Genomic DNA, 57,671 nt, shown 5'->3' with positions numbered 1-57,671 from the left:
ATTTGACGTGGATCTGGCCTTCATCGTTGGCCTTGGCACGAACTCCTCCACCGTCGATGACGATGAGGTCCTCGAGCAGATCGAGTGCCTCGAAGTCGTCCTCCGACAAGTCCAACGGGTGCGCCACTTCCGCCTCCGGCGCAGGAGTCGGCGCCGGTGCAGGTTTCGGCGCTGCCTGCTCCGGGGTTGCCTGAGCCGCCTGGACGGGGTTCGGGGCCGGCGTTGGCGTCGGTGCCTGAGGCTGAGACTGCGCCGGGGCGGCGTGCCTGCCGTATTCAGCGCTCGAGCCCGACTGTTGTTGTGGGGCTTGCTGCGGCTGTTGCGGCTGCGGTTGTCGCTGCGGCTGCGGCTGCTGCGGGGCCTGTTGCTGCGACTGCTGCGGGGCTTGTTGCTGCGGCGCCTGCTGCTGGCTGGGAGCATTGCCCTGGGCATTGGGCAGGGGCTGGCTGGGGGTGGTCAGGTCGGGGCCGAGCGGTGTCTGCAGGTGCAGGCCTGCACCGTCGAGCATGACCAGAAGATCCAGGGCCTCGGCCCACACGCGGGTGTTGGGGTTGGATTCGCCGTGGACAAGGTGGCGAATGAGCTCCGCTTCTGAAGGGACGGGATACCCCGTCTGTGCCTGGACAGCATTGCGCCAGGCGATGGCCATATCAGGAAGCGCCATTAAATATCACCTTCGCTCGGGAAATCGACGGCCGAGGAGCCACCCGTTCCCGGAGTCCAACGGGACGAGGCGCCGCTGCCGCTCGTGGAGTGACGGCCCGCGGTGGGCATCTCGCGGTCAGTGCCGTAATTGTCTTCGACGTAGCCAGAGCCCGGCAGGACAATATCGTCGGTGTTCTCCGCCGCATTGCCGCCATTGGCGGACAGGGTGATGTCGCCCGCCTGGGCATTGCCGCCGACCTGGACGAGCACCTCAGTGCGGCCGACCGGATCGCGGGGGCTGGAAGACACACTGTGAACGCTCAAGTCGCCGTCGACGACAGAGGCGGAACGGCCACGGCTAGCAGAAGCCATGAAGTGGCTGCTGAAGTGGCCGCGCGGGGCGTCGTCAAGCAACTCGCCCTCGAGCGCGCGGGACGGGCCGCTGTGCGCGGACGCGACGCTGCCCAGCAGCTGGCCGCTGAACGGGCTGGTGCTGGCGCGCAGCTCGTCGGCGACCGGCTGCCACTTCGCCCCCGTGCGGTCGCGGGAGGAGAACTCGGGCGAGGTGACGTAGCGGGCCATGCGGTCCAGCGGCGACGAGGTGTTCTTGCCGCGCTGGCTGGACAGGTGGTCCCAGCGGTCGTCGTTGGTGGGCTGGAACAGCTCGCTGTACGCGCGGGCCATGCCGGCCGACACCGCCTCGCCGAGCCAACCCTCGTGGTAGAGGCCGTTTTTGTAGTGCGCCACGACATTCGTCACCGCGTCAGGCTCTGGCGAAGCATCGGCGAAAACGACATTGCGGGGCATGCGGTTGCTGGGCTGCGCGGCGATATTGCGTTCGGTCTTCACGCGCCCGAACGGGCGGTTGACCAGCTCGCCGAGCATTTGCGTGACGGAGAGGAACTGTGGGTACGCCTCCTCGATCCGCACGAGCGCGACTTCCGCATTGCGCAGGTTGTTCGTCGCCGCCTTGACGCGGGCTTCCTGGCTCTTGCGCAAGTTGGCCAGCTGAACTTGGTCGCGTGTTTCGAAGCTGACCTGCAGCAGGAAGAAAATCAGCCAGACCAGTATCCAGATGCCGAACATCCACGCCAACGTCGACGCGGACGCGTCATTCAGGTTCTTCACCCACCACATCTGGGAGAAGATCGCATCCGCGATGCCGGCATCGCCGGTGGCAATTTTGTCCTGCGCCTTCTTCATCACCAGGTGGCCGATGAGCCACAAAAGCAAGAAGAAGCTTAACGACGTCGTGGCCACCCACCCCATGAACCGGAAAGTCTTCGCAGCACCACCGGTCTCCGGGGCTTTCACTCCGCGGCTGAGACGCTCGAGTTCAGCGCGGGCGGCGTCGACCTGGCGTTCGCACTCCACGCGGATATTGCGCAGTTCCTCACCGACGTGGCGGGCGAAACTGCCGCGCTCAGTGCTCTTCCACCGCTCGAAATCGTTGTGGAGCTTGCCGGTGTCGAACACGCCGTTGGTGTCGGCGGAGTTCAGGCGCTGCTCGTAAGCGGCGATCGCTTCCGGGTCGTAGGGGGCCAAAGAGTCGGCGCCCATGACATCGCGGAGACTCGGATCGTCGATACGCATTGCCTGCTCGGGCGCCGGGATCACGTCGCGGGCACTCGCCGCCACAGTGATGTGGTCGGAAGCGGGCTGACGCACAACCTGCGGGGTTGCGGTGTTCTGCTTGAACGGATCCATCGGACGCGCTTTCGCGTCCAGCATGGTCAGCGCGAAATTCTTGTAGCCGTTCCACATCGGGTGCATGGTCGCCGCAATCTGGTTGCGGTCGGCCTGCTGCGCCTCCTGGGAGATCTGCGCCGGAGCACCCTGCAGGTGCTTCATGCTGCCGATCACCGCGGAGGAGTCCGTGCCGTAGACGCGCTGCAGACTCGCCGAAATCTGGTCGGAAGCACCGCCGCGCAGGTCGTTGAAGAAGTTGGCCGGAGTGTTGATGAGAGTCTGCCACCAGATCTGGCGCAGCTCCCGGGAGGCCTGCTTATTGCTCAGCTCGCGGTCACGCTGCGTTTGCGCGGACTCGCGGACAGGCATCAGACCATCGCGGTACATGCCCAAGAATTCGTCGGCGGCCGCGCGGGAGAACTGAGCGCGGTCCTGCGGGTGCTCCACCACAGCGGTGCCGCCGTCGGCGCGGTACAGACGCGGGACCGGGTTGACCTCGGTGTCGAAGAGAGCTTGGCGCAGCTGGTTTTGCACCACCTCGCCATCGACGCGACGGAAATAAGCGCGGGTGAGGCGGAAGTGAATCGGCGATGCAGTGCCGCGCAGCTGCTCCACTGGGCACTCGGAAGCGCCGTCCCACAGACCGAACAGCGAGCACAACGTCGTGGCCACCAGCAAGGTGAAAGTGTTCTCACGCTCACCGGCAGACACCGGGACCGCATGATCGGACGGGGCATCGGATTCCTCCGGCGCCACAAACAGATTCACGTAGCCGCGGACGATGTCAACGTCGGTTGCCTCTGTCTCCCCGGCGCGGCCGGCGAGCACGTTGACGGGCAGCGGGTTCAGGTCCGATACAGCGTCGGAAACGTTCTGCAGCTCGTCGTCGCGGATATTGTCCTCGCCGTTTTGGGCGTTGACGAGACAGAGGGCGAAGCGCTCGTTATAGCCGCTGGCCAAAAGCCGGGCGAAGCTGTCGGTGGTGGAAGGGGTGGCGTCCACGCGGCCGTCGATAAGCAATGCTTGGTCCATCGGGCCGCTGAATGCGTCGATGTCCACCCAGATCGCGCGGCCGATGAGGTGCAGGGCCTCCAAATCCTGGAGAGCCTGACGGAGCGCGGCGCCGAAGCGGCCGCGACCGACGAAAATGGGCACGCACACCTGCGTAGCAGCGGCGCGAAACGTGTCAGCCATTAAATGTCATCCTCTCCCGGCATGGTCGGCATGGTTGCCGGGCGCGAAACCGAACCGAGATCGAGCTCAGGGGCTTCCTCGAGGGCGCTGTGCTTGAGACGGTCCGCCTCGTCCAGCATGTGCATGATCGTGTCAATGACCTCGTAGACATCCAGCGCGACATCAGCGAAAAGCGGGATGCGGGAGGCGAGCTCGCGCGAATCGACGTCCGCGACCGGGCGGGATGCCTGGACGGAGAGCTGGTCGCGCAGGAGCTTATCCGTGGGGACGTACTCCATGGCGATCTCGCGCTGGCGCGACAGCCACGTCTTCACCGCGGCGAGGCGCTCTTCCGGCGTGACCTCCGGGCCGGTGCCCTTGACCATCAGGCGGTCCCCACTCTTGCGCTCACCGGTGGCCAGCCACTTCGCCAGCAGGCGGGTGCCGTGCAGCGTGCGGCCGATCTCCGACGGGTTCTCCGCATTGTCGTACAACCCGCGCATGACGCGGTACGGGCGGTAGCTATCCAACAGCGGCGTCATGCCCGCCTTCGTCCACGCCAGCGGGGCGGACTCGATGACGGCCGGCAACCAGTCGAACACATTGCGGAACTTCGACGGCGGGGTGAGCAGCGGGTCCGGGAAGGACACCCAGCCGTGGTTGCCCTCGGTGTCGTCGTACACCTTCACCGGGCTGTTGTTGTCCGGAGTGTCCAGGGTGGCCGGGAAGTCCATGTAGCCGATGATGCGGCCGATGTACCAGCCGCCGACGAATGCGCGGCGCTCCGCCTCGCTCATCGGGACTGCGGCCTGGATCGGGCGTGCACGCTTGGCGCGCCAGAACTCCTTGCGGGCATCCTTCAGGCCGTCCCACTGTTCGCGAATCGGGCGCAGCAGGGAGCCGAAGACCACCGGCACGTAGTTCGGGTAGGAACCGAAGATGTCGATGGAGCGCTCCTCGCCCTGGTTCTGCAGGGCGTCGCCCAACGGCCTCATCGGGTCCGCCAGCTTGACGTTGGGGAAGTTGACCACTTCGTCAGCGAGCATCTGCGCGGACTCGTCGCCCTCGAGCGGGACCTTGGAGAAGTTGAACGCGTAGCCCACCTCGTCGCCGTACAGGTTGCGCACCAAGTTGTCGTCGATCTGCGCGAGCGGCAGCGCGTTCTTCATCGCCTCGGTGAACTTGGAGGCCAGGCGCTGCTGGCGTGCCCGGCGCTCGTGGTCCTGCAGCGTCGGCGACGTGACGTAGCTGCGCAGCGAGGTGGAGATGAAGTCGTAGAAGGAGAAGCCGCGGCGCTGGATGTACATGCGGGAGCGCTCCAGGACCTCTTCGGCACCAACGCGCACCGAGAACTGGCCCAGCTTCGGGTCCAGCAGCTCCGACGGGTTATTCGGGTCGCGCGTGAAGTTCATCGGCACCCACGGGCCGGTGAGAACGATCAGGTCCTCCGGTGCCTGCTCCGCGCCCTCGAGCGCCGACCATGCGCCGCTGACCACGGAGGAAGCAGCGCTGGAGATCGCGTTGGAGTAGGAGTCCGCGTTGGTGGCGTTCTGAATATCGTGGACGTACTGGCGCGGGAAATCCTCGATCTCGGTGAGGAAGATCTCGTTCGCCGCCTGGGAGAAGCGCGGCGGCACCATGTCGGTGTCCTCCGGCCACAACTGCGGCACGTTCGTCTTCAGCTGCGCAACACCCAAGTCCTTATCGTTGTTGAGCGACAGCTCGTGCTCGAGATCGGTGTGCTCGGTGGTCATCGCCTTCTGCAGCGGGCCGATGAAACGGTCGATGAAGTCAGTAAGCGTCACCATGACGAACTCGGACATGCGTGCCTGCGCGCGGTGGCGGAGCTGCTGGCGCGCGTGGCGGACGATGTCTTCCATGTACTGCTCGGCGCTGACGATCTTGCCGCGCGCATTCATCATCGCGCGCTCAGTCTCCGGGTGGAGGGACAGACGCTGCTGTCCGCGGGCCGCCTGCTCAAGCTGCGGCAGCACGTCGCGGGAGAGCATGTTCTTGATCGCATCGAGCACCGTCGCGCCGTACGGCAGGCCGAAATTGCCCACCTCGCGGCGGATGATACCCAAAAATCCTTCCTGCAGGTTACGCTGGTTCGCCCAGTTGTAGGCGGCGGCGTAGAAGTCCGCACCGTTGTCGGCGGTGACCTGCTGGTCGAGGACATTCAATGCACCGACGACTTCCGGTGCCCAGTCGCGCCCGCGGCGGTTATTCGGCTGCGGGATCTGGTGGCGGAGGGTCTCCGCGTACCGATTCGCCCAGCGGTCCATCTCTGCACCGAAGGTGCGCCACAGCCAGTCGCCGACGTTCTCGCCGAACGGGATCACCGTGGTGCGCGCTTGGATCTGACGCCAGTTGGTGTCCACGCGCTGCTTGATCTGCTCATCGCCGGACGCCGGGTTCGTCGGGTCGATGTGTCCGCGCACGAGCTTATCGACGGCCGAGCGTGCCAGCCTTTGCGCCGAGTACTCCGCGTAGCGGTCGCGGCCCATGGACAGCTGTGCGTAGCCGAAGGAGCCCCACGGGAGGTTGTTCTTGTTCTGCACGCCCCAGCCGTAGGTGTTGTCGCGTGCCTGAAGGCCGCCCTGGTTGCCGAGGTTGAACTGGGTGAAGCGGCCCATCGCCGCCTCGTCCATGAGCAGCGACGCCAGGCCGCGGCCAAGTGCGCGGTAGACGGTGCCAGGCTTGCCGTCGCCGAGCTGCGCGCCTTCTGCACCGGAGTGTGCGCCGACCGGGAAGACACGGGAGATCGGCACGCTCTCGTCGCCGAGGCTCACGCCGAGCTGCTCGAAGAGACGGCGGTCAGTCTCGGTGGCCGCACCCATCTGTGCCGCAGCCATCTCGCCGAACATCGCCATCGCGTTCGGGTTCGCGCCCATCACCTGGTCCTGCGGAATGCCGCTGAAGATATCCGGGGTGAAGGCGAACATGCAGTTGCGGCCCACGCTCGCCTTATCCAGGGAGGTGAGCAAGCGGCAGACATCGATCGCCATGGATGCGCCGGCACCGCCGGACATGGAGGTGACCACGATGATCAGCGGCACGTCCTTGCCCGCGTTCACTGCGGACGACGCGCGTCCGGTCAGCGCCGTCTGGACGCGGCTGAGCTCACTAGCCGTGCCCGGCTGGTTCAACGCCGCCCACGCCTTTTCCAGCTCTTCCTGCACTTCGCGCAGCTTGCTCAGGGTGAGCATGCGGCCAATGGAGCGGTACTGGCCTGCACCCGCGGAGATCGGGGTGGTCTCCGCCCCCGGGTTGCGCAGCGCCCACGAAGAAATCGTCCCCAGCTTCTTACCGCTGGCCAAACGCGCCGACACCGCGGCATCGACGTTGGCGTAGCGGCCGGAGGAGCCGACCGAAATGTAGCGTCCGCCCGCCTCCTGGACATTCTGCAGGTTCTTGCCCGCGGACTCCGGCTTGGTGGGCACATCCAAGGACACGAACTGCCATGCGTCCGGCAGCTTCACGTCCTTCGGCGAGACGTATTCGTTGGGGAGACGCTCCGCCAACATCGTCTTCAGCTGGTCCATCATGAACGCCAAGGTCTTAGCGCCCGAACCGCCGCAACCGACGACGAGGACTCTTTCCATGAGGGGGTGCTCCTTTAAATGGGTTTAGCTTCTAGCTCACTGATGCTTGTGCAATCCGGTTATTCAGTTATTCGTTTTTCAATTGTGAAGATTCCTGCTCCCAATCATGGCCGTTGTGCGGTTCGCCCGCAGCCCGGCTGAGCGATTTTCTCGATTGCTCCAAGGGGGATCACAGTCCTTACTGCGGCGGCGGCCCCCACGGGGCCCCTGCTCCACCACTGCCCGGCTGCGGACCGGCGCTCGGCGGCCCCCACGGAGATTCACCGCCGATATCCTGACCGCCTCCTTGAGGCGGGACCCAACCGGCACCGGCAGCGCCGAAGTCGGTCTCGCCCGGCGGGGCGAATCCGCCGCCCTGGTCGAACTGGCCCGGGGCCGGCTCGGCGGACGGAAGACGTTCGGCCAGTGTGTCGGCAAGCGCAGGTGCTTCCGTAGCAATCTCGTTTTGTAGCTGCTCCTGCGCGGCCGGTGCGATCGGGATGCGCGGGAACGCGACGACCTCGATGTCGTCACCGGACTGGCTCGGCGCGTGAACGAACCAGGAGTCCTGCACCGCCAGCGGCAGCACCGCATGGCCGTCCTTCTCCTTGCCGTCGCCGGCGATCGACGGAGTGGACACGATGACATTCGCCGCGGTCAGCGGGTTGATGGAGAAACTTTCGACCTTAGCTTCCGCACGGCCGGCCTGAACAGAACGCGGTCCTGGCTGCATCTGGCGCGCCGCTGCATCGGTCGGGTCGATCATCGGCTGCGTTTGGCCGTCGTACGACCAGGTGCCGCCGGCGCTGCGGGTCATGCGGAACGCCACCGGGCCCACCGCCGGATCGCTCGGGATCTTGGAGGTGAGGTAGCGCACCAGATACAACAGCAACAACGGCAGCAGCAGGCCGAGAAGCAGCGCCAGGATGAAGGTCACCACGGCGACGCCCTTAGACACGGGCACCTTGGAGTCGATCTTGGTGGCCACGTCGACCACGCGCTCCTCGCCTCCGTTCTCGTCAGCGATGTGGACCGGCAGCGTGCCGTTGGCGATGAGCTGCGCACGCTGTTCAAACGTGAAAGTCAGCGGCAGTTCAGCAGTGTCGCCGCGGGCAACGGTCAGCGCGGAGTCCTTCGAGTTGTGCTCCGAGTTAGCGGTCACCGCACCGAGTTCGTCGAATCCGTGCTCGACCTGCTGACCGCCCTCGACCCAAACACGGCCCGGGCCGGAAACCGGCACATTCACCGTGACTTCTTCGCCCTCGGTGGCCACGTCGATCTGGCCGGGCAACTGCGGCAGGTTCTGCACGGCGACGCTGAGCGCGGTATCGCCCTCCAGCGGGGACAGCGTGGTGCCCGGCTTGCCCTTCGCACCCGCAGTCGTGATGGTCACTTCCGCCTTGACACGGCCGGATGCGGGAGCGTCGGGGATCTTCGATGCCGGGATCTCGACGCTGCCGGAGGAGAAGTCCGCCTTCTCCTCGAGCGTGACCGGGTCACCGCCGCCGCTCGGGACGAACTCGACTGTGCCTTCCGCCTTGCCCTCCGGATCGATCTTCTTGCCATCGGGTCCGGTCAACGACACGATCAGGTTGCCGTCGTCCATGACCTTGAGGTCGTTCTTGCCGCCCTCATCGTCGGTCTTCGCCGCATCGTTGGCACCGTCGGCGCTGAAGGTGACGTTGAGTTCCGGCACCATCTCGACGAGGTTGAACACCTCGCCGTCCTTTTCTGCCTCCGGCGCAATGTCGATGAACCGCATGGACCATTCGCCAGCCCAGTCCTTGTCGCCGGTCTTGTTCAGGGCACCGTCGGCACTCTGAACCGCGTCGTTGCGCGCCTCCCAGGTGACCTTGCCGCCGCCGGCATTTTTCTCACCATCGCCTTCCATGACGACCTTGTCGCCGTTCGGCGCAGTCATCTCCAGCTTCGCGTCCGGGCCGAGATCGTCACGACCCACAGCGCTGAAGCGGACAGACGTAATCGAGTTGTCCAGGACGAACGTGAACGGCTCATTAGCGTTCGTGGTCTGGCCGGCCGAACCGCCGGTATCCAGCGCGGAGCGGAAGGCGGCGAAGAGATCGCCCACCTTGTTCGCCGGGTAGAACGCACCGTTGCGCGGCTCCTTACCACAGGTGATGCCTGCGGCTTCGCCTTCGGTAATGGCCTGGAACAGGTCAAAATTCTCGTTGAGCTGCGGGTTGGTCAGGCCGATGCCGACGTGCGTGACGCCTGCGGCGCGGAGACGGTCAGCGACGCCGTTCGGGCGGCACAGGTTGTCCTCTGCACCCTTGTCGTCGCCGGTGGCGAGTTTGCCGTCAGTGAAGGTGACCAACAGGCGGCAGGGATCCTCGCCCGGGGAGTTGAGCAGGTCGTCGCTCGCGCCTTCCAGCGCGGCGTTGTGGTCAGTGCCCTTGGTCTCCTCCGTGCGCTTCTCAAACGTCTGGATCTGCTCGTAGACGTCTTGCTGACTATCCTCCGTCAGCTTCATCCAACCCTTGTAGCCCTCGCCCGGGTTGTTCAGCTCATTCTTGTAGGTGTGGCCGAAGCCGGCGATCTTGATATTCGTGGTGAGGTTCTGATCCTCGCTCTTCTGGAGCAGGATTTTCGCGAAGCTCTGCGCGGCAGGAATACGGAAGTGGTCCGGGTCCGCACCCGGCTCACCTTCGACCTTCTTGCCGTCGTCCCACCGGTTGACCAGACTGTTCGTCTCGTCCATCAACAGCAAGACGTCGAGCTCGTCGTTATTAGCCAAGCACGCACCCAGCTGGCCGAGCGCATTGTCCCCGCCTTCGGCCTGCACCGCGTTGCCCGAAGGCTTGTCCGACTTATTCCCCGGCTTATCAGCCGGTTTATCGCCAGGCTTCTCAGTGGGTTTGTTGCCCGGCTTCTCAGTGGGTTTGTCAGTAGGATTATCGCCAGGCTTCTCAGTAGGTTTGTCGCCAGGCTTGTTGCCCGGCTTCTCCGGCTTCACACCACCTTCTGGTTTATCGCCGGGCGAGAGGGGCCCGTTTTCCAGCGGTTTGAACGGCTGCACTCCCTGTGCGGAGGCCTCGAGGGTGCCGAACGCTCCGAAGGCACTGGTACCCAGTGCGAGGACACCGGCGGCTGCGACGGCGGTGGCCCGGCGGGCCAGGGCCGCGATCTTGTTGTTCTTCGTCATTGTGATCGTGTTCTCCTCGCGGCGCCTAAAGCCTGCCTACCCACAGGGCGATGCAGAGCGACGACAAAATGATGGCGATGAGCAGCACCGCCAGGGTGGCCCAGTACAGACCTTGCTTCCATCCGACAATCGAGTACATGCCGTTGGCACGGCGTCGGGTGTCCTCGGAGAAGTAGAAGGCCAAGGAGGACACACCCACAAGGCCAGCCAGCGCCCACGCGCCGAAAGCCATACCCGCGTATGTGCCGGAGATCGGGGAAATGTCACCCAGCAGCAGGATCACGGCCATCACCAGCGCGATGATGCCGAGGGCCAGACCCGGCACCAGCCAGGTTGCCGGTGCCGAGGACGGCTCCAACGGCGACGCCCCACCAGCCGGTTCTGCTGAACCAGGCGCGCCTGGGAGCGGACCGGAATAGTCGCCTTCTTTCGCAGGCGCGAAAGGATCCGACGGCGGTGCGGCGAAAGGATCCGTGACAGCACCAGTGCCAGCGCTACTTGGCGAACCCCACGGGGAGGACGCACCACCCGTACTGGGAGTCGGTGCCGGGGCGCTCTGCCCGGGGCTGCCCCACGGCGAATCTGCTGCAGAAGAGCCGGAGCCCCACGCGCTAGATCCACCTGAACCTGGATTACCGGACCCCGGTTGCGGGAATCCCCCGCCAAACGGCGGCTGCTGGTTGGTCATTCATGCCTCCTCTACAAAGCGCTGATCCGCACGAACACCCCGGGCATAGAGGAGGAGCCCGAGAGATTCGCACGGACAGCACACTTTCCGCCCTGTACTTTACCGAGATCTCAGGATTCGGCAGGCCGAACTGAGAAGAAGATGAGTACCCGGGATCCCCTTCGCTAAGACCAAGCAACCCCGAGAAGTTCGCGCCACCAAGCGTTTGTTCAGACACGCAAACAGAGTGGGTGAAGTAGAGAGCGACAGCATGAATGCCTCCACGCCCCCCCATTACGGCGGAAATACTGCCGAAAATAGTCCCACTCGCCTTAGCCGCTGTTGCCCGAGGCCAAAGGCACTAGAAGACCATATTTCGGATGCGCTACGCTACCGTTTTTACACGTTCTACGCGACCATTTTTACATCTTCCAAGCGTCCATTGAAGGACACGAAAAGCCCGGCTCCCCTCCCCCACTCGCCCCGCGGGAAAGTGCGGGGTCGGGGGCGGGAGCCGGGCTCGTCGTTAAGCGCGGGCGTTTAGGCGCTTAGAACTGATCGAAGCCGTACTCGTCGAGCGGCACGGATGCACCGGTGAACTCGCCGTAGCCTTCGTCGCCGTAGATCGAATCGCCGAAGGACGGAATCGAGTAGGCGGCGGAACGTGCGGCCTCCGTCGGCTTGACGGAGATGTTGCGGTAGCGCGAGATACCCGTACCGGCCGGGATGAGCTTACCGATGATCACGTTCTCCTTGAGGCCGATCAGCTTATCGGAGCGCTTGTTGATCGCGGCGTCGGTGAGCACGCGCGTCGTCTCCTGGAAGGAGGCGGCGGACAGCCACGACTCGGTCGCGAGCGATGCCTTGGTGATACCCATGATCTCACTGCGCAGCTCAGCTGGCTCGCCGCCCTCGGCAACGGCCTGGCTGTTGATCTGGCGTGCCTCGGACAGGTCGACCAGGGTGCCCGGCAGGAACTCAGTCGCACCCGCGTCGATGACGGTGCCGCGGCGCAGCATCTGGCGGATGATGATCTCGATGTGCTTGTCGTGAATCGACACACCCTGGGTGCGGTAGACAGCCTGGACCTCGTCGATGAGGTGCTTCTCCACACCGCGGCGGCCGAGAACCTCGAGCACGTCGTGCGGATCAGCCGCACCGCGCAGCAGACGGTCGCCGACGTTGACCTTGTCGCCGTCCTTGAGGGAACGCTCGATCATGGCGTCCGGGTTGGACTCCATCGGGCGGCGCACCTGAGCCAGGCCCTGGCGCTTGGACAGCTTCTCGTAGACCACGTCGTCGGAGCCGTCCTCCGGGTGGATGGTCAGGGTCCAGAAGTTGCCCTCGTCCTCCAGCGAGATCTCGCCGGCGACAGACGCGATCGGGGCGCGGTTCTTCGGCACGCGGGCCTCGAACAGCTCCTGGACACGCGGCAGACCACCGGTAATGTCGCCGCCGACACCACCCTGGTGGAAGGTACGCATGGTCAGCTGGGTACCCGGCTCACCAATCGACTGGGCCGCGACAATACCGACAGCCTCGCCGATGTCCACCAGCTTGCCGGTAGCCATGGACTTGCCGTAGCACTTCGCGCACACACCGGTCGGGGTCTGGCAGGTCAGCACGGAGCGGACCTTGATCTCCTTGACACCGGCCTCGACCAGGGTGTCGATGCGCTCCTCGGACAGGTCGTTGCCTGCCTCGAGGATGACCTTGCCGTCGGCATCGGTCGCATCCGCGGCCAGCACGCGGCCGGACACGGAGGTCTCCACCAGGTCGTGGCGGACGTGGTTGCCCGTTCCTGTCGCTTCTGCGACAGGAACCTTGACACCCTGGTGGGTGCCGCAATCGTCCTCGCGGACGATGACGTCCTGCGCGACATCCACGAGACGGCGGGTGAGGTAACCGGAGTCAGCGGTACGCAGAGCGGTATCAGCCAGGCCCTTGCGGGAGCCGTGGGAGTTGTTGAAGTACTCCATCACGGACAGGCCCTCGCGGAAGGAGGTCTTGATCGGACGGGTGATGTACTCACCGCGGGAGTTCACGACCATGCCCTTCATGCCGGCCAGGGTCCAGATCTGGCGCATGTTACCGGCAGCACCGGACTTCACGATCATCGGAATCGGGTTGTCGTCCGGGTACAGATCCTCGACAGCCTGACCCACCTTGTTGGTGGCGTCCTGCCACAGCTCCACAAGACGGTCGTAGCGGTTCTCTTCGGTAAGAGCACCCTTCTCCCAGAACTTGCGCTCGATCTCTGCGGCTTCCTTCTCGTACTCGTCCAAGATCTCGGTCTTGTTCGGGAGCACGAGCACGTCGGACATGGTGATGGTGATGCCCGAGCGGGTCGCCCAGTAGAAACCGGCGTCCTTGAGCTTGTCCATCGTCTGCGCGACGGTGATCATCGGGTACTTCTCCACCATGGCGGAGATGATGTCGCCGAGCAGGACCTTGCCGGAGCCGCCGCCCTTACGGACCATGGCGCCTTCCTGGTACGGGAAGTTGAACGGCAGCATCTCGTTGAACATGATGCGACCGAGCGTGGTCTCCGCGGTCCAGGTCTGGCCCTTCTCCCAGTCATCGGGGAACTGCTCTGCCTCGATCTCGCGCGTCGGACGCAGGTGGCTGATGCGCACCTTGATCGGAGCCTGCAGGCCCAGCACACCGCGGTCATAGGCCATGATGGCCTCGCGGTGATCGGAGTAGGTGCCGCGCTCCGGGCCGTTCTCGTCGGCCGGTGCGTATGCGCCCTGGCCACCGATCTCGCTCTCGCTCTTGACCATGGTCAAGAAGTACAGGCCGGTGACCATATCCAGACGCGGCATAGCCAGCGGCTTACCGGATGCCGGGGACAGGATGTTGTTGGAGGACAGCATGAGGACACGTGCCTCAGCCTGTGCCTCAGCGGACAGCGGCAGGTGGACAGCCATCTGGTCGCCGTCGAAGTCGGCGTTGAAGGCCTCACATGCCAGCGGGTGCAGCTGGATGGCCTTGCCCTCGACCAGGACCGGCTCGAAGGCCTGGATACCCAAGCGGTGCAGCGTCGGTGCGCGGTTGAGCAGCACCGGGTGCTCGGCAATCGCCTCTTCGAGCACGTCCCACACCTCGGGGCGCTGACGCTCGACCATGCGCTTGGCGGACTTGATGTTCTGCGCGTAGTCGTTGTCGACCAGGCGCTTCATCACGAACGGCTTGAACAGCTCGAGAGCCATCAGCTTCGGCAGACCGCACTCGTGCATCTTGAGCTGCGGACCGACGATAATCACCGAACGGCCGGAGTAGTCCACACGCTTACCAAGCAGGTTCTGGCGGAAGCGGCCCTGCTTACCCTTGAGCAGGTCGGACAGGGACTTCAGCGGACGGTTGCCCGGACCGGTGACCGGGCGGCCGCGACGACCGTTGTCGAACAGCGCGTCAACGGACTCCTGCAGCATGCGCTTCTCGTTGTTCACGATGATCTCGGGCGCACCGAGGTCGATCATGCGCTTCAGGCGGTTGTTGCGGTTGATCACGCGGCGGTACAGGTCGTTCAGGTCGGAGGTGGCGAAGCGGCCACCGTCGAGCTGAACCATCGGACGCAGCTCCGGCGGGATCACCGGGATAGCGTCGAGGATCATGCCGGCCGGGTCGTTGCCGGAACGCTGGAACGCAGCGACGACCTTCAGGCGCTTGAGTGCGCGGACCTTCTTCTGGCCCTTGCCCTCAGCGATGATCGTGCGCAGCTCCTCGGACTCAGCGTCCAGGTCGAAGTTGCGGATCAGGGTCTGGATCGCCTCGGCGCCCATGCCGCCAGTGAAGTAATCCTCGTAGCGGTCAACGAGCTCCTCGTAGAGGTTCTCGTCGATGATCATCTGCTTCGGGGCGAGCTTGATGAAGGTGTTCCAGATCTCGTCGAGACGCTCGATCTCGCGCTCGCCTGCCTCGCGCATGTGCTGCATTTCCTTGTCGGCAGCATTCTGCACCTTCTTGCGCGCAGCGGCGGTGGCACCCTCGGACTCGAGCTCGGCGAGGTCCTCCTCGAGCTTCTGGGCACGGTCCTCGATCTCGGACTCGGTGTCCTGCTCGACTTCCTTCTTCTCCAGGATCATTTCCGCCTCGAGGGTGGACATGTCGTTGTGACGTGCCTCCTCGTCGACAGAGGTGATGATGTTGGCGGCGAAGTAAATAATGCGCTCAAGGTCCTTCGGCGCCAGGTCCAGCAGGTAGCCCAGGCGGGACGGAACGCCCTTGAAGTACCAGATGTGCGTGACCGGAGCGGCCAGCTCAATGTGGCCCATGCGCTCGCGGCGCACCTTGGACTTGGTCACCTCGACGCCACAGCGCTCACAGATGATGCCCTTGTAGCGGACGCGCTTGTACTTGCCGCAGGAGCACTCCCAGTCGCGGGTCGGACCGAAAATGCGCTCGCAGAACAGGCCGTCCTTCTCCGGCTTGAGGGTGCGGTAGTTGATCGTCTCCGGCTTCTTCACCTCACCGTGCGACCAGCGGCGGATGTCTTCGGCGGTGGCCAGGCCGATGCGGAGCTCATCGAAGAGGTTTACGTCAAACACGTAAATGCCCTTTCACCTCCCATTTCGCGGGAGGATTGAAGTTGAATTAGTTCTTCGTTTTAAGTCTTAATTGCGTGCCGACGCACGGCAGAAGCGCTAGCGCGCTTATGCCGTGTCGGCTGCGGAACCCTCATCGCGGGACAGGTTGATGCCCAGCGAGGATCCTGCCTGGTCGTATTCGTCGTCGTCGCCGGACAGCTCCATCGGAGTGCCGTCAGTGGACAGCACCTCGACGTTGAGGCACAGCGACTGCAGCTCCTTGAGCAACACCTTGAAGGACTCCGGGATGCCCGGATCCGGGATGTTGTCGCCCTTGACAATCGCCTCGTACACCTTCACGCGGCCCACAACGTCATCGGACTTGATGGTCAGCAGCTCCTGCAGGGTGTAGGCAGCGCCGTACGCCTGCATTGCCCACACCTCCATCTCGCCGAAGCGCTGGCCACCGAACTGTGCCTTACCACCCAGCGGCTGCTGGGTAATCATGGAGTACGGGCCGGTGGAGCGGGCGTGAATCTTCTCGTCCACCAGGTGGTGCAGCTTGAGCATGTACATGTAGCCGACGGAGATCGGGTACTTGAACGGTTCGCCGGAGCGGCCGTCGAAAAGCACGGTCTTGCCGTCGCCGTCCACCATGACCTCGCCATCGCGGTTCGGCTTGGTGTTGGCCAGCAGGCCGGCGATCTCCTCGTTGGTGGCGCCATCGAACACCGGGGTGGCGGTCAGCGACTCCGGCGGAACGTCGTAGAGGTGCTCCGGGAGGGTCTCCAGCAACTTCGCGTTCTTCGGGTCGTCCGGGTTGACCGTCCAGCCGGCGTGCGCCAGCCAGCCCAAGTGAACCTCGAGGACCTGGCCGATGTTCATACGACGCGGCACACCGTGGGTGTTCAGGATGATGTCCACCGGGGTGCCGTCAGCCATGAACGGCATGTCCTCCTCGGGGAGGATCTTGCCCACGACGCCCTTATTGCCGTGGCGGCCGGCCATCTTGTCGCCGTCCTGGATCTTGCGCTTCTGGGCGACGTAGACGCGGATCATCTCGTTGACACCCGGCGACAGATCGTCGTCGTCCTCGCGGGAGAAGCGACGGACAGCGATGACCTTGCCGGTCTCACCGTGCGGCACCTTCAGGGAGGTGTCGCGGACCTCGCGTGCCTTCTCGCCGAAGATGGCGCGCAGGAGGCGCTCCTCCGGGGTCAGCTCGGTCTCGCCCTTCGGGGTGACCTTGCCGACGAGGATGTCGCCGTCGCGGACGTCCGCACCGATGCGGATGATGCCGCGCTCGTCGAGGTCCTTGAGCACGTCCTCGGAGACGTTCGGGATCTCGCGGGTGATTTCCTCGGCGCCCAGCTTGGTGTCGCGGGCATCGATCTCGTGCTCCTCAATGTGCACGGAGGTCAGGATGTCCTGCTCCACCACGCGCTGGTTGAGGATGATGGCGTCCTCGTAGTTGTGGCCCTCCCACGGCATGAATGCCACGAGCAGGTTGGTGCCCAGCGCCATTTCGCCGTTCTTGGTGCCCGGGCCGTCGGCGATGACCTGGCCGGCCTCAACGCGGTCGCCCGCGGAGACGATCGGGGTCTGGTTGTAGCAGGTGCCCTGGTTAGTGCGCTCGAACGTGCGCAGCAGGTAGGACTCGCGCTGACCCTCGTCGTCCATGATGGTGATGACGTCACCGGTGACATCCTCGACAACACCAGCGTTCTTGGCGATGACGATGTCGCCTGCGTCGTACGCGGCGCGCAGCTCGGTGCCGGTGGCCACGTACGCGGCGTCGGAACGCAGCAACGGCACTGCCTGCTTCTGCATGTTCGCACCCATGAGCGCGCGGTTAGCGTCGTCGTGCTCGAGGAATGGAATCATCGCCGTAGCGACGGAGACCATCTGGCGCGGGGAGATGTCGACGTAGTCGACGTTCTTGGCACCCACGACACCGATATCGCCGTCCTTGAGGCGCACCTCGATGCGCTCGGCGGTGATGTTCATGTCCTTGTCGTGCTCGGTGGCCGCCTCAGCAATTGCGTAGCGGTCTTCCTCGTCGGCGGTAAGGTATTCGATCTCCTCGGTGATCTTGCCGTCGACGACCTTCTGGTACGGCGTCTCGATGAAGCCGAACGGGTTCACACGTGCATAAGAAGACAGTGCGCCAATCAGGCCGATGTTCGGGCCCTCAGGAGTCTCAATCGGGCACATGCGGCCGTAGTGCGACGGGTGGACGTCTCGGACCTCGATGCCGGCGCGCTCACGGGACAGGCCGCCCGGGCCGAGTGCGGAGAGACGGCGCTTGTGGGTCAGGCCAGACAGGGAGTTGTTCTGGTCCATGAACTGCGACAGCTGGGAGGTGCCGAAGAACTCGCGGATCGCCGCGGAGACCGGGCGGACGTTGATCAAGGAGGTCGGGGTGATCGACTCAGCGTCCTGCGTAGTCATGCGCTCGCGCACGACGCGCTCCATGCGGGACAGGCCGACGCGGACCTGGTTCTGCACCAGCTCGCCCACGGTGCGCAGGCGGCGGTTGCCGAAGTGATCGATGTCGTCGGTGTTGATCGGGATGACAACGCCCTCCGGGGAGGTCATCTCACGCTCGCCCGCGTGCAGGCGCACGAGGTACTCGAGCGTGGTGGCGATGTCCTCTTCGGTCAGGGTCATCAGACCTTCGTGGTCGCCGCCGAGGCCGAGCTTGCGGTTGACCTTGTAGCGGCCGACGCGTGCGAGGTCGTAGCGCTTCGCACGGAAAAAAGCGTTCTCGAGCAGGGACTGCGCGAGATCGCGGGTCGGCTGCTCGCCCGGGCGCTGCTTGCGGTAGATCTCCAGCAGTGCCTCGTCGGTGTTGGCCACGCCATCGTTCTCCAGCGTGGACATCATGATCTCGGAGAAGCCGAAGCGGTCCTTGATCTGCTGCTCGGTCCAGCCGAGGGCCTTCAGCAGGACGGTCACCGGCTGGCGACGCTTACGGTCGATGCGGACACCGACGGTATCGCGCTTATCCACGTCGAACTCCAGCCATGCACCACGCGACGGAATGACCTTGACGGCGTGGAGCGGACGTTCGGTGGACTTGTCGATCGTCTCGTCGAAGTAGACGCCCGGGGAACGCACCAGCTGGGAGACAATGACACGCTCGGTGCCGTTGACGATGAACGTGCCCTTGTCCGTCATCAGCGGGAAGTCGCCGATGAAGACGGTCTGGGACTTGATCTCCTGGGTGTCGTTGTTAATGAACTCCGCGGTGACGTACAACGGTGCGGAGTAGTTGATGTCCTTGTCTTTACACTCGTCGATGGTGTACTTGACATCTTCGAAGCGCGGCTCGGACAGAGACAAGCTCATGTTGCCCGAGTAATCCTGGATCGGAGAGATCTCCTCCAGGATGTCTTCGAGACCGGACGTGATGCGGGCATCGTCGCCGCGCTCTTCTGCCTGACGCTCACGCCACTCGGGCGTGCCGACGAGCCAAGCGAAGGATTCTAACTGAACATCAAGGAGCCCAGGAAGCGCAATCGGCTCGTCGATCTTCGCGAACGAGTAGCGCTCCGGAGCTCCGGGAATCGTGGCCACTGACTTGGTCTGGCGGGAGACTGCCAAGATGGGTCCTTCCAGCACCTCACGCGGGGCCCGTACACGGCGCATATGCACTGGTCACCCGCTGGATAATTAGCGTTTATTGTTAGCTGCGACAGCTGTGGAAGCCCCCAAGAGTCCAGAATGCACAAAATCACCTTGTCAAATCAATGTTTTCGCATTGATCCAAGGTTTTCCTCATACACACTGGCGACGGCTTCCAGCGAAAGGAGACAGCTTATACCCCCACTGCCCGCTTGTAAAGCGGTCCCTACTGATATCTTTCAACCCGATATCGATCGATCCCTCCCGCCGCTCGCTGAAAACGATCCCCCCGCGCGGCGCTCCCGCCGTAACGCCACAGCGCGCAGCGCGTCTACGCGTGGCGCGATTCCGCGCGCCGGCCGCCGCCCGGACGGAACGCACCGATCAGACCGGTCAGCACCAACAGAGCACCGGCCCCGATGACGGCATAGGTCACGGTGCGCGAAAGCCCCTGGGTGACCGTGGGCAGCTGCCCGGTCAGCGCCTCCACCTGCTGCTCGTCCATCGCCGCGTCGTAGGAGTAGATCCCGCGCACGCGCTCGCCGGCACGGTCCGCGTAGTAGTCGTCGACCTTCTCGTTGATCCCGACGACCAGGCCCGTGATCTGGTCGACAGTGATTTCACGCTCAGCGGCGTGGTGCTTGAACGCTTTTTTAGCTTCCCCGTCGGGCCCGAGCACCATCAGCGAGTTCTGCTCGCCCGGGTAGAGCTCCGCGACATTGGTGTCGGGCACGGTCTGCGTGAAGGTGTAGACCGTCCGCCCAGCCAGCTGACTCTCACCGGTGAATTCCGCGTCGACAGCGGCGCGCAGCGTCGGATCGAAGACGGGGTAGCTCTCCTTTTGCACATCCGACGGGAATTTCAGCCACACGCCGTCGATGTCGACCGTTTCTTCCGGCAGCGCCATCACGGTGCTCACCCGCGCCGGCTCGTCGATAAGCCCTGTGTTCCGGTCCATCTGCATCGACCACGTCGCGGCGGTGACCAGATTCTCAAAATCCGATTCTTTGTCCCCGCGCAGCAGCGAGTCGCCCACTCGCAATGCCACGGCCTTGTCCGTCGCCGGGTTCTGCACCGTCATATGCAGCTGACGCGTGAGCGGCACAGTCACGTCTTTGGCCGTGCCGTCGTCTTTGGCCTCCCCCACCGTCGCTTCCGGGTCATGGAGCGTCCACGTGGTGTTCTCCAGGTTCAGCGGGAACCGCGCGTCGCCGTTGAGAAACCGCGGCGCGATGAGCCCCGCAACGATCAACGCCAGACCGAGCCCGACGAGCAGGGCCGACACGATGCGGGATTTAGGGAGCATGCGAGCGAGTCTACAAGCCCACCCACCCCTGACACACAGTCACCACGCCGCGCTAGTTCATCAGCACCGCGATCGCGTCACCACGCCCAGCCGCCGCCGCGTAAAACGCGGCCAGCTCCCCCACCGCATAGGAATTCTCCACCGCCCCCAGCTCAACACCAGCGAGCACGGACGAAAGCTTATCGACGACACCCGCCTCATTCCCCCTCAACCCGTCCGTCTCCTGTTGCGGATCCAGATCGGTGCCGCCATAGACAATCGCCGCCGCGTCCTTCTCCCCCACGAGCTCGACCAGCACGCGATGAGTCGCCGCATGAAGCTTATCGACGTCCCCCACCGGGTACGTCTCTTCCTCCATCGCCTCGAACACCGCATCCGCCCGGGCCTGCGCATCAGCGGACAGAAGCGCCGAATACTCCTTAGCCGGCACCGACACATAGATCGGAATCGGACCACTCACCGCCGCATCATCCAGCGTCTCAACAGCCAGCGTCTCTGTGCCCGCCGAAGCACCCCCCACAGCCTTCGCCGCGACACCCTCACCAGAAACAGACACCATCCGATCAAGAGCAGCATCAAGATACTTACTTCTGCCCCGGAAGCGGGATGACGCCAACCATCCCAACTCCGGCGCTTCACGAAAGAACTTCTTCCGCACTCCCTCTTGGATCACCACGGATTGCTGCCCTGCGATCGTGTCCGACCCAATCCGGAGCAGCCTGTCGAGCTGATCAATGTTGGCCGCCGACATCGCCTTGCACAAAATGGTCGCATCGAAGTTCAGCACACGCTTCAAATCGAAGCTCCACTCTTCGTCTTTGAGCCTCTCAAACTCATCAATGACGTAGGTGATGTCTGGGTTCTTCACGCCTAAGTCCGGGAAATAGCTGAACATATAGCGTGCAATCGGATCATCGAAAGAACGCTCTCCCAGCGGACGCAGCCCCTCACGAATCTGATTGAGCTCCGCTCGCGAGGCCTGTTCTTTCAACTGCTTGATCCACAGCCCCTCCATGTCGAGCGAATCCAACAACTCCGGATTGACCGCTTCTACAACCCGCACAACCTCAGCGTTGACAGCTTTTCTTTGGTTTGCCGGATCCAACTTCACAAACACCGTCAGAAAACCACCAAAGCCTTACGTTTTCAGAGCACCAAACCAGCAGGATCCAGACTAATCGTCGAATTCGATGCCGGCTGCCTCCGCTTTCTCAATCAACCCCGCAATCTCAGCCGGTGCCTCGGCAATCTCCCCGAAAACAGCCTGAACCTTCTCGACGTGTTTGGGATCCCCGTAAATACCGATCCCCTGCCCCTCCGGATCAAACTGCACACTGCCATCAATCTGGCCAGTCGACTTGAAGTACTCCGCCAACCCCTCCAGGAAATAACCGTTGGCCTCATGCCCCGTTGCAGCCACAGCCTTATCCAAATCAGAATCAACCACAACCTGGATATAGACCGAATGCTGGCCGTCCAAATCACCAGCAGACGCACCGAGCTCGACAAGACGCATCTTCAGACCCGAGGCCGACTCAGATTCCTGAGCATCATGATCAATATCCTCATCCGGCCGGCTCAACTCAACAGGGATCTCCAGGCCAAGGTGGTAGCAACGATACTGCTCAAGCCACAAATCCAAAAACCCAATCGAGAAAAGATCCCACGGAACCAACTGGTAACCACGCTCTTCTTCCGTGGCAGGACGAATCGCCGACCCCCTTAACCACATCTCGATATTCCAGTCACTGGAGTCAACACTGTCAACATCAAGCGGAATCCCATCCTTAAGCTCTATCGGCACAAACCCAGGCAACCCCGGACGATACTCGTCCCCACCAACCGCGACCTTCGCAGGATCAAAATCCCCCGGCACAAATTCAACCTTGCCATCCCGAACAAAAGGCCCGCCTTTACGGAACGCATTCTTAAGCAACGGAAACGGCGGAACGATCCAATCCGACCCGCTTCCCACATCAGCCCCAAGCCCCAAAACAACCAAATTCTCCGCAGTGCGCGGAACAGCTGCCAAACAAGCACCACCACTACGGTGCTTGGCCTCATACACGTGGACCTCCAGATCACCACCACGCGTCGGCATACGAAGCCTCGTATTATCCGAAGGCCGAATAGCCTTCATCGACTCATCGAACTCCATGAAATACGTCATCAAACCAACCCTCACTACAAAATAAACTTTACCGCGCCTTTTGCGCGCATATGCTTTGCCCACATCACGACATTGTCGTGAATGTCTCTACCCGGCGCGATTTCGTTCCTAGCATTCACCAGAGTTCCCCCCTCCTTAAGCATACGGTGCTCAACGATTGCGGATTGTTCAAGCGCCCGAGCCTGATGTGGAGTAAACATTTCGGCGCCTTCTGAAAGCTCCTTGGTATTGATCCTTGCTTCCCGAAGCCTATTTCCGAAGCGCTCTCCGTGTTCCCCTTGCCTTCGCTCAAAATCGTTGGTCTGGCCGACATATTCCATGCTTCCGTCTTTGCGATGCGCACTGTAAACCGTAACTTCGCGCGACGATGGATTGTGATTGAGCCACTTTTCTGTCCTGGCGATCTCACTTTCAGGTACGCCAGCTGCACGTAATTCGTCTACTGTCACGCTGTGTGCTTCCAAACCCAACGCATCAAACCAGTGCGCGGCATGATCAACATAGCCTTGAGCGGAGGCAATTCGCCCGCTAACGCCTAGTGGATCCTGGCCGTTGTACACACCGGCATGTGGGTCATAATAGCGATATCTATTGTACACCCACCCAGATTCTGCATCTGAGTACTGCCCCATGAACAACAACGGGCATTCACTTTTTCCGGTCCACGCGCGGACTCCGTATAGAGTTTGCACAGCCGTACCGCTGATATCACCCGAGTCGGGATTCACAAGTTCTTGAGGCGATCCGGCTAGATCGGCCATGATCAACTCGAAAGACAAAGTGGAATCCGCTTGCCCGCCTGGCCCTGGGACGCCGGATACATTCATTCGTTTCGGAGCAAATTCGATTTGCCCGGTAAGGAACCCAGTTTCAGGATCTACCGTCCACACACGGCCATTCCCGGAGGTCTCCGCTTCGGATGAATAAGTTAACTGCTCAGCAATGATCTGATCATCCGAATGCGTAAACACTGTGCGGGCAATCAGTCGCCCCGTCACACTGCAGATGCGTTCCTTGGCTACACGTCGACCTAGCGGATCGTAAACGTAGCGGTACCCAATCTCTGGCTCATCGGAAGTCGAAAACCCAATAGGTTGTTCTCCAGATGCATAGAAAAACCGGCGCGTGAGTGGCTTTTTACTAATTCGCTTGGTGACGGTCTGAATCACACGACCGGCTGCGTCGTACATGTAGGTGGAACGCCCCACCCGCGTTGGCATAGTGCCATTGAACTCGACCCGGCAATCAGACTTGGAACGACCGTTATCCGACAATGGGGTTTCAGGGTCTGGTGCGTTAATCAAATTGAGAACGCCAGCAGCGGTGAATCCATAGTGCTCTTCTACCAAACTCCTCTCACCCTCTGTGACCGAATTATCTCTGGAATTCGAAATTCGGTTTAGCCGAGTGACTCGCCCCACAGAATCGAGATCAAAAGAAGTAACACCGCGCAGGAAGTCGGTAACCATTGATAGCGCACTGTCATTTCGCCACGTGAACATGCGCGACGAGACGGTGCGGAGACCACCTTCTGCACTGTTATCTAGCACAGACAAAGTATCAGCTCTTGTGCGACCGCGAGCATCCCTGCCGAAGTTACGAATAACAGAACCAGTAGACAGTTGGCTACGGACGCCACGCGCATCTTTTCTGTACCGCATCTCCGCAACGATTTCGGTTAGCTCGGATCCAGGCAGCTTGCGTGTGTGAGTCGTTCCAGCGATTTCGCCTCCTTCGTCGCGTTTGAATGTGGTGGTAAACGCGTCCCCGAGGGGCAAAGTGACATGCTCAGATGCGACGTTTCCGGTAGCGTCGATGGTTAGCGCGTGAACGGTCGATTCCCCACTCGGAAGGGTCACGGTCTCCTTAATTATCCGTTGGTACCCATCGCGCTCGAACTCGATTGTGGCTTGGGGGCCTTGAATGCCGGTTAGGTGGTTGAATTCGTTGTAAAAATAAGTTTTCACTCCCAGCGCATCTGAGACTGTGTGTGTCCGGCCGTCAGGATGACGCACGTAAGTAGTTGTTCCCGCTGGAGTAGTAACTGTGCTAGTCAAACCATCGGCGCTGAGTGTGTTCGTTCGGGCAATTCCGTTGTAGTCGATTTCGCCAACAACCATACCGTCTAGGTCATAAGCGTATTGCCACACATTTCCGTCAGCATTCCTAAGACGCACCGGCTGCATCTGCGTGTTATATTCCACGCGCGTTGTTTCTCCGGTGGCATCCGTTGCAGCGCTGAGTTTGTCGAACACAGTGAAATGGCTCGTCGTCACTGCGCCGATCTCGTTCGTTGATGAGACTTGGTTACCTTCACCGTCATAAACGGCGGACACCTGGGTGCCGTCGGGGTGTGTTACAAGTGCGGGCCAACCCTCAGGTGTGTATTCAATACGTGTACAAGCCTCTGCCGGGTCAATAGTTTCAATTGGCAGACCCCGAACGTCGCGAAGAATGCTCGTTCGCCGCCCCGCGGCGTCCGTGGTCGCTATGATGCGCCCAGCATCATCAGCCTCAATCGCGGTGGTAGTCCCATCAGGACGGATCGTAGCTGCTGGAACGATTCCGCTGGACCGCACATCATAGGAGTGAGCAGTCGTTTCTCCAGCTGGTGTAGTCACAGCGGACACCAGCCCAAATGTATCGATCTCGCATTCGGTGGCAAGCCCGTCCGTACCTAAGATACGCACGGGCTTTGCCCACGCACCTGGTTCAACGTACTCAGTCAATCCTCCAGGGTACGCAGTAGCTACCAATACACCGTCTTCGTTGAACGTGTAGCTAGTCGTCGCACCTGCGGAGTTCGTAATCGCAGTTTTCTGGTGATATTCGTTGTACGAGGTGTCCTCGATTCCGCCTTCGGGAGTGACAATGCGCCACACGTCACCAGCCGGCGTGGAGCGATACACAGTCGGGCGGATATCGCCAAGAAAGTCATCGTGCAGCCACTCGCCTGGCACGGTCCAGGTTTCGTCGTCGCGAGAAGAAGTACGTCCGCGACCAGTGATGCCTGCGGCTGTTAGCCCTCCTTCGACGAGCGCTTTGTAGAGTGGTAATTCCTCGAGGCGAGCGAAATACTCATCGACAACGCTGTTGCCCAACTCCAGTGGGTCGCCCTTAAACTCCCCGGCGGTCTCAATCGCTACACACAAACGACCGCCCTCTGGCGCATCATCACCTTCATCATCGGCCCAATAGACGATGTTCGGGAACATGCCACCAGTACCGACCTGAGAGTGCACCCGGCCGAATTCATCGAACCGGTAAAAGTAGGACACTCCATTTCGGTCCGTCCAAGCATTCATCCGTCCGTGTTCGTCGTAGTGGTATTCCAACGCACCATCATTGGAATTAATGACGCGGATCAATTGCCCGTAAGCATCGTATGCGTAGGAGATTAACCTCAGAGGATCTTCATCCGGGTGGGTTGACGGGTTTGAAACGTAAACATGGGCCACTCGGCCGACAGCTTTATCCCATTCAAGGTCAAGAATTGTGCCATCGCTGCGGCGCATACGCACCATGTGCCCTGAGACTACATCCCAGGTGTATTCGATCGAGGCACCGGTATGGTGAACCACGCTGGAAAGCCCGACTTCCATCCCGGCATCGACCGTTTCCGCCAAAGAACCAGACGGAATAATCGCTGCCACATAGGACCCACCCAACGAGGGTGATTCATCCTTCACCCCTGGGGACGCTGTATCCTCACTGTCACAATCGAGATCGAACAAGCGGAAAGAATAGGTCAAACCAGCAGCGATATTTCGCACCCGATATGCGCCGTCTGCATAAGACAACAACCACGGGCGTCCGTCTGCGCGAACCTCCGAACCGTCGGTCGGCGCCGGCGGGAACGTCAGAAGAGCGCCATCGGGCGCCAACATTAGCACTTCATCAGCACAAATCTCGAGCCGGATATCCATCGTCGAAACCCAACGCGGGCCGAGGGCACGTCCTAATTCATGGTTCGTGTTCGCATTACGGTCGAGCACCAACGGGAGGATGCCATCGATGAAGACATCCGTTTTGAAATCGACCATATTGCCGGTGGCCATATCCACCGGCTCAAGTTTGAAGCAGACTTCATCGCCACGAGTGACAGTGCGATAGAAGCTCTTTGCCAATTTCTCGCTACCGACTCTGTTGATCCCGCCAGCCGTCTTCAGTGCAGCCTTCGATGCTGCAGAGGAAGCAGCAGATTTCACCGACGACAAGGCTTTTGTGCCCATGCTCGATGCCTTGTTCAGGCCTTTGGCCGCCGTGGTGCCTAGTTTTCCGGCCTTTACGGCTTTGCCTAACACCCCTAGCGGGCCAGCAGTCGCCAGGTCGAAGGCGAATTCACCCCAGCTGACCACACCAGCCGCCGCCAAAAGCCCCTTCAAGCCGACGCCAATGCCCAGCAGTACAGCACCGACAACGGGGCAGATGAACATCGCGATCGCACCGACAATCTGCAGTGCATCCGCGATGAAGCTCAGGATATCCCCGTGCTCGTTCAGCCAATCGCTCACCGCGTCCCATGCAGCTTCCCACGGCTTCGGGTTGTCCTTGAACGCTTTGCGCGACTGTGTATCAATGATGGCAGCTTGTGCTTCAGCATCTGTTCCGAGCATGGTGCGGATACCCTGCGCGGTTGCAAGGTTCCCTTCCCAGACGCCGAGCGCCGCTTGATGTTCTGCGGTCGCCGCCGCCAACGCGGCCGCCGCGGCCGACTTCGACGCTGGATCCGGAGCGGCCGCCAGAGCTGCCTCAGCAGCGTTGACATTAGCGGCGGCAGCGTTGACGGCCGCATGACTGCCACGAGCGGTGGTCTCAAGAGTCGCCATTTCCGCCTTACGCTCACTCAACAAAGTGGCATAACGCGAGATTGCGTCGGCGACACCAACGTGAGCATCACCCGTCACTTGCAAGTTTGACGGGAAATCACTGTTAACTAGCTCCCTGAACCTGTCGCCCTCTGTCCCTTCAAAGCCGCCATCGTTGATCGACCGCATCGCGGAGGCAGCCTCAAGCGCGCTATCACCGAAGGTACGCCACCGAACGGCAGCTGCCATCAACGTCGATACGCTGCCTCCAATGTGGAAATTATCCGGGCGGAAGGTGAAAAACGGCGGCAAACTCGGCACAGGCATTACTCGTAGAGACCTTTCGCAATCAGGACCCGAATCGGGAAGCTAGTTTTACTTAATACGGATTACTCACCAACAAGCGACTGAGAAGCGCGGGAACGAGTCTCAGTCACAGCCGACGTGTTCTCATCAAGGGCCGAACGAACCTGGCCCAAAATCGACTTGATGTTCTGTGCCGCAGAGGTCCACTTGCCGTGAACACCGCGGTAGGTCTCCTGCTCGGAGCCTTCCCAACCAGCAGACAATTTTTGGATATCGGATTCCATCTCAGACAACGTCGACTCAATGCCGTCCATGACACTGTTCAGATCATCAGCGGTCTGCTCCGCATCCTGACGGTTGTACGCATAAACACCCATAATGGCGCTCCTTTAAGAATTAGATCTGGGTATGTGTTGGATTGGGATTAGAGGATCGGACCGTTGTTGAATTCCATGCCAGCGAAACGCTGCTGAAGCATCGAGGTCTGCTCTTCCTCGCCGGCCTGGTAGTCCTTACCGGCCTGTTCCACACGGCCAGTCAGCTGTTCAAGCGCATTGTTGATATCTTCCATGTTGTCGTGCCACGCATTCGTCATGTTCTCCCATGCGGCTACCGAGGTGCCTTTCCAGGAGTTCTTCAGTGGTTCGATGGCGGAGAGAAACTGACTCGACTGCGTCTTTAGCTGGCTGTGGTTGTCCTGGAGCGAAGAAACGTGGGACGACACCGCTGAGTGCTCAACGGACATCTCGTTCGACTGGGACATGGAAATATTCCTTTCTTGGAGCTGTATTTTTCTGAAGGAAGTGGAAGCTGGCTCAATTCAACCGTTGAGATGATCTAGGTCATGTTGTCCAGCTCCGTTTGGATTTGGGTACGCACCTCACCATTTGCATCTTTGATGCTGGTGAGAGCCTTGGAAACATCGTTAAGGATGTCGTTGATCTGCCGAGCAGCTTTCCGCCACTCCCGATTTATGTTGTCGTAGAGTTCCGCTTCAGACCCTTCCCAATCGGGTTTCAGCGCATCTACGTCACTGCGAATCCTGTCGATAGTCTCCCGAATGCTTTTCATCACGGACACAATGTCGGAGGAACCTTCATCCGCATGAGAGGTACGAAACGCATAAACACCAGCCGACATCTACGCACCCTCCCCGGGACGCAGCTGTCCTGCCATTTCGTTGAGGTTGCCGGCCACTTCCGTGTCGAATGTCTCCGCAGTGGAAGCGATCATGCCCGCTGCCTCTCCGAGCACCCCAACGTTGTCTAGCAACGATTCGCGCGATGCCTTCCAATCACTAAAGAAGCCACTGACCGCTGAAGTGATTTTCGCCCCATGAATATCGTCGACGCCTTCTGCTCCATCGGCGGCTTTTTCTACAGAGGACACACTCTCGTCCAAAGCCTTGAGCTTTGCGTCAATTGTCTGCAGGTCTGTGATTGGCACCCGCCAGTAATCACTCGGCATGATTGTAAACCCCCTCTCCACGCACCCAGACACGGGACAATCCCGCTCCAGGCTTCTCCACTTCATTATTCTCTTCCGTCTCGGCTTTCTTTTCATGCTCAACAGCGTCGCTGAGGATGCATGCCGAGGCGGTGATTTCAGTGTGACCCATCACACTGGCTGCCACCCTAGCAACAATGTCCCGTACTTCGCTGCTGACAGATTCGCTAGGAGCGGTGGAGGACACCGTCAGCGTCCACGTGCTGGAAGCAATCGGCACGAATGCCTGGTGATGGTAGACCGTTCTCCGCTGAGTTAGCGGCCCAGCTTGTCCCTCGGTGCAAGCAAGCAAAAAGCTTTCGCCGGATCTCGTAGGCTCAACGCTTGTGTCGGCCTTAGAGCCCACTTGCTTTTGAGCGGATAGCACACTTGCCGGAACTGGTGCAGAGTCCGCCCAACGAAGAAGTAAGGGAACCACCGAAATCTCTCCGTCGTCCACACCCGGCTGCACAAGGGCCAGCAAAACACCAGCTTCCCTAGCTTGGGTGGCCATGTCCTTCAACGACTGCTGCATCGCGCGGCGTTGTGCGCTGCTCAACCGCACCCCCGGAACAAGATCATCGTCGCGAAGCAAATTAGCGATATTCGAATCCATCCGCGATGGATCCAAATCAATGATGCGCCATGTTGTCGGCAGACTGGCCGACCACACAAACGGTGGTCGAGGTGCATTCTCTGGCAGCGCGACTAAAGGCTTGTCATCTGCGACCGCAGGTGCCATCCGTTAACCCTTTCGTTGGAGCTACATACGTTTGAATCTTGTCAGAGCACGTTAGGCTCACCTGAAAGACTGGCTTAAGACACTTTAAGCGTGTTCTTAGGGTCGCGCCACCTGAATCATCTCCACACGGCCCGCTCGATTCACCCACTGTGCACGCCCCGGAGGAAGTTGCTTCAGGAAAATCCGCGGGTAAATCGCCCCTTCTTGGCGGTCGCCGGAAAGCAGCACTCCAGCTGCGCCTGCTTCCCGTATCGCTTGCATGATCGGGTCATACCCGCCGCGAGCCATACCTGTGGAGCGGCGGGCAACAATCATGTGCAACCCCAAGTCAGCTGCCTGATTTATGAACGGAACGATGGGCTTGAGTGGGTTGCTGCTGCCTTCGAAGCTATCGAGATTATCAACGACCAGATAGATCTCCGGACCTTTCCACCATGTGCGGTTCCGTAGCTGCTCGACCGTCACATCCGGCCCTGGTAGCCGTCGCTCCAATTCTCCTGCTATGCCCTTAGCGAGAGTTTCGCAGCCTTTCCTGGTCCCAGCGAAGCCGCCAAGGAACTCGTCCGGCACGGCCCCCAACAACCCACGGCGCAAATCCCACACTCCGAACATCACATCGCCAGGTTGCTTGTCCTCCAAGATCTCGGAAATGTAAGTCTTCAGTGCGGTAGTCTTTCCGGACTTTGCGTCACCGATTACCAACACGTGTCGCTCATCGCCCTCTGGGTCGAATCGAGCCGGAGACAACGTCGACTCCGCCAACCCCATTCGCACCGGCGGCACAGTCGGGTGCGACGTGCGAATCGATGCCAACGAGACTTCCGCAGGGAGCATACGCACCTTCGGTGCACTTGATTTCGGCCAGGCCTCAGCGATAGTTTCAACGGTCTCCTGAGCCGTTGCCCCCTTGGCAGTAGATCCGCGCCCCAGAACCGGAAGCGCAATCTGGCTGTACAGCCCATCCGCGGTTGCGGCCCTGCCGGTGGGAAGACCCACGAGCCCTTCCGAAACCTTCTTCCCAATCGCAGAGTCGATCGGGTCATTCAACGCGAACTCAAGTCGTGTGCCGATCACAGCTTGCAGCTGCAGGCGAAAATCCGCCCAGCGGCCCGTGACAAGCACGACGTGAATGCCGTATGCCAAACCGCGTTGTGCGATCTCGGAAATTTGATCCGCTAGATCTTCATAATCTTTCCTCAGCGTGGCCCAACCGTCGACGGCGAGCACGATGTCAGCAGCGGGAAGATTCGAAAGCAACCCCTGCTTGTGCATTCGGCGCATTTCATCGACATCCGAGATTTGATGAGCCGAGAACAGCTGCTCACGCTCGACCATGAAAGCACCGACCTCGGCAACAGTTCGCCGCAATTGATCCTGATCGAACCGGGTCGCCACAGTACCGACATGAGGCAAATCCTCTAAATATGTGAGAGCGGAGCCAGCCATGTCGATGAGATAAAAGTTCACTTCCTGGGGCGTATGGGTGAGCGCCGCTGAGGTGACGAGCGTGCGCAAAGCAGTCGTTTTCCCTGACTGAGGCGCACCCATGATGGCCGCATTGCCACCAGCGCCCGACAGGTCAAGTGTCAATGGGCCCTGCCACTGCTCCATCGGTTTGTCTTTGACGCCCAACGTAAGCACCATGTGCCCAGCCGAAGGCGCACTCAAACCGCGGTCAGACGTAGCTGTCACGGAACCTAACGTGTCCACGAGATTCATTTGGGCGGGCAGAGGTGGTAGCCAAATCTGGCGTGTCCTCGGGGCCGCTGGGGCAAGTCGGCTGACAACGACGTCCAAGGTCGTCGGGATCTGACCAGCATCGTCACCGGCAGCTGCCCGTTGCGCCTCACGCTGGTTGTCCAATTGAGTGTTGAATTCAGCTTGACGGCGCGCCAACCATTCCTCGGTGGTGTTTGTCAGGTGCAGCGGCATTGGCACAGGCGGCAACTCGCGCTCGTGAGCTTGCTCAATTGCCTCGTATGGTCCAGAAACATACGCCGCCTTGAACCTGTCAAAAATATCCGGGTCCACTTTCAAGTAGCCCGAACCAGGGATCGGCGGCAGCTCGTGCGCGGCGGTTGAGCCGATCGCTGCGCGAGACTCCTGAGCGGAAAACGTACGCAAGCCGATGCGGTACGAGAGGTAGGATTCCAAACCGCGCAGACGTCCTTCTTCCAGCCGCTGAGAAGCCAGCAACAAATGGACACCGATCGAGCGGCCGATACGCCCGATCTGGACGAACAATTCAATGAAGTCTGGTTTAGCTGCGAGCAACTCACCGAACTCGTCAATAACCACAAAAAGCACAGGGAGAGGATCGGTAACCTTGCCCTCGTCTCTGAGCTTGTTGTACTCCCCCACATTGGCCAGGTTGCCGGCTTGCTGTAATACCCGTTGACGACGCTGGATCTCTCCAAGGATTGAATCGTGCAACCTATCTACCAGGCCGGCTCCATCTTCAAGATTGTCAACGATCGCGGCAGTATGCGGTAATGGCTCGAGCCCTGCGAAAGTGGCACCACCCTTAAAGTCGACCAGAACGAGCGAAAGCTGGTCAGGCGGATGGCAGATCACCTGGGACAAAACAAGCGTGCGCAACACTTCCGATTTGCCTGAACCAGTCGCGCCGACGCACAACCCGTGCGGACCCATACCTGATTTAGCCGACTCCTTGATATCCAACCGCATCGGCTCACCATCAGCGCCAATACCGAAGGGAACGTTCAAAAAGCTCCGTTCTCCGTTTGGAGCCCACGCTTGCTCGATGTCGTAGGACGCGAAATTAGCGATCCCGAGCATGTCGTCTAGCGCGATCGTGCGCTCCAAAGCCGAGTCGGGCGAGGCATCCTCTACGAGACGAAGCGGTGAAACGCCCCGGGCGACGCTTTCAGCAATAGCAGGGCTAACCTCGTCGAGAGTCCCCTTGTCGCCGCCGTAGAGAACACGTTCCGCGTACCCTTTTTCCCCGCTTTCAGGCTCGCGGATTTCACCACGGTCCAGCAACTGCACCTTGAACGAACGGTCTGGCGAAAAAAGCACACGAACATCGACATGCGACGGTTCCAAGTGTTGCACCGAGGAAGTAGCCAACAGGGTCACCCGAGCAGCTTGAAGCGACCGGATCGCCCCAGCCTTGGCACTGATCAGCTTCCCGTGCGGGTGGTCCATATTCACCACCAACACCAGATGCTCGCGGTCGAGTTCTGCAAGCTGGTATCTGGAACGTTCCACCAGTTCCTCTGCACGCTCGTCAAGTTCGGCTAATAATTCCTCACACGTCTCCTCGTCATAGGAGACATTGCGTTTGCCGATCGGGCCGTCGAATGACTCAGGGGAAAGAAGGTGCGGCAGCCACAGTGCCCACTGTCCATCATCATTGTTGCTGAGCGGTAGTCCAAGGTGCAGTCTCACATCATCAGGTGCGTGGAACACCGCGATCTGAGAAACAATGCTGCGAACAGCTTCGGCAGTGATTTCAGCCGGCCCAACGAGCGAAACGACTCCACGTGCCGGAATCGCGATCGGCAGCCCTTCGATGGTGCTCGTCCTGCGCATCATCCGATCCAAGTGCGCTTGCGAAAGCGGCTCGGCAACCGACATCGGGTCCTTCGCTGGTGGCACATTGATTCCACGGGCCATCGTTCCCACTCCAGTCCCAAGTCGGGCAACCAGGAAATCCTCATCACCCCGCCGGCGCTCCCACAAACGGTAAGGGTCACGCGTGACATCCAGCAGCGAGCGTGGATGGGGGTGCCGCGTTAAAGCTTCAACCTGCTGCTTTTGAGCAACCTCACGCACCTCTTCCTCCAGCTCCTGAAGGTGTTCCAGAAATCGGGTACGTTCCTCCTCCGCCTGGCGGCGCGAGCCAGTTCGCTGGCGAATGAACATGCCAATCGCACCCAAGATCACCGCGACAAACATGACACCGCCAACGACCATTCGGATCGGATTACCTGACGACATCATCATCAAAACCATGCCGGTTCCGCCGACGATGGGCATCATAAGTGTGAGGGCGTTAGCCCCACCTGAGCGTGCCCGAATCGTAGGAATCTGAGCCACATCCAGCGGCTTTTCCTGGGGAATAGTTCTGTGCAGACGTGCAGGCCGATGGACAATGCGGGTGCTCATAACCCCGCATTCTAAGTCAGGGCTGCGCAAACGTTCAGCTCAGATATACGCACCTGTCTGACTGTGTAACTATTAAGGGCATGAGTCATCCTTTTGTTCGCGTGAGCGTATTCCACGACGAGCGCCAACTCGATGTTTCGCTCCCTTTATCACGGCCCGCCGTGGATATCGTCGCCGACATAGTCGAGCTGCTGGATCAACATGAAAAGGCACAAAGAACGTCAACCGGAGCGCCCACCGATGCACAGTCGTCTATCGCCACCGCAGATACTCACACCTGGGTGCTGTCGTTGCCGAAAACCGGCGCCATCGATCCTCACGCCACGTTGGCAGAATTCAACGTTCAAGACGGCGACAAGCTGTACCTCACGCGTCGTGAGGAAGCTGCACACACGCCATTCGTGGATGACGCCTTGGCTGAAGTCCGGAACACAATCGCTGCTGCGCAGTGGGGATACTCCGGGGAGGTGCGCTCAAGCGGGGTTTTCGGAGTAGTAGCTGCCGTGCTGACGCTCACCACTCTCACCACCGATGCCAGAATCTGGAACCAATCGCTACCGCTAACGCCTGAAAGTTGGTTCATGCTTGGGGCAGCCTGGATTGCGACTCTTACGCTTTTTGGGCTCGCTGTGTGGAGACGACACAGCTGGATGCGCTGGCTAGGTTTTGCGATTCCTTACACGACTGCAGCGACGGCGCGGGTTTTCTTCGCTTCCCTGCCTGCGACTGAAGCAGTGCCGTGGTGGGTAGCGGTTGTAGCCATAGCCTTTGCCCCCGCGGTTTGGGCAGCAGGTCGTCGCGTGGCAGCCGGAGGACTCGCGGGTGTAGTGGCCTGCACAGTCGCTTCGGTGTTCGCGGCTGCTGTGGCAGGTGCTGTCATGGCTGGAGCGAATATCTACGCAGTGTGCGCTTGGGGGGCGTGGGTTCCGATCCTAATTCTGCTCATCGCCCCGTCCGTCGGGCTTCGCGCGACCGGGCTTCCAACATTGATCCGTCAGAATGACGCTGGTGACCCCGTGAAACGAGAGGCTATCCGCGCCTATTCTCGGCGTGCCGAAGCAGCCAGCCGAGGAGCTGCCTGGGCTGCAGCTGCACTAGCACTCGGAGTTGTGCTGTGTCTTGCCACGAGCCCGGTGTGGCAACACGGGCTGATCGCATTGATGGTGGTCGTTGCGACGGTTCTTCGTCAGAATGGATTCGCGGACGCACGTATCATCACGGTGCTGAATTCGGTTGGAATTCTCGGGGCGTCACTGATTGCTGGAGCCTTGGTCCGTTGGGGGCAGGAAGATTGGCAGACGATTACTCGGCCAGATGTGTGGTGGGGTCCCTCTACGACAACCGACCTCTGGGTGTGGATCGCGACGATCGCCACACTCATCGTGACCCTGCTTTTGATGTTGGTGCTGCAGCTTCCGTCGCGTGACGAGGTTCAAAAGGCTCGCAATGCGAGGACGCTCTCGTTCCTCGACGTTATTGTTTGCCTCGCAGTGATTCCACTTATCCTGGCATGCCAGGGTCTCTACCAGTACTACTGGGCGACCACATAAGGCTTTTCAGGCATCTAGTTGTAGAGCCTAGAAAGCAGCTGGTTGTACTGAATCACGGCCGATGCATCATCAGGAACGATAAGCCGGTCGCGCGCGCTCCTGCCCATCCCGGTCGCTGGAAGAGTCAAGGTATCCTGCGGGTCGGTTTCAGCTGGCTGAGCGCCCACCTTGATCACTGTGACGCGGCCGCTCTGTGCGGGGACAGTGAGGTGGTGGCCGGCTTGGTACAGCCACGGGTGCCCAGGGTGATACTTATCCGTAAGAAGAACCACGTGCGTCGCCATGGCTGTGCCCGCTGCAATCAACTCTCCGCCGCAGGTGAACGGCAGGTCGACGACAACGACCGGCCACCGATGAGACGCCCGCTGCACAACGTTCAGCAGAGTCTCCGAAACTACCGGTTCTGGATTATCAGCGCGAACACTCAGCAGAGGGGTTGCACAAGTTGTGTCCGCGTAGCTCTCAATAGCGGAACGCTTTAGATCACGGCCTGGGAGATGCGCCAAGCTGATCAAGTCTCCGGCCCCACTCGATCCAAGTACACCACGCAAAGGCTGGTTGATTCCATCACCATCGACAGCTACCACGGGCGGCCGTACAGCGGCGCCGAGCACTGCTGAGATTAGAGCCGTAGTGGAGGTAGTGAGCAGCTGCTCGCCCAAGGCCGCAACGGCAATGACCATCGGCCTGTCAGTATCACGCGGGGTAGCCCGCTGGGAATGCGCGATAGCTCCTGAGGCCAACAAATTGCGGCAGAGCTCCGCCGGAGAAAACACTGACACCGGCACATCACCGCTTTCGCTAAAGTTCAGATAGACAAGTTGTTCGCTATAACTACCATGAGACTCCAATAGCCTCTCTAAGAATAGCGAGGCTGAACGAAGGAGGGAAACGTGGACCAACACCCCGGCAACGAGCAGTCGCTCCCGTCATGGCTCCAATACGGGCCAAATAGTCAACCTCAACAGCCGCAGCCGCGTCCTTCGGAAAATCCACAGCCGCCTCAACCGGAACAGCCCAGCGCACCGCAACAATACCAGCCGAATTTTGCCCAGCCTTGGCCCTCCCCGACTGATCGGGCCGCCCAAGAACCGCGGCACCACTCGCCGGTACACGAGTCTCCGCAGCGCCATGCTCAGGAGCAGCAGTCTCCGCGCCATGCTCAGGAGCAGCAGTCTCCGCGCCATTATGCGCCTGAACCACAGCAGGAGGTTCAGCCACAGCAGCCAACTGAGCATACCCGCACCCCAGAATCACAGCAGGTTCCTCACACGAGGCAACAGGTCGTCCCTGAATACCAGGATCCGAGCCACTCTCCCCAGCCCACGTTCAACCCCCAGCCGCAAGAGTCCCCGCACGTTCACACACCTCCGATCCAGAATCAACAGCCCGATCAGCAGGTACAACTGACACCTCCAACCGCACTAGACCAGTCCAATCTGATCAACCCGGTCAAAGCTCCACCGAAGCAGGGGTGGCGCAGGTTCGTCTACCGCATCACCGGCGGCCGAATCAACCTGGGAGGGTCGAAGCAGGAATTGTCTCAAGAACGCCTCCTCAAGGCCGTACGCGCACCGCTCCACGGCGATTACCGCATCGCTGTCATGAGTTTGAAGGGCGGTGTTGGTAAGACGACGACAACCGTGGCGCTCGGCGGTGTTTTCGCCAAGGAGCGCGGCGACCGTGTGATCGCAGTTGACGCCAACCCAGATCTCGGGACCTTGGCACAACGTGTAGTCGCTCCGGGATCCGCCACAATCAGAGACTTGCTGAACGCAGAGGAAACGAAACGTTACCCGCAAGTTCGTACATTCACGGACCAGGCACCATCCCGGCTCGAAGTCATCGGATCGGAACGCGATCCCGCAGTATCTGAAGCGTTCAGCGAGGAAGACTACCGTCGCGCAATCGAGATCCTTCAGCACCATTACAATGTCATTCTCACCGACTGTGGCACCGGTTTGATGCATTCTGCCATGGGCGGTGTGCTAGACCTCGCCAACACCCTCGTGCTGGTGACATCGCCTGCGCTTGACGGCGCTCAGTCTGCTTCAGCAACCCTCGATTGGTTGAACCTTCACGGCTACGAACAGCTAGCTGCCAACGCAGTGGTCGTCGTGTCGACCTCTGCGCCCGGAAAGCCGACTGTGGAGCTCAACCAGCTAATCGAACACTTCCGCGCCCGCACCCGCGCAGTGCATGTCATCCCCTACGACCGCCATCTGGCAGAGGGCGCCGCTGTGGACATTGACCGCCTCGCAAAGCCAACACTGCAGGCTTATCAGGAGCTCGCCGCCACGGTGGCACAGGACTTTGGTGCACGGAATAACTCCCATGCCACGCACTAGGTTGACGACGCTGGTTACGGCAGTTGGAGCTGTCATGCTGACCGCCTGCGCCCCACGCCTTGAGCCTCCCGAGCCAGTAAGATACGACGAGATCGAAGCGGTATCGGATTGGTCGCGACAACGCGCGGAGCCGTATGGGATCCCTGAACGACAGTTGCGTGCCTATGCATATGCAGCTTGGCGGGTCGAAGCTGACGAAGACTGCGCTGTTGGCTGGCCGACTATTGCTGCGATCGCGCAAGTAGCCTCAGACCATGGCCGGGCGCAGGAGTCCTCCGTTGACGAGAACGGGATCACAACTAAACCCCTTCGAGGTTTGCGAGTGATGAAGATGCCACCTGTCGTTGTTCCAGATACGGACGGTGGAGCCACCGACGGTGACACGGTCAACGACGTGGCTGTAGGCCCAATGCAGATCATGCCATCAAGGTGGGAACAGTACTCAGTAGCTGTAGAGGAAGGCAGAAAGCCGAATCCGGATAGCATCGATGATGCTTCGTTGACGGCAGCCCGCCTTCTCTGTTCTGCAGGCAATCCTGCGTCGCCGGAAGGATGGGATGAGGGTGTGAAGCGCTTCTTCTATAGCGCTGAGCAAATAAAGGCCGTACACGCGGTAGCAAGCGAGTTGTCACGATGAAGAACCCACGAAGCTTAACAATTGTGGCCTGTCTAGCCGTCTCGGCTGTAACACTAAATTCGTGTGGAGCTCCCGGCGCCTCGAAAGACGAGGTCCCCGAGCAGCAGATTCCGCCACTCGGCGAACTTCCACCGCTGCCAACAAGCTACTTTCCACCGCCTCCCACACCAGAGAAAGAAGAGCCCAAGGAAGCACCGCCCTCGCCGGAGGCACCACCGACGCCGCCGACTCCCTCGCCACCAGACCCAGTGACAGTTACCAGTGTCACGGTGGCACCGCCCCCGCCTGCTCCGGCGCCAGCGCCCGCACCAGCACCAAATCCAGTCGACGAAGCAATTGGCCGGTTCGTCGACAGCCTCCCTAGGTTGTGACGGATCTAAAGGAGAACCTAAACCTATGTCCCACCGCGCTACCCCGGTCCAACCCGATGTCAACGTTGGCCCACCGCAGCCTGCAACGCAACCACCCGCAAATTCGAGCGAACCGACCGCGCCACCTCGAACAGACGGGCGCCTAGCCATTCAAGCTGAAAAGCTACGAATAAACGCCCTGACTCAGGCCGTTCGCTTTGGTTCTTCAAAACCGGCCGTTTCACCGCGGGGAATTGGCATTCTCATTGGCTCCGCCATCATCGGCATACTCCTCCTCGGAGGCACTGTGGGACTGTCCGCTCTACTGCAATGGTTCATGAACCGATAAAAACGAGCGCTACGGAACCAGCTCAGGATTTATAGCTTCTACAACCCGCACGACCTCAGCGTTTGCGGCTTTGATCTGGTTTTCCGGATCCAACTTCACAAACACCGTCAGCAACCACCAATGCCTTGCGTTTTCAAAGCACCAAACCAGCAGGATCCAGACTAATCGTCGAATTCGACGCCGGCCGCCTCCGCTTTCTCAACCAACCCCGCAATCTCTGCCGGCGCCTCGGCAATCTCACCGAAAACAGCCTGAACCTTCTCGACGTGTTTGGGATCCCCGTAAATACCGATCCCCTCCCCCTCCGGATCAAACTGCACACTGCCATCAATCTGACCCGTCGACTTGAAGTACTCCGCCAACCCCTCCAGGAAGTACCCATTAGCCTCATGCCCTGTTGCAGCCACAGCCTTATCCAAATCAGAACCAACCACAACCTGGATATAGACCGAGTGCTGACCCTCCAACTCCCCAGCAGAAGCATCCAACTCAACACGACGCATCTTCAACCCTGAGGCCGACTCAGATTCCTGAGCCCCATGATCAATGTCCTCATCCGGCCGACTCAACTTCGTCGGAATATCCACACCCAAGTGATAGCAACGATACTGCTCAAGCCACAAATCCAAAAACCCAATCGGATAAAGAACCCACGGAACCAGCTGGTAGTCACGCTCCTCAACGGTTGCTCTTCTAGTAGCCATCCCGCCTACCCAAATCCGGATTCTCCAGTTGCTCGTGTCAACACTGTCAACATCAAGCGGAATCTCGTCTTTAAGCTCCGTCGGCACAAACCCAGGCAACCCCGGACGATACTCGTCCCCACCAACCGCGACCTTCGCAGGATCAAAATCCCCCGGCACAGACTCAACCTTGCCATCCCGAACAAAAGGCCCGCCTTTACGAAACGCATTCTTGAGCAACGGAAACGGCGGAACGATCCAATCCGACCCGCTTCCCGCATCAGCCCCAAGCCCCAAAACAGCCAAATTCTCCGCAGTGCGCGGAACAGCTGCCAAACAAACACCACCTATGCGATGCTCGGCTTCGTAGACGTGGACCTCCAAGTCACCACCACGCGTCGGCATACAAAGCCGCGTATTATCCGACGGCCGAATAGCCTTCATCGACACATCAAACTGCATGAAATATGTCATCAGACCAACCTTCACTAGTCGACGAACGTGACTGACCCCAGACCCCGAATCTGAATGTCGGCTACTCGGCCGCTTCTAGCGGACTCGGGATCCCCAAAACAGCACACCACTTAGCAACGAGATCGCCACCATCACGCACCTCGCCGTCATACGTCGGCTCCGTATCACCAGCCATGATCCGGTACGTCTCCGCAAACTCCACAATCTTTTCTTCCGCCTCCGGATAACGACCGGCGAAAAAGGAACGGAAAACCTCACCGTCATAATCCGGAACCAACTCCGGATCAACATCGAACACAATCGTGGGATTAGCACCGAAGAAAAACTCTCTGCCACCCTCATCAGTACTAATCGTGATAGAGCACATCGACAGATCAGCAACACTGATCATCCACTCTTCCTCCGGCCCGATCCCCGGATCACCGACCGCCCACTCACCGTCGATGAACTCAAACCCAGCGTTAAGACCCATTTCCAGACAACTCCTCAAAATCAGGATCAATCATGAACTCCGCCCCCGCATCCACATACAGCTCAACTAAGTAATTACGACTGTGCCCCCAATCGGCCACAGCCTTCAGCTCATTACAGTAGCGGGCACCACGAGGCCTCGGCGCCGACTCGTGTTGTCCCCGGTCATCCATTTCCAGCAAAGAACGCGCCAACCTCGCCTGTTTATAAACCTCGCTGCCCTCTAGAGAACTTTCGACGAGCTGCGCCAGCTGATCCGCGATCGTTTCATGCACAGACTCCCAATTCAACACCGTATAGCGCCGCACATTCTCTGGAACGGCCACCTTGCGTACATCAACGTACGGGAACGAGCAGGCCCCGAATTCGACATCGCTGAAGTCGCAACCTACAAGCTGATCCCCCTCAACCGTCTCCTCGAAGGAGCACTCTTTCCATTGGCCGCTCACAGAAACATTTGTCAATACTGGATTAGACGATCTGCCCCCAACGGGTCCGTTGAGACGCATATCAGTTACGTGGCATTGGTCGTAGCGTGTCCCATAAGCAAAAAGTTCCGGGAACTTGCACGAACGAAACACACACTTGGCCACAGATACCTTGAGCCAAGGCATAGAGCCTTTTATCGTGCACCGATCAAATTCACAGCTAGTAATGCTGCCATAGGTCCAGTCCTGAACAATTATCTTCGCTTGCTTGGCGTAGCTATTACTCAACGTCAGTTCGCGAGCTTGAAACGGATGAATCTCGGCGTAGCTGAGGTCCACATTGTCAAGTACCTGCCCGGCCCGCAAGAAATCCTTAGTGGCTAGACCATACCGATTGAGAGCACACGACCAATGAAAACCACGAAAATCCTCGCGGCCATCAACCAGACCAAAAGGAGACGGAGCAACCAACATCTCCGGAGTACAAGAATCCTCCCACCGCTCCACCAACTGCTTACGGGTCGGACCACCCATTAGGTCAACCTCCTGACGCTCATCCGAAAGTCACTTATCGACGACACCCGGCTACCCAAGCCCCCAACTATTCGGGCAACCACGGATCTACAGGATTGGTGTTGGCCTTCCGCATCTTGTAGGACAACGCTTTGACCATCTTCCGATCAGCCTCCGTCGTGGCCGTCCGGGCAATCGCATCCCAATGACGCTGATGGCCCTTGGTGGCGAAAAGATACTGGAACAACCCCTTGATCTCCTCGCGCTCATACGGAGCCTCAACCGTCCGGTGGTCGCGGTCATAAAGCTCCAACATCAGGTCCAACAACTCCGGATCATGCCCCGTCAGCCGCTCCAGACAGCTAAACATGTGGAACCGCACAGCGAACCGCGGCTCCGCAAGATAACACTGAAAAAGAGTCTCGAAATACTGCCCGTGCCGAGCCCACACATGCTCATCAACCACCCGGGCAAGCCCAGCAACAGCATCGACATCCTCACACCCCTGCTCAAGCTGCTCAGCAAGACGCGTGACAAACACGTCTAACTCATCGTCGCTGACAGCGTCATAACGCGTAGGCAAATCAGACATGAAACAACCAACCCCCTCTAGCTGAGATACACCGCAACAGCATCCCCACGCCGCGCCGCATCCATGTAGAAATCCGACAAAGCCTCAACCTCATCAGGATGAGTGAAATCATCCAGCGAAAGCCCGTCGAGCACCGCTGCTAAACTCGCCACCTGATCAGGAGTGTTGATCCGCATCCCATCAGTCACGTCCTCGCCGTCCCAATCCGCAGCACCGAAAACAATGCGGCTCGCCGTCGACTCATCCGTGAACTCTGCAAGCTCCTCAGCTACCTCACCGAAAAACGCGTCGATGTCCACCACCGGACGACTCGCCGTCTCAAGCGCATCGACGATCGCGTCACGACGAGCCCCAACCGAGCCACCATCCAGGTCAGCAAATTCATCCTGGCTAAAAGAAATATAGAACGGAATGACCACTACTACTTATCCTCCAGTGTCACAGGCGGGCCACTAACCACCCGCTGAGCATCATCCAACTCCGGCATCCACGCAACCACACCACGTCGATCCAACTTCGCCTGCAACTTCGACGTCAACATCGTAAGAAACTCAACATCTTTCTGAGTATCCACGCTTTGTGCAATCAGATCCCAATGCCGCTGCTTGCCCTTCTTGACCACCATGACCTGGAAATACTCCTTGATCATCTCGCTAGTCGACCCAATACTGCGATGATCCGTCATATACATCTCCAACATCCGGTCAAGCAGCTCACCCCGACTACCTGCCAAACGCTCCAACGAGAAAAACACCTGACTCCGGAAATCAATTGTCGGCACCTCGTAATAACACTCCTCAAAAGCATCAAACAAATACCGATGCCGCGCCTTAAGAAACTCGTTGATTACGCACACTAATTCTGTCGCATGATCAGACGTATATTCCTTGCTTCGGATATAGTCCCTCAACCCATACACATAATGCTCGAGCAAATCATCGGAAATTTTCTCATGCCGCGATGGCACCGGAGTGTGCAACCCCGCCGCCTCAGCCGCCTCCATTGCTGCTTCGTTCATCATGCCTCCTTACCTCAGCCAACTCTGTCGCCGGATCACTCATCACTACCCCTTTGTCAGCCATCACGCTCCAGTCCTACAGCAATCGCGCTGCTACAGGTTCTGCCAGTCAGCCTCACCAGCGACATCACCACCGGTTGCAAGCCAATGCTTCACCAACCGCGCGACCTCATCAACACTGGGAGTGAAGGTGAAAAACTGCTGCTTGTGTGCATCCCGATACTCCACAGCCCAATCACTGTTCTCAAACTCCCACCGTGAACGAATGAACGGGGTCTTCTCCTCCTCACCCCACCGTTCATCACCAGTACGCTCAGCCACCACAATGAAATCCTCATCCCCATCAGGGATAGAAATACGGACGATGAAATCAAGCGTCTCATCGACAAGCTCAGCGGACGCATACTCGAACTCCGAACCCCTCGCGCGCAGACGATACGTATCAACCTCGCTGCCACGAGTAAGCACGTAATTCCACTCAGGAACAGCCAACGCCACTCCATTCGCCAAGGCAACCGGAGAAATCCTAGATGCGACAGTACTCGGCGAAGGAAGATTCACCTTGATGCCCAACAACCCGTCACCGGCAACCTCAACCGACGTAATGAACTTATCTTCCACCTGCTCAGCGAAAGCATCCAACGCTGGCGTCGACCGCGGCGGCAACAGCAACCGTCGCTCAATCGACGGTAACAACAACTTCTCCTCCACCGGCTCACTCACGATAATTCCGAACCCGCCGCCTGCATCCGGGTTCGGATGCACCACCTCACGCGCAGGAGACGAAGCATGCCCCTCACTCGGTTCCTTGACCGCGTTGTCCATGCCAGGCTCCTTGATGGCCCGCACCTTGGACCTATCAAGCTCCGACGGATCAAACCCCTCCGGCTCAAACGGGTCGACCAAATCCTCAAAGAATTCATCAAAACTGTCGAAAATACAGGTCTCCTCCCCGACCTCCACATCAAGGTGAACAACCGCCCCCACCGGGTAGGCAGGATTGCTCACATTGAGCAACAGCGGAGTATGCGCACTCCCATAACCGAAACCGAACAACACACCCCACTGCGGATACTCCCACTTCCTCGCAATCCTCAACGCATCACCATCGACATCAAACCGAAAAGCCGAATGCGGGTTCGGGCCGTTGCCGCACAAGGTCTTCACGCCCCCGAAATCAGTACCGTCTTTCCCACAGTACCTACGCGAGTACGCATACTTTTCGGCCACATCCCCGCAACCAGTCGCCATGATCAACTCCCGGTAGCGCCCAGGCAGATCAACACCAAGATTCCGCTCAATCTGCTCCATCCTGGCTTCGTCGCATGGCTGCCCCGACACGCTGAAAAGATCCGAAGGAAACTTAGTCATGTCCTCCATCGTCTACGAAAAACCCGAGTAGCGCTCGATTACAAGTAATTCCTAACCGACTCAGGTCATGCGAGGAACGCCTCCACCAGTTGGACGGCTTCTTCGTAACCGCAGGAAAAACGCGCAGGCAGCGCGCTCTTATCCGAGGTGGCACGGTGATCAACCTGGTAGGAGCCGCTCAGCAAGTCGTATTCGACCGTGAGCGCATCCCCGCTCGCATCGTCAAGAAGAAAAACAGCAGTATCAGCATCAGCGCCGGCAATGATGCTCCCCCGACGGATCAACCCCAACGCCCGAACGGCCGTCGTCGGCGATGCCCACGCAAGCCGATAAGTGATCTCAGATGTGAAACGCGGGTCCTCATCGCCAGCCAGATAGAACTCACCCGTCGTCAGATTGCAGACACCCAGACCATCACGCTCCGCAGCCTCAAGCAGCTCCTCCGGAACCGAATGACTCCACGCAACCTCCACAGTCACTAGGCGGGAATTACGGACACGTGGGGTAGACAAGCCGTCGATAAGCGCGAGAACCTCCACGTAATCTTCGAGTCGCGGATCTGGAGCGCTATCCGCGCTCGACGCCTCGACAATGCTGAAAATCGTGTCCGTGCCGGCACAACCAGACGGAATGAAGACCGCAACAGTGTATGCGGGCACCTCTGCCCCACGCTCCGAATGGAACCTAGCGGCGTCCTTCTCAACCTCCACCGCGAGACTGTCCTCCCCCAACGAACGCAACGACGCAGCCAAATTCCGCGCATCTGCCTCACTGCGGTCGCTTCCACTACGTTCGCCGGAAGAAATACACTGCGCAATCCACGGAGCAGACACACCATTGGTGAAGCCCATTATATCAGCATGCAACTGTGCAGAACGCTCAGTGTCCGGCACCCCGTCACGCTGCAGCCGGATAGCCGTAGTCAATGCATTCGAAGCCTTGCCGATCAACGCCGCGTTGAACAGCGACTGCGGCGCGCCCCGGTAGATTACCCCGTCATTGGATGCCGTGCGCAACGCCGGGTCGAGCACACTGACGTGCGCCACCACCGACTCACCTCCAGGATCGCCCAGAGGATGCGACGGCTCGAGCACCAACCGCGACGCCAGCGACGGCCCCTTGAGCAAGAACGACGTCTCGTTCTCACGCTCCCAGCCACTTGCCACTAGAAAGCAGGCCAGAGGCTCACAATCCGGCGTCTTCATCACTGCCTGCTACTGCTTCGCGCCCTGGGCGCCCATCACCCAGACAACAGCCGTGGGTTTCCCGTGCGTTGCAGTGACCTGCATTTTCCCGGTATCAGTGATCAGGTGGAGGATCGTTACGTCATCGTCGATCTGCTCCCACCCCTCAACCGCAAAACCCTCACTCTCAAGTTGGAGAGCCACCCGGTCCAACGGCTGGGCAAGCGGAACCCCGCACAACGTGGAATCCTCACTGACCCCAATCGACAATGCCGTGACGATATCGCCCGTGAACTCGCCGGAGACATTCGCCAACTCCCCGAACTCCTCGACGACACCGCCCCTGAAAGTCTTGCCCCACACCGCATCAGTCAGAAAGAAGTTCGAGACCTTCCCCTCGTAGTAGTCCTGCGTATGCCCCAACTCGAACCCCTCAGGCGGGCGCACAGTGAAATCCATCGCGTACCTCGGCATTGCTCAATTTCCAGATGGCCTTGTCTGCCAAATGCTAACCGCGATTCCGGTTTCGCCGCCACGAATCGAGACGCGAACGCACGCAGTGCCTGTCACTGCTTCGGCGGAAACGCAGCGTCCAGTAACTCCACGTCCGTCATCAACTCGCGGTTGTACCACAGCACATGGGTGATCTCCCCGACGTCGTCGAAAAACGCCATCCAATGCTCGTACAACACGATGTCCGACTTCCCATCATCGGCCCACGGAATACCCTGCTCATCCAACGCCGCAGTAAAACGCGCAGTCGACGTCAAAAGCGGAATCTCCAGAAACGTGTTCCCACCCTCGCCCGGCATAGCGATCGAATACTCCGAGACACCGTCAGGAGTCTCGGTCGCGCGAACATGGAACTCACAACCACCGATCCCCAGTTTTCCATTGTGGACAGTGACACCGGGAGTAATCATCGACGGATACGAACGAACACCCTCAAGCTCATGGAGCACCCGATCAAACGCAATCGGTGCATCAATACCGAAATCCATTGAGACGCAGTGCCCTTTCACCTTGGCGAAATCTCACCTACGCTCATAGAGCCTAACTAGAACCAGGCCATGCCGAGGCACCGGAACAGTGAACGCAGTGTGAGGCACGACGAGCAGATCGCACACCCCCAGACTCAAGCCAACGGAACCGTCCAAGTCCCAGCCAGCGCTAGAGGCTACAGCGCTTCCTCCCCGATCAGAGCCCCTCGGGAAGCAACCGCCCACCATCGACCTCGCGATACAACGACCGGATCGCCTCAACAAACCATTCAGGCTTATCCGTCGAAACAAGCTCATGCAGGTAGCGCGAACCACGCCGCTCGTCATACCCGAGAGAATCATCCGGGCGCGTGAGTCCGTGCGTCGAGAGGAACAGCGACGCATCATGCTCAATGAAGTGGTGCAGCTCCCCAGCCGCGAGATTCACCTTGCCGTCGCTGCTCGCCATCCCCTCGCGAGCGACTGCATGCAGATCATCCGCGACAGCGACCCAATCGTCTACCACCAGCGCCTCATCCTCGGGCGACAGCGCGACCCGCTCCATCGGGATCCCCAGAAAACTCACGTTTTCCAGCGTGCAGCCCGACAAATCGACACCATCGAGCTGGTCATACCGATGATGCTCAGCGAAACTCACATTCCGGATCTCACCAGTGACCGTCGAACCCATCACCTTGGCCGAAATCGGAAACTGCGCACCACTTCCCTCAATGACCACATCACGCAACGTGGACCCAGCAATGGTGGCAAACCAGTCCGCACGCAACCCGAACTCCGGACAATTCAGTTCCGAATCGACCAACGACACACCCGACACACCACTGGGCGTCCCATACGGGCGAGTAATGGTGCAGTTTTCAAACCACACCGTGGACAAACTCACTCCGTCGACACACACCCGATCAAAAGAACGGTCATCGAACCTAGTACTCGACACTTCCATCTGGTTAAAGATCAACCCCGTAGGTGCGCATCCACGCCGTCATACTCGGATACGGTCCGTCCAAAAACTCCTGATCTTCGAAATGGTAGCGGCCGAACTCAACCGAGCCATCGTCCTTGCGGTGGTACGCCACATACTCGGTGTCAAACTTATCCGCTACCGGGAACCACGCATCCGCGTCCGCACCGAAAGCCTCTGCGACCTCACGCATGCTGGCATAGCCGGACAGGACGCTAGAGGTCTCGCTTGGCGGATAAAACGGAGAAAACCAATCAGCACCATCAAGACCAAACGCGGCATAGCTGTCGAAAAACTCGCAGTACTCCGGTGGCACCCAATCAGGCACGCATGATAAGCCGAACGCCAGCACATCGGAATCGACATCATAGGGCCACGGGATAAGCCGACCAGGTTCTTTAGCCGGAGTATTCGTCATTCTCACCAGTCCTTGACTTTGCTCTTTCGTGTTCAAGGATGCCGGAAGGACGGAAGCATTTCCACAGAATGGCACCAGCTCTTCACGCGGGGTGGTGGCACCCGGAAACGTGAAACACCCCCTTCGGTCGCGGATGCGACTGAAGGGGGTGTCGTCGATAAGCGAAAGGCGCTTACTTAAGGGTGACGGTTGCGCCAGCCTCTTCGAGCTTGGCCTTAGCAGCCTCAGCGTCGTCCTTGTTAGCGCCCTCGAGGATGGCCTTCGGTGCGCCCTCAACCATCTCCTTAGCGTCCTTCAGGCCCAGGCCGGAGACGATCTCGCGGACAGCCTTAATGACACCGATCTTCTTGTCGCCAGCAGCCTCGAGAACGACGTCGAACTCGTCCTTCTCCTCAGCAGCCGGGGCATCGCCAGCAGCGCCCGGAGCAGCTGCAACAGCAGCGACCGGAGCGGCAGCGGTCACGTCGAAGACCTCCTCGAATTCCTTCAGGAACTCGGAAAGTTCAATAAGGGTCATTTCCTTGAACTGCTCAATGAGCTCATCCTTGGAGAGCTTAGCCATGGTGGCTTCCTTTCTGTAGTGGCCTTATGCGGCCAGATGTTTGGTGTGCGTACTAGTGGTGGAAGTCGCCTTAAGCGGCTTCCTGCTTGTCCTGCAGTGCGGCAACGAGTCGTGCCGTCTTGGATGCCGGAGCCTGGAACAGGCCAGCAGCCTTCGCCAGAGAACCCTGGAATGCGCCGGCGAGCTTGGAAAGAGTGGTCTCGCGGTTGTCCATGTCCGCGACAGCAGCAACCTGGGCTGCGTCGAGGGCATTACCGTCCATGTAGCCGCCCTTGATAACGAACATCTCGTTATCCTTGGCGAACTTCTTCATGACCTTCGCGGCGTCGACCGTTGCATCGCCCTTGATGAAAGCGACGGCGGTCGGGCCGGTCAGAAGATCATCGAGACCCTCGATGCCGTGCTCGTTGGCAGCGATCCTCACGAGGGTGTTCTTGGCGACGTGCAGTTCAACGTCAAAACCGAGCTCACCGCGCAGCTCCTGCAGCTGACCCACGGTCAGGCCGCGGTACTCGGTGAGGAAGACAGAGCTAGCGCCCTCGAATTTCTCCTTCAAGGCAGCAAGCTCAGCCGTGTTCTTCGGGTTTGCCATGACACACGCCTCCTTCCCATTACTTCATGTCTTGTCCGCCCGGAGCAATGAAAATTGCCCCGTGCAGAAGCACGAGGCACAAGCGCTTAAAGCGCGGAGGAATGCCACGTTTCTCCTGCGTGGGCCGATCCCTGGGGGGATTCCTTCGACTCTTCCGGAGTGTCTCCGGTTGAGTGACCGACGGTCTTCGGTGAAACTTGAGCTCGGGATTTCTCCCGTTCAAACTTCGGTTGGTTACTTTAACGTGGCCCCTTGGATTTCTCCAAATCCTTGATCATGCGCCGAGCAGCGTCGAAGAGAACGATGCCACCGATGAGCGCCATCACGCCGATCCCCAGGGCCAAACCGGACCAGAATCCGCCCGCGGTGAGCGAGGCGAGCGCCCCCGCCCCATCGACGTTCGTCGGCTGCTCCTCCGCGGCGCCCTCACCGTCTTCGTCCATGTACTCGAGGTTGTCCCCGTCGATCGACGAGCGGATCGGCGACGATTCCTCGCCCGCCGGTTCGGCGTTATCCGTTGCGCCGTCTTCGCTCTCCGCGTTTTCTGCGCTGTCTTCGCTGCCTTCGCTGCTTTCGTTGTCAGCGCTGGAGGTGCCGCCAACGTTTTGTGCGCTCGCCGCCGCCGGCTGCGCGACGGTATTGCCCTGGGCAGAGCTACTGGTTCCTCCACTGGTTCCTCCAGTGCTTCCTCCGCTGGTTCCTCCCCCGCTGGCTGCGGTGAGGTCCGTCGATGCGGGCGTGCCGCCGTCGGCATCGGTCATCGCGGGTGCGGGCACTCGGTTCAGCTCTGTCCTGGCGTCGGTGCTGTTGCGCGTGCTATCGCCGGCGGTGTTGTTGGCTGTGCCACCGGATTTCTTGGCCGGTTTTTTACTGGTGCTTGTGTCGCGCGGTTCTTTCTTGGCTCTGTCGCCTTTGGCTCTGTCGGCTTTGGCTTTGTCAGATTTAGCTTTGTCGGCTTTGTTTCTCTCGTTCTGCTCTTCGATGGCGCGCAGGCTGGCGTCGAGCTTTTTGCCGAATTTCTTCACTTCGTTTTCGACCATCCCGATGTCCTTGGGCGTCCACGGGTTCTTGCCGTTACTGCCGCCGGTGGAGTCGTCGGGATCGTCAGGGGTGGTGTCGGGGCCGTCAGAACCGCCGGGTTCTGCTGATCCGTCACACGCATCGGCGTCGCCGAGGTCGGAGTATCCGGCCTCCTTGGCCTTGCGTGCGTCGGCGATAGTCTCGTCGCCGACAAGGAAGGGTACGTCGATGGTCTCATCGATATCGGTGCCGTCCGCGGTCTTGCCCGTCACCCGGTACTGGATCGTGTAGTAGCCCGGTGCGTCAAAACCGTAGGCCAAGTGGTCGTGGGCGTTCATCGGGTACGTCAGTTTCCGGTCGCGGTTGCCGGAATCCAACTCGATCTTCAGGCCCGTCAAGGACTCGTGCCAGGCCAGCATGCGGCCCGGGCCCGTGAAGTCGTTGATGGACACCTCCACCGTGCTGCCCGCCTTCAAGACGCTCGGCGCGAGGTGCTCGGTGGAAAAGCCCGGCCACGGCAGGCCTTTTTTCTGCGACTGCGGCAGTGCCCACAGTGTTTCAGGTTTGCCAGGCAGCGCGTCGCGGATTGTCCCCTTCGGGTTCGCCTTCGCGGCATCCGGAACTTCAAGGGCGAAAGATCCGCTGGGGCGCGACACTGTATTGCTCGGTGTCGATCCGTCGCGAAGCGTGAATGACAACGGCTCCTCCCCGCCACCGGCGAGCGCGATGTCGAGGTGTCCCTCGGAGATGAAGGTGTCGGGCTTGCCGGCGAGCGCCCGGGATGCATGGCATTTCTCGTCGCCCTCCGGCGAGGTGCCAGGGTTTTCGGGCGCAGGATCCTCGCCGCCTGCCGGGGGCTCCCCGGGGTCTTGCGGTGTGGTGCCTTCGCCGGCGGGCTTGGTGATGGGGCGGAGCTCCTTCGTGGTGTCCTTCGGTAAGCCGACTTCCTCATCGGAACCGACGAGCCAGTACTGGGTGACGGGCTCAGTCAGCTCCTGTGTCCCGTCTTCGAGTTCGGCGCGGCCCTGCCACGTGATGGCGTAGATGCCAGGCTTGGTGAACGTCCAGTTGAAGTGGCCGTGTGCGCCCACCTCGTAGTCGATGGTGTGCTTGCTGTCGTCTGCACTGTTGAACACGTGCTCGACATCGCCGTCGCCGCCGGAACCGCCGAAGAAGATATTCATCTCCCCGGGGCCCGAGAATTCCTTGAGGTCGAAGTGCATCGTGTCGTCCGTGAAACTGTTCGGCACCTTGCCGTCGATCTCGTGGTTCGGGTCGAACGCACCCAGTCCTGACCAGATCGGGCGCCAATTATCGGTGAAGTCCACCGCCTGCGGGGCAGACCAGATCAGCGAGCCCGGCTCGCCGAGGAAAGACAAATCCTTCGAATCCGGAACTGCGATGCGGCTCAGTTCCTTGCCGTCGGGGTCCGCATCGGGGGCGAGGCGGAAGCAGAGGTCGTCCATGGGTACGACGGCCTGGCCGTCGACAGCCATCACTGCGAGGTTCTGGTCCGCGTCGCGGGTGCCGTACAAGCCGTCGACGTGAGAGTGGTACGCCAACTTCCTGCCGGCGCAGGGGTGCTCGACCTCTTTGCCGTCCTGCGTGGTCATTGTCGTGTCCGCTGGCAGATCCACGCCGAAACCGGCATCGCCCGGGACATGACTGTCGCTCGCCGCGGCAGGCTTATCAGGTTTTCCTGCATCGTCGGCTTTATCAGCCGCAGACGCCGCGGGGGCCGCAAGTGCACCGCTGCCCACTGCGAGGAATCCGGCAGCAGCCACGGCGACCGCGCGACGGAGAGAAGAGGTATCAACGAGAAACTGCATCGACGTTCGTCCTTTCTTTCGGTGCGCGGTTGCGAATCCGTTCGGTGACAAGGCCTTGCTGCGGCGCGAACAGCCAGCTGAGAACGAAGATCACGGTCAGGCACAGCACGACAGTGGCGCCGGTCGGGGTGTCATACGCCCACGACAGCCACACGCCGAGCACGGAGCCGGTGATCCCGGCGCCGGCGGCGAGCGCCATCATCACGCCGAGCTTGTCGGTGTACATCCGGGCGATCGCAGCCGGGGTGACCAGTAGGGCGACGACGAGAATATTGCCGATCGTGCGCACCGAGATCACCACCGCCGTAGTCACGGCGAGGTACAGCAGCAGGTCTAGCGCAAGTACGGGCAGGTTCATGGAGCGGGCGGTCTCCCGGTCGAGGCTCACCGCAGTCAGCCACGGCCGCAGCCCGATGATCAGCGCCACCACGAGTGTTCCGGCAGCCAAGGAGACCCACATATCGCTCGTGGACACACCGGTCAGCGAGCCGAACAAGAAGGAGGTCAACGAGGCGGTATAGCCCTCCACCCGGGAGATGATGACCAGGCCGAGCGCGAAAGCGGCGGCGAAGAAAATGCCGATCACGGTGTCTTCTTTCACCCTTTCGCGCTGTGAGAACACCGCGATCAAGACCGCAACCACCATGCCCGCGACAGCACCGCCGAGCAACACTGAGGCCTGCAGAGCGAATGCCACCGCGAGGCCCGGGAACACGGCGTGCGCGACGGCATCGCCAATGAACGCCATGCCGCGCAGGACCACGTAGCAGCCCACCACCGCGCACACCACCGAGGCGATCACCGCCACAATGAGTGCGCGCGGCAGGAAGCTCAGCTGCGGGTTGGCTAGGTCCATCAGGAATTGCCAGAAACTGATCTCAGGCATGGGCACCTCCCTGCACAGCGTGGCGGCTGGGGGTCTCTTTCGCATCGAAATCGAGCCCGATTCCGGCGAGCCAACGCGAATCCTTATCCACGCCGAATGCTTCCGACCACGGCTCCGGGTCCGCCAGGCACGAGGGGCTGCCGTCAGCCACGATGCCGCGGTTGAACAACACGAGACGGTCGCAGGAGTACACAGCTTCGGCGATATTGTGCGTGGACATCACCACAGCGACTTCCCCGTCCACCAGTTCGCGGAACAGCGCGAGGAGCTGCTCGGTGGTGGGAATGTCGAGGCCGGTGAACGGTTCGTCGAGAAGCAAAAGCTTCGGCTCGCGGCTGAGTGCGCGGGCGACGAGCACGCGCTGACGCTGCCCGCCGGAGAGTTTGCCCACGGGACGGTCGCGCAAATCCCACAGCCCGACTTGCTCGATAGCTTTCGCAGCCGCGATGTGGTCCGTGCGGCCAGCGGGACGCCACCACGGGCGGAGGCTCAGCCGCCCGCCAAGCACCATCGAATAGACGTCGATGGGAAAATCCCAGGCCACAGAGTGCCGTTGCGGGACGTAGCCCACCGCACGGCGGGCCGCTTTGCCGGTGCGCTCCGCGATCTCGACGGCCCCGGCGCGGGCCGGGATCAGCCCGAGAAGGGCACGCAGCAGCGTCGTCTTTCCCGCACCGTTCGGACCGAGCAGACCAACGAATTCGCCGGCGTGCACCGTCAGGTCAACGCCTTCGAATACCGTCAGCGTGCCGTAGTCGACGCTCACGCCGTGCGCCGTCACGACCGGGTCTTGCAGGCAGTGCCGCATTAGGCATCCCTGCCGATCGATGCCGCCGCTTCATCCCGCTCCGCGCGCGCACGACGCAGCCAGACGAAGCTCAACGCGCCCACGACGAGTGCCGCAACAGCGAGCCCGCCGAGCACCCACAGCACGGGAGAGATTGCGCCGTCTTGCTTATCGACGTCGCCCTGCTCCCCCTTGTCACCGCTCTTCTCCGCGTCGCTGCCGCCTTCGCCTTCTGCTGTGCGCCAGGGACCTGCGATTTCCGCTGCGGCCGCCTCCTGCACATCGGCGCCCTCACCAACTGCGAAGCGCACGACCTGCTCGGAGACGTGTTCTTTTCCGTCTTTGTCTTTGACCACCGCGCGGGCACCGACGAGGTGGACCCCCGGCTTGGTGAACACCCAGTTGGCGTGCGTGTGCGTGTTCAGCTCCACCCACATCGGCTGATTGCCCTTCAGGCGCGAATTCCACAGCTGCTGTGGCTCGCTGAACCCACCTGACTGCAAGAACAGGGAGAAATCGCCCTCGCCCTCATGCCCGCCGAATTCCAGGCTGACGCCGCGGTCGGTGGTGTCCACCACCTTCGGCGACTGGGTATTCCACCCCAGCCACGGCACACCGGGGACCTCATTTTGCGGGACCACCCACACCTCGTCTCCGGCCTTCGCGCCTGTGAAGTCGAAATCTTCACCCTCCGGCAGCGTCTGCTTCGCCTCATCGGAGACCTCGAAAACCACATCCTCAAGATGGCGCCACACCGGCGGCACCTGCGAATCATCGCGCACCATGAAGGTCATTTCCCCGTCCACGTACAGCGGGCCAAGGTCCGCGTGCCCGGCGGAGATCACCGCCTTCTCCCCCAGTGGCACGATCTTCTCATCGTCCTGCACTGTCTGCTGCAGAGCTGGGTCATCGGCGGGGGCTTGGGAGAGTGCCAAGGGGGCGTCGATAAGCGATGCTCCGAAAAGTCCTGCTGCGAGGACGGACGCTGCGATGCGGGTGCGGGCGTGGGTGCGAAAATTCATGAGTTGTTCCTTTCATTTGCGAGGCACGTGGAAAGCGATTGCGCATTGCTGCGCATGAAGTCGATATAGGTTTGCGCCGGGCCCTTCCCTGGCGGGTCGAGCGCGTCGCCGCGGATGGTGCACACCTGGATCCCCAAACGGCCGGCGACCTCAGACAGCTCCGCTGGGCGGCTCTGCGCGACAGGCTCGAGGAAGACCGCCGGGACGTTGAGGTTCTCCAACGTGCGGGTCAACGCGATGACATCGCGCGGACTGGGTTCCACCGACGGGTTCGGGCTGACATACCCGGCGAGGGTGAGCCCATAGGCGTCCGCGAGGTACCCGTATCCGTCGTGCGTGGTGACCAAATTGCGGTTGCTCTGCGGGATCGTGCCGTAAGTGCGCTTCATCTCCGCGTGCAAATCATCCAGCTCGGCGAGGTAGTTCTCGGCGTTGGTGCTGTACTGCGCGCTGTGCTGTGGATCCGCAGCACCCAGCTCGTCGCGCACCACCTTGACCACTGCTTTCACGGCTTCGACGTCGTGCCAGAAATGCGGGTCGTATTCACCGTGCACATGTTTGCCCAGCACTGCCTGCGGGAGCAGGTACGTCTCGTCGCCGGGGTTGCCGAGGAAGCGGTACTCGCGCCCGGCGGGCACCTCCTGGAGCGTCGCGCTCGGCACCGCGATGACCGTGCGGGCCGGGTCGTATTCGTGGCGTGTGGACTGCGTAACACCCCGTTGATCCTTCTTCGGCGCATCGCCGAGCAGCGCCAGACGTCCAGTGCGTTCCGCGCCGAACTCCGCGGTGATGTCCACGTGGCCGTGCTCTAGCACCTCCGCGCCTGGCACCGCCGTGTGCGGATCCACGCCGACGGCAATGGTGAAGGTCTGCTCCTGCAGCGGTGTCGCCGGCTCGCCCACCGCATCACGCGCATCAGCGCCGATGGTGAGCTTGTAGATGCCCGGTTTACTGAACGCCCAACTGACATGCGTATGCGCATCCACCGGAAGGGTCGTGGCATCATCCGCGTTGGTGCCGTCCGCGGAATTGAATAGCAACTCCGGGGTCCCGAACGTGCCCACGATATAGGCGGCCGCGTCGCCTGGGCCTTCGAGCTTCTTCAGTGCAATATCAGCCACCGCGGTTTTCGGCACCGCTGGTGGGTTCTGCTCCGGCGCCCCGGTTGAATCCTGCTCTGGTGCTGCGACGCGCAAGCCGAGCCACGGCGCGTCCAATCCGGCGTCCTCCACGAGCATGCGCGGCTGGAAGCCGTGACGCTGGGCCTGCTCAGCGACAGGAACGACGGGCGCATTTTCCGGCACGGTGCTCTCGACGGTGCGCTGTAACTGCTGCGGCTCGAGCAACAGCCCGTTGGTGAACACCGCATCGGCGTACGCGATATCGCGCACGGCCCGCAGCCCCAACTCGTAACTGTGCGCGTCCGCCCCCGCCGGGATCAGCCCCGTCACATCCGCGGCATCCCCGGCGACGTGGGAGACGATGTCCGCCAGGATCGAGGTCGTGGCCACGACCTTCGCCTTACCGTCGGCGTCCTCCGCCGCGGTCGACGGACCACTGCACCCGGCGAGTGCCGCCACCAGTCCCAGCGCGGCTAGACCGCGCGCTGCGGCGTGTCTGCTCATCCAATCAACTTCCGGGAGATCCGAATCATGCCCGCACCGAAGACCAGCACACCGATGCCCAGAATGGCGAACGGCACAGTCATGATCGACATCCCGGTGTCCGCGAGACTGCCACCGGCAGTGCCTGATGCAGCAGCGCTACCCGAGCTTCCTCCAGCACCACCCGCGGCGCCACCGCCGCCGGAAGAGCAGCTGCCCTTGGCGTCATAAATCGCGCCGAAGTCGAAGTGGCCGCTATCTGCATTGCCCTTCCCTCCGACGACGAATGTCAGCGTGGCAGAACCGCTCACGGTCTCGCCGCTCTTCGTTTTCGCCGACTGCTTCACCGTCACCTTGTACGTGCCCTCTTTTCCGAAGACCCATGACGGGTGCACGTGCGTGTTGCCCGGGATAGTGTGGCTGCCTTGTGCCTTGCCGTTGCTTGCGCTGAACCATTGCTCGCCCACGACCTGGCCGAGCCCACCCTGGGTGAATACCGTCATCGGTCCCGGACCCTCGAAGTCAGTGACCTCCCAGGTCACCTCGCCGGTGGTGTTTTGGATCAGCGACTCGTCCTGGGTATTCGCTCCCAGCCACGGCACACCGGCCTGCTGCACCGAGCCGATCATCCAGACATCCCCCGCCGGGACCGGTCCGATCTCCTGCGGCAGCTGTGCCTTCGCCGCATCACCCAGGCCGAAAGTCAGCCCCGCCGGGTCCTTCCACGATGCCGGCGAGGTGCGGTCGTCTTTCACCCGCGGGACCAGAGCAGCGGTGCACTTCTCGCCGCCTTCTCCGTTTCCGCCTCCGTTGCTTCCGCCGTTAGCGCCCTGCGCTTGCTGGCCGCCGGCTCCGTTGCCGTTGCCATTGCCGCCAGCTGTGGTGCCCTTGTCCGTCTTCGATTTCGTGGTGGAAGAATCGGTCTTTCCGGCGCTTTTCGCCGTCGTCTTCGTCGTCGATGAATCAGAACCACCGTCGCTCAACCCTGCGGCCGAG

40 protein-coding genes (2 of these 40 cut by a window edge) are annotated in these 57,671 nt (G+C 60.6%); 2 read left to right on the top strand and 38 right to left on the bottom strand.

Annotated features, from left to right (window positions below; translation table 11 throughout):
- The 17 genes from J5Y21_RS11775 to eccCa all read right to left on the bottom strand — a co-directional run.
- A protein-coding gene (locus J5Y21_RS11775; RefSeq protein ID WP_210573014.1) for a hypothetical protein crosses the window boundary here: on the bottom strand, positions 1-664 show its beginning. The gene continues 1,589 nt to the left of window position 1, outside the view; the window shows 664 of its 2,253 coding nt (coding positions 1-664); it begins with the start codon at positions 662-664; the stop codon falls past the left edge of the window.
- The gene (locus J5Y21_RS03855) at positions 664-3,528 is read right to left on the bottom strand and encodes a hypothetical protein (RefSeq protein ID WP_210573013.1); all 2,865 of its coding nucleotides are present in this window, start codon (positions 3,526-3,528) and stop codon (positions 664-666) included. Before J5Y21_RS03855 ends, J5Y21_RS11775 begins: the two co-directional genes overlap by 1 nt.
- A complete protein-coding gene (locus tag J5Y21_RS03850) occupies positions 3,528-7,112 on the bottom strand; it encodes a tubulin-like doman-containing protein (protein WP_210573011.1) in 3,585 nt (1,194 codons plus the stop codon). Before J5Y21_RS03850 ends, J5Y21_RS03855 begins: the two co-directional genes overlap by 1 nt.
- Before the next feature lie 178 nt (positions 7,113-7,290).
- The gene (locus tag J5Y21_RS03845) at positions 7,291-10,254 is read right to left on the bottom strand and encodes a hypothetical protein (protein ID WP_210573009.1); all 2,964 of its coding nucleotides are present in this window, start codon (positions 10,252-10,254) and stop codon (positions 7,291-7,293) included.
- A 25-nt stretch (positions 10,255-10,279) separates the two neighbouring features.
- Positions 10,280-10,942 carry a hypothetical protein gene (locus tag J5Y21_RS03840; RefSeq protein ID WP_210573008.1) on the bottom strand — a complete coding sequence of 221 codons (663 nt, stop codon included), beginning with the start codon at positions 10,940-10,942 and terminating at the stop codon, positions 10,280-10,282.
- Between the two features lie 527 nt (positions 10,943-11,469).
- On the bottom strand, positions 11,470-15,471 hold the full coding sequence (locus J5Y21_RS03835; RefSeq protein ID WP_210573007.1) for a DNA-directed RNA polymerase subunit beta': 4,002 nt from the start codon (positions 15,469-15,471) through the stop codon (positions 11,470-11,472).
- A gap of 105 nt (positions 15,472-15,576) precedes the next feature.
- Entirely contained in the window at positions 15,577-19,074 is a 3,498-nt protein-coding gene (locus tag J5Y21_RS03830; RefSeq protein WP_210573044.1) for a DNA-directed RNA polymerase subunit beta, read from the bottom strand.
- A gap of 334 nt (positions 19,075-19,408) precedes the next feature.
- Positions 19,409-20,383 carry a DUF3068 domain-containing protein gene (locus J5Y21_RS03825; RefSeq protein WP_210573006.1) on the bottom strand — a complete coding sequence of 325 codons (975 nt, stop codon included), beginning with the start codon at positions 20,381-20,383 and terminating at the stop codon, positions 19,409-19,411.
- 52 nt (positions 20,384-20,435) lie between these two features.
- Complete coding sequence (locus J5Y21_RS03820) at positions 20,436-21,494, bottom strand: hypothetical protein (RefSeq protein WP_210573005.1); 1,059 nt, start codon at positions 21,492-21,494, stop codon at positions 20,436-20,438.
- Between the two features lie 63 nt (positions 21,495-21,557).
- Entirely contained in the window at positions 21,558-22,616 is a 1,059-nt protein-coding gene (locus tag J5Y21_RS03815; protein WP_210573004.1) for a hypothetical protein, read from the bottom strand.
- On the bottom strand, positions 22,568-27,688 hold the full coding sequence (locus J5Y21_RS03810) for a DUF6531 domain-containing protein (RefSeq protein WP_210573003.1): 5,121 nt from the start codon (positions 27,686-27,688) through the stop codon (positions 22,568-22,570). The genes J5Y21_RS03815 and J5Y21_RS03810 overlap by 49 nt, the downstream gene beginning before the upstream one ends.
- A 62-nt stretch (positions 27,689-27,750) precedes the next feature.
- Positions 27,751-28,044: a WXG100 family type VII secretion target gene (locus J5Y21_RS03805; RefSeq protein ID WP_210573001.1), complete on the bottom strand. Its 294-nt coding sequence runs from the start codon at positions 28,042-28,044 to the stop codon at positions 27,751-27,753.
- A 47-nt stretch (positions 28,045-28,091) separates the two neighbouring features.
- On the bottom strand, positions 28,092-28,430 hold the full coding sequence (locus J5Y21_RS03800; RefSeq protein ID WP_210572999.1) for a WXG100 family type VII secretion target: 339 nt from the start codon (positions 28,428-28,430) through the stop codon (positions 28,092-28,094).
- A gap of 74 nt (positions 28,431-28,504) precedes the next feature.
- Positions 28,505-28,807: a WXG100 family type VII secretion target gene (locus tag J5Y21_RS03795; RefSeq protein ID WP_210572998.1), complete on the bottom strand. Its 303-nt coding sequence runs from the start codon at positions 28,805-28,807 to the stop codon at positions 28,505-28,507.
- A complete protein-coding gene (locus J5Y21_RS03790) occupies positions 28,808-29,134 on the bottom strand; it encodes a hypothetical protein (RefSeq protein WP_210572997.1) in 327 nt (108 codons plus the stop codon).
- A complete protein-coding gene (locus J5Y21_RS03785) occupies positions 29,124-29,894 on the bottom strand; it encodes a hypothetical protein (RefSeq protein ID WP_210572996.1) in 771 nt (256 codons plus the stop codon). The genes J5Y21_RS03790 and J5Y21_RS03785 overlap by 11 nt, the downstream gene beginning before the upstream one ends.
- 96 nt (positions 29,895-29,990) lie before the next feature.
- Positions 29,991-34,025: a type VII secretion protein EccCa gene (gene eccCa, locus J5Y21_RS03780; protein ID WP_210572995.1), complete on the bottom strand. Its 4,035-nt coding sequence runs from the start codon at positions 34,023-34,025 to the stop codon at positions 29,991-29,993.
- Positions 34,026-34,105: 80 nt separating this feature from the next.
- Between eccCa and J5Y21_RS03775 the strand changes: the two genes are divergently transcribed.
- Complete coding sequence (locus J5Y21_RS03775) at positions 34,106-35,575, top strand: EsaB/YukD family protein (protein ID WP_210572994.1); 1,470 nt, start codon at positions 34,106-34,108, stop codon at positions 35,573-35,575.
- A 14-nt stretch (positions 35,576-35,589) separates the two neighbouring features.
- On the opposite strand, the gene J5Y21_RS03770 is transcribed toward J5Y21_RS03775, so the two are convergent.
- A complete protein-coding gene (locus tag J5Y21_RS03770; protein WP_210572993.1) occupies positions 35,590-35,946 on the bottom strand; it encodes a hypothetical protein in 357 nt (118 codons plus the stop codon).
- 1,167 nt (positions 35,947-37,113) lie between these two features.
- Here J5Y21_RS03770 and J5Y21_RS11645 point away from each other — a divergent pair.
- Positions 37,114-37,923, top strand: coding sequence for a MinD/ParA family protein (locus J5Y21_RS11645; protein ID WP_349236924.1), 810 nt, complete (start codon positions 37,114-37,116; stop codon positions 37,921-37,923).
- 1,497 nt (positions 37,924-39,420) lie between these two features.
- On the opposite strand, the gene J5Y21_RS03760 is transcribed toward J5Y21_RS11645, so the two are convergent.
- The 20 genes from J5Y21_RS03760 to J5Y21_RS03665 form a co-directional block, all read right to left on the bottom strand.
- Complete coding sequence (locus J5Y21_RS03760) at positions 39,421-40,416, bottom strand: hypothetical protein (protein WP_210572989.1); 996 nt, start codon at positions 40,414-40,416, stop codon at positions 39,421-39,423.
- A 61-nt stretch (positions 40,417-40,477) separates the two neighbouring features.
- Positions 40,478-40,888 carry a hypothetical protein gene (locus J5Y21_RS03755; RefSeq protein ID WP_210572987.1) on the bottom strand — a complete coding sequence of 137 codons (411 nt, stop codon included), beginning with the start codon at positions 40,886-40,888 and terminating at the stop codon, positions 40,478-40,480.
- A complete protein-coding gene (locus J5Y21_RS03750) occupies positions 40,878-41,849 on the bottom strand; it encodes a hypothetical protein (RefSeq protein WP_210572985.1) in 972 nt (323 codons plus the stop codon). The genes J5Y21_RS03755 and J5Y21_RS03750 overlap by 11 nt, the downstream gene beginning before the upstream one ends.
- A 67-nt stretch (positions 41,850-41,916) precedes the next feature.
- Positions 41,917-42,420, bottom strand: coding sequence for a hypothetical protein (locus tag J5Y21_RS03745; RefSeq protein WP_210572983.1), 504 nt, complete (start codon positions 42,418-42,420; stop codon positions 41,917-41,919).
- A 17-nt stretch (positions 42,421-42,437) separates the two neighbouring features.
- Positions 42,438-42,839, bottom strand: coding sequence for a hypothetical protein (locus J5Y21_RS03740; RefSeq protein WP_210572981.1), 402 nt, complete (start codon positions 42,837-42,839; stop codon positions 42,438-42,440).
- A gap of 2 nt (positions 42,840-42,841) precedes the next feature.
- Complete coding sequence (locus tag J5Y21_RS03735) at positions 42,842-43,441, bottom strand: hypothetical protein (RefSeq protein WP_210572980.1); 600 nt, start codon at positions 43,439-43,441, stop codon at positions 42,842-42,844.
- Between the two features lie 90 nt (positions 43,442-43,531).
- Positions 43,532-44,809 carry an SMI1/KNR4 family protein gene (locus J5Y21_RS03730; RefSeq protein ID WP_210572979.1) on the bottom strand — a complete coding sequence of 426 codons (1,278 nt, stop codon included), beginning with the start codon at positions 44,807-44,809 and terminating at the stop codon, positions 43,532-43,534.
- Between the two features lie 65 nt (positions 44,810-44,874).
- Positions 44,875-45,975 (bottom strand): hypothetical protein, encoded by a 1,101-nt coding sequence (locus tag J5Y21_RS03725; protein ID WP_210572978.1) that lies wholly within the window; start codon positions 45,973-45,975, stop codon positions 44,875-44,877.
- A gap of 48 nt (positions 45,976-46,023) precedes the next feature.
- Positions 46,024-46,452, bottom strand: a complete 429-nt coding sequence (locus J5Y21_RS03720; RefSeq protein WP_210572977.1) for a hypothetical protein — start codon at positions 46,450-46,452, stop codon at positions 46,024-46,026.
- A gap of 107 nt (positions 46,453-46,559) precedes the next feature.
- Positions 46,560-46,994, bottom strand: coding sequence for a hypothetical protein (locus J5Y21_RS03715; RefSeq protein WP_210572976.1), 435 nt, complete (start codon positions 46,992-46,994; stop codon positions 46,560-46,562).
- 196 nt (positions 46,995-47,190) lie between these two features.
- A complete protein-coding gene (locus J5Y21_RS03710; RefSeq protein WP_210572974.1) occupies positions 47,191-47,871 on the bottom strand; it encodes a hypothetical protein in 681 nt (226 codons plus the stop codon).
- 70 nt (positions 47,872-47,941) lie between these two features.
- Entirely contained in the window at positions 47,942-48,373 is a 432-nt protein-coding gene (locus J5Y21_RS03705) for a hypothetical protein (protein ID WP_210572972.1), read from the bottom strand.
- A 172-nt stretch (positions 48,374-48,545) separates the two neighbouring features.
- A complete protein-coding gene (gene rplL / locus J5Y21_RS03700) occupies positions 48,546-48,935 on the bottom strand; it encodes a 50S ribosomal protein L7/L12 (RefSeq protein ID WP_210572970.1) in 390 nt (129 codons plus the stop codon).
- A 70-nt stretch (positions 48,936-49,005) separates the two neighbouring features.
- A complete protein-coding gene (rplJ, locus tag J5Y21_RS03695) occupies positions 49,006-49,527 on the bottom strand; it encodes a 50S ribosomal protein L10 (protein WP_210572968.1) in 522 nt (173 codons plus the stop codon).
- Between the two features lie 239 nt (positions 49,528-49,766).
- Entirely contained in the window at positions 49,767-52,376 is a 2,610-nt protein-coding gene (locus tag J5Y21_RS03690) for a choice-of-anchor M domain-containing protein (protein WP_210572966.1), read from the bottom strand.
- Positions 52,360-53,262 carry an anchored repeat-type ABC transporter permease subunit gene (locus tag J5Y21_RS03685; RefSeq protein ID WP_210572964.1) on the bottom strand — a complete coding sequence of 301 codons (903 nt, stop codon included), beginning with the start codon at positions 53,260-53,262 and terminating at the stop codon, positions 52,360-52,362. The genes J5Y21_RS03690 and J5Y21_RS03685 overlap by 17 nt, the downstream gene beginning before the upstream one ends.
- Positions 53,255-54,070 (bottom strand): anchored repeat-type ABC transporter ATP-binding subunit, encoded by an 816-nt coding sequence (locus J5Y21_RS03680; RefSeq protein ID WP_210572962.1) that lies wholly within the window; start codon positions 54,068-54,070, stop codon positions 53,255-53,257. The genes J5Y21_RS03685 and J5Y21_RS03680 overlap by 8 nt, the downstream gene beginning before the upstream one ends.
- Positions 54,070-55,071 carry a choice-of-anchor M domain-containing protein gene (locus J5Y21_RS03675; RefSeq protein ID WP_210572960.1) on the bottom strand — a complete coding sequence of 334 codons (1,002 nt, stop codon included), beginning with the start codon at positions 55,069-55,071 and terminating at the stop codon, positions 54,070-54,072. Before J5Y21_RS03675 ends, J5Y21_RS03680 begins: the two co-directional genes overlap by 1 nt.
- Positions 55,068-56,696, bottom strand: a complete 1,629-nt coding sequence (locus tag J5Y21_RS03670) for an anchored repeat ABC transporter, substrate-binding protein (RefSeq protein ID WP_210572958.1) — start codon at positions 56,694-56,696, stop codon at positions 55,068-55,070. The genes J5Y21_RS03675 and J5Y21_RS03670 overlap by 4 nt, the downstream gene beginning before the upstream one ends.
- Positions 56,693-57,671, bottom strand: partial view of a TIGR03773 family transporter-associated surface protein gene (locus J5Y21_RS03665; protein ID WP_210572956.1) — the 3' portion only. 752 nt of this gene lie beyond the right edge of the window; the window shows 979 of its 1,731 coding nt (coding positions 753-1,731); its start codon lies beyond the right edge, outside the window; the stop codon is at positions 56,693-56,695. The genes J5Y21_RS03670 and J5Y21_RS03665 overlap by 4 nt, the downstream gene beginning before the upstream one ends.

The organism is Corynebacterium sp. Marseille-P3884, from assembly GCF_017942225.1.
Taxonomy (GTDB): Bacteria; Actinomycetota; Actinomycetes; order Mycobacteriales; family Mycobacteriaceae; genus Corynebacterium.
This window is presented reverse-complemented; position numbering and strand designations above follow the sequence as displayed.

Excerpts from the sequence above, each read along its gene's own strand:
- J5Y21_RS03785 (WP_210572996.1), bottom strand. The coding sequence starts at position 29,894 with ATGGCACCTGCGGTCGCAGATGACAAGCCTTTAGTCGCGCTGCCAGAG.
- J5Y21_RS03730 (WP_210572979.1), bottom strand. The coding sequence starts at position 44,809 with ATGACTAAGTTTCCTTCGGATCTTTTCAGCGTGTCGGGGCAGCCATGC.
- J5Y21_RS03775 (WP_210572994.1), top strand. The coding sequence starts at position 34,106 with ATGAGTCATCCTTTTGTTCGCGTGAGCGTATTCCACGACGAGCGCCAA.
- J5Y21_RS03685 (WP_210572964.1), bottom strand. The coding sequence starts at position 53,262 with ATGCCTGAGATCAGTTTCTGGCAATTCCTGATGGACCTAGCCAACCCG.
- J5Y21_RS03795 (WP_210572998.1), bottom strand. The coding sequence starts at position 28,807 with ATGTCGGCTGGTGTTTATGCGTTTCGTACCTCTCATGCGGATGAAGGT.
- J5Y21_RS03810 (WP_210573003.1), bottom strand. The coding sequence starts at position 27,688 with ATGCCTGTGCCGAGTTTGCCGCCGTTTTTCACCTTCCGCCCGGATAAT.
- J5Y21_RS03825 (WP_210573006.1), bottom strand. The coding sequence starts at position 20,383 with ATGCTCCCTAAATCCCGCATCGTGTCGGCCCTGCTCGTCGGGCTCGGT.
- J5Y21_RS03755 (WP_210572987.1), bottom strand. The coding sequence starts at position 40,888 with ATGGGTCTTAACGCTGGGTTTGAGTTCATCGACGGTGAGTGGGCGGTC.
- J5Y21_RS03790 (WP_210572997.1), bottom strand. The coding sequence starts at position 29,134 with ATGCCGAGTGATTACTGGCGGGTGCCAATCACAGACCTGCAGACAATT.
- J5Y21_RS03735 (WP_210572980.1), bottom strand. The coding sequence starts at position 43,441 with ATGATGAACGAAGCAGCAATGGAGGCGGCTGAGGCGGCGGGGTTGCAC.
- J5Y21_RS03680 (WP_210572962.1), bottom strand. The coding sequence starts at position 54,070 with ATGCGGCACTGCCTGCAAGACCCGGTCGTGACGGCGCACGGCGTGAGC.
- J5Y21_RS03800 (WP_210572999.1), bottom strand. The coding sequence starts at position 28,430 with ATGTCCCAGTCGAACGAGATGTCCGTTGAGCACTCAGCGGTGTCGTCC.
- J5Y21_RS03675 (WP_210572960.1), bottom strand. The coding sequence starts at position 55,071 with ATGAATTTTCGCACCCACGCCCGCACCCGCATCGCAGCGTCCGTCCTC.
- J5Y21_RS03805 (WP_210573001.1), bottom strand. The coding sequence starts at position 28,044 with ATGGGTGTTTATGCGTACAACCGTCAGGATGCGGAGCAGACCGCTGAT.
- J5Y21_RS03750 (WP_210572985.1), bottom strand. The coding sequence starts at position 41,849 with ATGGGTGGTCCGACCCGTAAGCAGTTGGTGGAGCGGTGGGAGGATTCT.
- J5Y21_RS03720 (WP_210572977.1), bottom strand. The coding sequence starts at position 46,452 with ATGGATTTCACTGTGCGCCCGCCTGAGGGGTTCGAGTTGGGGCATACG.
- rplL (WP_210572970.1), bottom strand. The coding sequence starts at position 48,935 with ATGGCTAAGCTCTCCAAGGATGAGCTCATTGAGCAGTTCAAGGAAATG.
- J5Y21_RS03745 (WP_210572983.1), bottom strand. The coding sequence starts at position 42,420 with ATGTCTGATTTGCCTACGCGTTATGACGCTGTCAGCGACGATGAGTTA.
- J5Y21_RS03690 (WP_210572966.1), bottom strand. The coding sequence starts at position 52,376 with ATGCAGTTTCTCGTTGATACCTCTTCTCTCCGTCGCGCGGTCGCCGTG.
- J5Y21_RS03850 (WP_210573011.1), bottom strand. The coding sequence starts at position 7,112 with ATGGAAAGAGTCCTCGTCGTCGGTTGCGGCGGTTCGGGCGCTAAGACC.
- J5Y21_RS03670 (WP_210572958.1), bottom strand. The coding sequence starts at position 56,696 with ATGAGCAGACACGCCGCAGCGCGCGGTCTAGCCGCGCTGGGACTGGTG.
- J5Y21_RS03840 (WP_210573008.1), bottom strand. The coding sequence starts at position 10,942 with ATGACCAACCAGCAGCCGCCGTTTGGCGGGGGATTCCCGCAACCGGGG.
- J5Y21_RS03845 (WP_210573009.1), bottom strand. The coding sequence starts at position 10,254 with ATGACGAAGAACAACAAGATCGCGGCCCTGGCCCGCCGGGCCACCGCC.
- rplJ (WP_210572968.1), bottom strand. The coding sequence starts at position 49,527 with ATGGCAAACCCGAAGAACACGGCTGAGCTTGCTGCCTTGAAGGAGAAA.
- eccCa (WP_210572995.1), bottom strand. The coding sequence starts at position 34,025 with ATGAGCACCCGCATTGTCCATCGGCCTGCACGTCTGCACAGAACTATT.
- J5Y21_RS03715 (WP_210572976.1), bottom strand. The coding sequence starts at position 46,994 with ATGGATTTCGGTATTGATGCACCGATTGCGTTTGATCGGGTGCTCCAT.
- J5Y21_RS03760 (WP_210572989.1), bottom strand. The coding sequence starts at position 40,416 with ATGACATATTTCATGCAGTTTGATGTGTCGATGAAGGCTATTCGGCCG.
- J5Y21_RS03705 (WP_210572972.1), bottom strand. The coding sequence starts at position 48,373 with ATGACGAATACTCCGGCTAAAGAACCTGGTCGGCTTATCCCGTGGCCC.
- J5Y21_RS03855 (WP_210573013.1), bottom strand. The coding sequence starts at position 3,528 with ATGGCTGACACGTTTCGCGCCGCTGCTACGCAGGTGTGCGTGCCCATT.